The 57,671-nt window shown below is 58.5% G+C and carries 45 protein-coding genes and 1 riboswitch (2 of these 46 only partly in view); of the genes, 24 read left to right on the top strand and 21 right to left on the bottom strand.

Features of this window, described 5'->3' with window-relative positions:
• Nucleotides 1-771: the 3' portion of an alpha/beta hydrolase gene (locus QM609_RS16795; RefSeq protein ID WP_031333643.1), read on the top strand. 357 nt of this gene lie to the left of the window's left edge; the window shows 771 of its 1,128 coding nt (coding positions 358-1,128); its start codon lies off the left edge, out of view; its stop codon occupies nucleotides 769-771.
• 52 nt (nucleotides 772-823) lie between these two features.
• Here the strand turns inward: QM609_RS16795 and QM609_RS16790 are convergent, their stop codons facing one another.
• Entirely contained in the window at nucleotides 824-1,183 is a 360-nt protein-coding gene (locus QM609_RS16790) for an excalibur calcium-binding domain-containing protein (RefSeq protein ID WP_050655384.1), read from the bottom strand.
• Between the two features lie 172 nt (nucleotides 1,184-1,355).
• Nucleotides 1,356-2,729 carry a dicarboxylate/amino acid:cation symporter gene (locus QM609_RS16785; RefSeq protein ID WP_003940669.1) on the bottom strand — a complete coding sequence of 458 codons (1,374 nt, stop codon included), beginning with the start codon at nucleotides 2,727-2,729 and terminating at the stop codon, nucleotides 1,356-1,358.
• 339 nt (nucleotides 2,730-3,068) lie between these two features.
• Between QM609_RS16785 and QM609_RS16780 the strand changes: the two genes are divergently transcribed.
• From QM609_RS16780 to QM609_RS16770, 3 genes are all read left to right on the top strand, one after another.
• A complete protein-coding gene (locus tag QM609_RS16780; protein WP_050655383.1) occupies nucleotides 3,069-3,974 on the top strand; it encodes a phosphodiesterase in 906 nt (301 codons plus the stop codon).
• 78 nt (nucleotides 3,975-4,052) lie between these two features.
• Nucleotides 4,053-4,166: riboswitch (SAM riboswitch) on the top strand.
• A gap of 87 nt (nucleotides 4,167-4,253) precedes the next feature.
• Nucleotides 4,254-5,495: an LLM class flavin-dependent oxidoreductase gene (locus QM609_RS16775; RefSeq protein WP_076949073.1), complete on the top strand. Its 1,242-nt coding sequence runs from the start codon at nucleotides 4,254-4,256 to the stop codon at nucleotides 5,493-5,495.
• Between the two features lie 20 nt (nucleotides 5,496-5,515).
• Nucleotides 5,516-6,883, top strand: coding sequence for an NtaA/DmoA family FMN-dependent monooxygenase (locus QM609_RS16770; RefSeq protein ID WP_283337315.1), 1,368 nt, complete (start codon nucleotides 5,516-5,518; stop codon nucleotides 6,881-6,883).
• Between the two features lie 51 nt (nucleotides 6,884-6,934).
• On the opposite strand, the gene QM609_RS16765 is transcribed toward QM609_RS16770, so the two are convergent.
• Both QM609_RS16765 and QM609_RS16760 read right to left on the bottom strand, forming a co-directional pair.
• Nucleotides 6,935-8,428 (bottom strand): stealth family protein, encoded by a 1,494-nt coding sequence (locus QM609_RS16765; protein ID WP_020970156.1) that lies wholly within the window; start codon nucleotides 8,426-8,428, stop codon nucleotides 6,935-6,937.
• A gap of 518 nt (nucleotides 8,429-8,946) precedes the next feature.
• Complete coding sequence (locus QM609_RS16760) at nucleotides 8,947-9,495, bottom strand: nuclear transport factor 2 family protein (RefSeq protein WP_228232744.1); 549 nt, start codon at nucleotides 9,493-9,495, stop codon at nucleotides 8,947-8,949.
• A 111-nt stretch (nucleotides 9,496-9,606) separates the two neighbouring features.
• Here QM609_RS16760 and QM609_RS16755 point away from each other — a divergent pair, with 111 nt between their 5' ends.
• Nucleotides 9,607-10,581, top strand: coding sequence for a TauD/TfdA dioxygenase family protein (locus QM609_RS16755; RefSeq protein WP_050655389.1), 975 nt, complete (start codon nucleotides 9,607-9,609; stop codon nucleotides 10,579-10,581).
• Here the strand turns inward: QM609_RS16755 and QM609_RS16750 are convergent, their stop codons facing one another.
• Nucleotides 10,582-11,424: a hypothetical protein gene (locus tag QM609_RS16750; RefSeq protein WP_050655380.1), complete on the bottom strand. Its 843-nt coding sequence runs from the start codon at nucleotides 11,422-11,424 to the stop codon at nucleotides 10,582-10,584.
• A 31-nt stretch (nucleotides 11,425-11,455) separates the two neighbouring features.
• The gene (locus QM609_RS16745; RefSeq protein ID WP_050655379.1) at nucleotides 11,456-13,249 is read right to left on the bottom strand and encodes an alanine racemase; all 1,794 of its coding nucleotides are present in this window, start codon (nucleotides 13,247-13,249) and stop codon (nucleotides 11,456-11,458) included.
• 160 nt (nucleotides 13,250-13,409) lie between these two features.
• Here QM609_RS16745 and QM609_RS16740 point away from each other — a divergent pair, with 160 nt between their 5' ends.
• A complete protein-coding gene (locus QM609_RS16740; RefSeq protein WP_047889245.1) occupies nucleotides 13,410-14,855 on the top strand; it encodes an amino acid permease in 1,446 nt (481 codons plus the stop codon).
• Nucleotides 14,852-15,772, top strand: a complete 921-nt coding sequence (locus QM609_RS16735; protein ID WP_003940649.1) for a universal stress protein — start codon at nucleotides 14,852-14,854, stop codon at nucleotides 15,770-15,772. The genes QM609_RS16740 and QM609_RS16735 overlap by 4 nt, the downstream gene beginning before the upstream one ends.
• 42 nt (nucleotides 15,773-15,814) lie before the next feature.
• Here QM609_RS16735 and QM609_RS16730 read toward each other — a convergent pair whose 3' ends face one another.
• Nucleotides 15,815-16,816 (bottom strand): MBL fold metallo-hydrolase, encoded by a 1,002-nt coding sequence (locus QM609_RS16730; protein ID WP_050655378.1) that lies wholly within the window; start codon nucleotides 16,814-16,816, stop codon nucleotides 15,815-15,817.
• Between the two features lie 297 nt (nucleotides 16,817-17,113).
• On the opposite strand from QM609_RS16730, the gene QM609_RS16725 reads away from it, so the two are divergent.
• Nucleotides 17,114-18,214: an LLM class flavin-dependent oxidoreductase gene (locus QM609_RS16725; protein WP_050655377.1), complete on the top strand. Its 1,101-nt coding sequence runs from the start codon at nucleotides 17,114-17,116 to the stop codon at nucleotides 18,212-18,214.
• Nucleotides 18,215-19,692: 1,478 nt separating this feature from the next.
• Here QM609_RS16725 and QM609_RS16720 read toward each other — a convergent pair.
• On the bottom strand, nucleotides 19,693-20,064 hold the full coding sequence (locus QM609_RS16720; protein ID WP_050655375.1) for a hypothetical protein: 372 nt from the start codon (nucleotides 20,062-20,064) through the stop codon (nucleotides 19,693-19,695).
• A gap of 120 nt (nucleotides 20,065-20,184) precedes the next feature.
• Here QM609_RS16720 and QM609_RS16715 point away from each other — a divergent pair, with 120 nt between their 5' ends.
• On the top strand, nucleotides 20,185-25,752 hold the full coding sequence (locus QM609_RS16715; RefSeq protein ID WP_283337314.1) for a PDDEXK-like endonuclease domain-containing protein: 5,568 nt from the start codon (nucleotides 20,185-20,187) through the stop codon (nucleotides 25,750-25,752).
• Between the two features lie 43 nt (nucleotides 25,753-25,795).
• On the opposite strand, the gene dndA is transcribed toward QM609_RS16715, so the two are convergent.
• Nucleotides 25,796-26,989: a cysteine desulfurase DndA gene (gene dndA / locus QM609_RS16710; RefSeq protein ID WP_149357650.1), complete on the bottom strand. Its 1,194-nt coding sequence runs from the start codon at nucleotides 26,987-26,989 to the stop codon at nucleotides 25,796-25,798.
• Between the two features lie 51 nt (nucleotides 26,990-27,040).
• On the opposite strand from dndA, the gene dndB reads away from it, so the two are divergent.
• The 5 genes from dndB to QM609_RS16685 are packed head-to-tail and all read left to right on the top strand — an operon-like array spanning nucleotide 27,041 to nucleotide 33,566.
• Nucleotides 27,041-28,222, top strand: a complete 1,182-nt coding sequence (dndB, locus tag QM609_RS16705) for a DNA sulfur modification protein DndB (RefSeq protein ID WP_149357651.1) — start codon at nucleotides 27,041-27,043, stop codon at nucleotides 28,220-28,222.
• On the top strand, nucleotides 28,219-29,757 hold the full coding sequence (gene dndC / locus QM609_RS16700; protein WP_149357652.1) for a DNA phosphorothioation system sulfurtransferase DndC: 1,539 nt from the start codon (nucleotides 28,219-28,221) through the stop codon (nucleotides 29,755-29,757). Before dndB ends, dndC begins: the two co-directional genes overlap by 4 nt.
• The gene (dndD, locus tag QM609_RS16695) at nucleotides 29,754-31,727 is read left to right on the top strand and encodes a DNA sulfur modification protein DndD (protein ID WP_149357653.1); all 1,974 of its coding nucleotides are present in this window, start codon (nucleotides 29,754-29,756) and stop codon (nucleotides 31,725-31,727) included. Before dndC ends, dndD begins: the two co-directional genes overlap by 4 nt.
• The gene (dndE, locus tag QM609_RS16690; RefSeq protein WP_166502466.1) at nucleotides 31,727-32,113 is read left to right on the top strand and encodes a DNA sulfur modification protein DndE; all 387 of its coding nucleotides are present in this window, start codon (nucleotides 31,727-31,729) and stop codon (nucleotides 32,111-32,113) included. The genes dndD and dndE overlap by 1 nt, the downstream gene beginning before the upstream one ends.
• Before the next feature lie 10 nt (nucleotides 32,114-32,123).
• Nucleotides 32,124-33,566: a DNA phosphorothioation-associated putative methyltransferase gene (locus QM609_RS16685; RefSeq protein WP_234552429.1), complete on the top strand. Its 1,443-nt coding sequence runs from the start codon at nucleotides 32,124-32,126 to the stop codon at nucleotides 33,564-33,566.
• Between the two features lie 76 nt (nucleotides 33,567-33,642).
• On the opposite strand, the gene QM609_RS29285 is transcribed toward QM609_RS16685, so the two are convergent.
• From QM609_RS29285 to QM609_RS16650, 7 genes are all read right to left on the bottom strand, one after another.
• Nucleotides 33,643-34,044, bottom strand: a complete 402-nt coding sequence (locus QM609_RS29285) for a DNA phosphorothioation-associated 4-like protein (protein ID WP_372482303.1) — start codon at nucleotides 34,042-34,044, stop codon at nucleotides 33,643-33,645.
• A 62-nt stretch (nucleotides 34,045-34,106) separates the two neighbouring features.
• Nucleotides 34,107-36,170, bottom strand: coding sequence for an AAA family ATPase (locus QM609_RS16675; protein ID WP_149357656.1), 2,064 nt, complete (start codon nucleotides 36,168-36,170; stop codon nucleotides 34,107-34,109).
• A complete protein-coding gene (locus QM609_RS16670; protein ID WP_166502463.1) occupies nucleotides 36,167-36,331 on the bottom strand; it encodes a hypothetical protein in 165 nt (54 codons plus the stop codon). Before QM609_RS16670 ends, QM609_RS16675 begins: the two co-directional genes overlap by 4 nt.
• 51 nt (nucleotides 36,332-36,382) lie before the next feature.
• Nucleotides 36,383-38,524 carry a DEAD/DEAH box helicase family protein gene (locus tag QM609_RS16665; RefSeq protein ID WP_149357657.1) on the bottom strand — a complete coding sequence of 714 codons (2,142 nt, stop codon included), beginning with the start codon at nucleotides 38,522-38,524 and terminating at the stop codon, nucleotides 36,383-36,385.
• A gap of 142 nt (nucleotides 38,525-38,666) precedes the next feature.
• Nucleotides 38,667-40,760 (bottom strand): ParB N-terminal domain-containing protein, encoded by a 2,094-nt coding sequence (locus QM609_RS16660; protein ID WP_214646752.1) that lies wholly within the window; start codon nucleotides 40,758-40,760, stop codon nucleotides 38,667-38,669.
• Between the two features lie 176 nt (nucleotides 40,761-40,936).
• Nucleotides 40,937-41,629 (bottom strand): GIY-YIG nuclease family protein, encoded by a 693-nt coding sequence (locus QM609_RS16655; RefSeq protein ID WP_149357658.1) that lies wholly within the window; start codon nucleotides 41,627-41,629, stop codon nucleotides 40,937-40,939.
• Nucleotides 41,630-42,578: 949 nt separating this feature from the next.
• Complete coding sequence (locus tag QM609_RS16650; protein WP_050655372.1) at nucleotides 42,579-43,178, bottom strand: T3SS (YopN, CesT) and YbjN peptide-binding chaperone 1; 600 nt, start codon at nucleotides 43,176-43,178, stop codon at nucleotides 42,579-42,581.
• Between the two features lie 339 nt (nucleotides 43,179-43,517).
• On the opposite strand from QM609_RS16650, the gene QM609_RS16645 reads away from it, so the two are divergent.
• The 5 genes from QM609_RS16645 to QM609_RS16625 all read left to right on the top strand — a co-directional run bounded on the left by QM609_RS16645 (nucleotide 43,518) and on the right by QM609_RS16625 (nucleotide 49,353).
• Complete coding sequence (locus QM609_RS16645) at nucleotides 43,518-44,816, top strand: plasmid pRiA4b ORF-3 family protein (RefSeq protein WP_317419362.1); 1,299 nt, start codon at nucleotides 43,518-43,520, stop codon at nucleotides 44,814-44,816.
• A gap of 388 nt (nucleotides 44,817-45,204) precedes the next feature.
• Entirely contained in the window at nucleotides 45,205-46,857 is a 1,653-nt protein-coding gene (locus QM609_RS16640) for a sodium:solute symporter family protein (RefSeq protein WP_187781789.1), read from the top strand.
• 27 nt (nucleotides 46,858-46,884) lie between these two features.
• Nucleotides 46,885-47,016 (top strand): putative transporter small subunit, encoded by a 132-nt coding sequence (locus QM609_RS16635; RefSeq protein WP_003941363.1) that lies wholly within the window; start codon nucleotides 46,885-46,887, stop codon nucleotides 47,014-47,016.
• An 85-nt stretch (nucleotides 47,017-47,101) separates the two neighbouring features.
• Nucleotides 47,102-47,563, top strand: coding sequence for a MarR family winged helix-turn-helix transcriptional regulator (locus QM609_RS16630; protein WP_080726576.1), 462 nt, complete (start codon nucleotides 47,102-47,104; stop codon nucleotides 47,561-47,563).
• Complete coding sequence (locus QM609_RS16625; RefSeq protein WP_050655369.1) at nucleotides 47,560-49,353, top strand: AMP-dependent synthetase/ligase; 1,794 nt, start codon at nucleotides 47,560-47,562, stop codon at nucleotides 49,351-49,353. The genes QM609_RS16630 and QM609_RS16625 overlap by 4 nt, the downstream gene beginning before the upstream one ends.
• Here the strand turns inward: QM609_RS16625 and QM609_RS16620 are convergent.
• Nucleotides 49,350-49,730 carry a helix-turn-helix domain-containing protein gene (locus QM609_RS16620; RefSeq protein ID WP_050655368.1) on the bottom strand — a complete coding sequence of 127 codons (381 nt, stop codon included), beginning with the start codon at nucleotides 49,728-49,730 and terminating at the stop codon, nucleotides 49,350-49,352. The genes QM609_RS16625 and QM609_RS16620 overlap by 4 nt on opposite strands.
• A 223-nt stretch (nucleotides 49,731-49,953) precedes the next feature.
• Between QM609_RS16620 and QM609_RS16615 the strand changes: the two genes are divergently transcribed.
• From QM609_RS16615 to QM609_RS16605, 3 genes are all read left to right on the top strand, one after another.
• Nucleotides 49,954-50,199 carry a hypothetical protein gene (locus tag QM609_RS16615; protein WP_223257939.1) on the top strand — a complete coding sequence of 82 codons (246 nt, stop codon included), beginning with the start codon at nucleotides 49,954-49,956 and terminating at the stop codon, nucleotides 50,197-50,199.
• A 124-nt stretch (nucleotides 50,200-50,323) separates the two neighbouring features.
• On the top strand, nucleotides 50,324-51,913 hold the full coding sequence (locus QM609_RS16610) for an FAD-dependent oxidoreductase (protein ID WP_003941355.1): 1,590 nt from the start codon (nucleotides 50,324-50,326) through the stop codon (nucleotides 51,911-51,913).
• Nucleotides 51,910-52,233, top strand: coding sequence for a 4Fe-4S dicluster domain-containing protein (locus tag QM609_RS16605; RefSeq protein ID WP_007726052.1), 324 nt, complete (start codon nucleotides 51,910-51,912; stop codon nucleotides 52,231-52,233). Before QM609_RS16610 ends, QM609_RS16605 begins: the two co-directional genes overlap by 4 nt.
• On the opposite strand, the gene QM609_RS16600 is transcribed toward QM609_RS16605, so the two are convergent.
• Entirely contained in the window at nucleotides 52,223-53,278 is a 1,056-nt protein-coding gene (locus QM609_RS16600; protein ID WP_003941279.1) for a 2,3-butanediol dehydrogenase, read from the bottom strand. The two genes, QM609_RS16605 and QM609_RS16600, sit on opposite strands and share 11 nt — an antisense overlap.
• 128 nt (nucleotides 53,279-53,406) lie before the next feature.
• Between QM609_RS16600 and QM609_RS29280 the strand changes: the two genes are divergently transcribed.
• Complete coding sequence (locus tag QM609_RS29280) at nucleotides 53,407-53,952, top strand: DUF3558 domain-containing protein (RefSeq protein WP_082239004.1); 546 nt, start codon at nucleotides 53,407-53,409, stop codon at nucleotides 53,950-53,952.
• A gap of 33 nt (nucleotides 53,953-53,985) precedes the next feature.
• A complete protein-coding gene (locus QM609_RS16595) occupies nucleotides 53,986-54,324 on the top strand; it encodes a hypothetical protein (protein WP_050655366.1) in 339 nt (112 codons plus the stop codon).
• 1 nt (nucleotide 54,325) lies between these two features.
• Here the strand turns inward: QM609_RS16595 and QM609_RS16590 are convergent, their stop codons facing one another.
• The 3 genes from QM609_RS16590 to QM609_RS16580 form a co-directional block, all read right to left on the bottom strand.
• Nucleotides 54,326-54,679, bottom strand: coding sequence for a UBP-type zinc finger domain-containing protein (locus QM609_RS16590; RefSeq protein WP_003941317.1), 354 nt, complete (start codon nucleotides 54,677-54,679; stop codon nucleotides 54,326-54,328).
• Between the two features lie 69 nt (nucleotides 54,680-54,748).
• Complete coding sequence (locus QM609_RS16585) at nucleotides 54,749-56,185, bottom strand: ATP-binding protein (protein ID WP_003941311.1); 1,437 nt, start codon at nucleotides 56,183-56,185, stop codon at nucleotides 54,749-54,751.
• Nucleotides 56,186-56,194: 9 nt separating this feature from the next.
• Nucleotides 56,195-57,671, bottom strand: partial view of an NAD(P)/FAD-dependent oxidoreductase gene (locus QM609_RS16580; RefSeq protein WP_019749255.1) — the 3' portion only. It continues 200 nt past the right edge of the window; the window shows 1,477 of its 1,677 coding nt (coding positions 201-1,677); its start codon lies beyond the right edge, outside the window — the gene reads right to left on this strand; it ends in the stop codon at nucleotides 56,195-56,197.

Below are 57,671 nucleotides of genomic sequence, written 5' to 3'. Positions count from 1 at the left end.
AATTCGGTTCCGCGCCCGGCGCTGTACATGCTCGAGGGCGTCGACGCCGGAGAGAAGAGCAGCGGATGGATGACGATCGGCGGCGCCCCGGCGTTCTTCGCCGACAAGAACGTCAACGTCGTGATGCTTAATGGCGGAATCGCGAGCCTGTACTCGGACTGGGAGAATCCGGATCCGCGGCTGGGACTGCACAAGTGGGAAACCTTCATCACCGAGGAGTTGCCACCGCTGATCGACGCGCGACTCGAGACCAACGGAATCAACGCGATTGCCGGCAATTCCATGGGCGCGATGGGTGCAATGATGCTCGCCCAACGCTTTCCGGACATGTATCGCGGCGTTGCCGTGTTCAGCGGCTGTTATTCCACGATGGATCCGCTCGGCCGAACTGCCGTCCAGGCCACGATTTCTTCTCGAAGCGGAGATCCGGCCAACATCTGGGGTGTGCCAGGGGGCCCGGAGTGGGAGGCACACGATTCGTTGATCAACGCAGAGAAGTTGCGTGGCAAGGAAATCTACGTGTCGACGGCCAATGGTCGTCCCGGGTCCGACGAGACTCTGCAGACTCCTGAACTGCTCGAGCGTCTGGTGATCGGCGGCGGCATCGAGGTTGCCGCCCACGCCTGCACCAAGATGTTCGACGCTCGGTTGCAGGAGCTGAAGATTCCGGCGCAGGTGGATTACGAGCCGAACGGCACGCACGCGTGGGCGTATTGGCGTGAACGACTGCCGAAGGCGTGGCCGACTCTGTCCCGGGCATTGGGCGTCTGACGGTTCGACAACAGTGCTCGGGTTGTGGATGCACCACAACCCGAGCGTTGGATCACTCGCAGGCGATGCCGTCGTTGTCGCGGTCGAGATGCGGGGCGTATCCGTTCTGGCCCCGGTACAACGGAGCTGCGCCGGCATTACGAACGGCTGTGCAGTTCTGGTAGTACCGCGCTGGTGCGGGAGTGTTCTGCGGCGCCGGCTGGTTCTGGGGCGCTTGCGGAGCGGGCGGCGCCGGCGGTGCGAAGACCGGGGGAAGGAACGGCTGGACTGCGTCGGCAGAGCCAGTCGGAATCATGCGTGCGATCTCGATCGGTAGGAAATCGAAAATCGTGGATGCCTGAGCGGCGGGCGCGGCAACCAGAGTGATTGCGGCGCAACCTGCGACGCTGAATGCCAGACGGCGGAGCTTCATGTGACCTCGTGTTCAACTGGGCAGCCCTTCCACTTCGGAGGGCTGTGCCGGCTGAGCATACTGGTCATAACGACCAAATGGTTTATTTCGGTAAGGGTGAAATCTGGGGTGAAAAGCAGCGTCCCCGCACCGTATTGCTCAGGTGCGGGGAAGCTGCTGTTGTCATCGAGGATTACGCGTCGACAAGTTCCTCGGCGAAGGGATCACCGTTGCGGGGAGCGTCGAAGCGCTCCTTGTCGAGGATTCCCTCACGCTTTGCGACGATGACCGGGACCAGTGCCTGGCCAGTGACGTTGACTGCGGTGCGGCCCATGTCGACGATCGGTTCGACTGCGAGGAGCAGTCCGACGCCGGCCAAGGGAAGACCCAGGGTGGAGAGTGTGAGTGTGAGCATGACTGTCGCACCCGTAGTTCCGGCCGTTGCTGCCGAGCCGATGACCGAAACGACGACGATCAGCAGGTAATCGGTGAAGGTCAGCGGAACGTCGTAGAAGCCGGCGACGAAGATTGCCGCGATCGCGGGATAGATTGCGGCGCAACCGTCCATCTTCGTGGTGGCACCGAGCGGAACGGCGAACGAGGCGTACTCACGCGGAACACCGAGGTTGCGTTCGGTGACGCGTTCGGTCAGCGGCAGGGTGCCGATCGACGAGCGCGAGACGAACCCGAGCTGAGTTGCGGGCCAGACACCGGAGAAGAAGCTTCGAACCGAGAGACCGTGTGCGGCAATCAGGATGGGGTAGACCACGAAGAAGACAATGGCCAGACCGATGTAGATGGCGGCGGTGAAGACGCCCAGCGAGCCGATTGCATCCCAGCCGTAGGTGGCGACAGCGTTGGCGATCAGCGCAGCGGTGCCGATCGGGGCGAGTCGGATGATCCACCACAGGACCTTCTGAACGATCGCGAGAAGCGATGCGTTGAACTCGAGGAACGGAGCAGCCTTGGGACCGATCTTGAGTGCAGCAATGCCGATTGCGCCGGCGATGACGAGCAGTTGCAGGACGTTGAAGCTCAGCGATGTAGTCGCCACGCCTTCGGCGACGGAAGTCTTTGCACCCAACCCCAGGAAGTTGTTCGGAACCAGTCCGGTGATGAACGCCCACCACGAGCCGGAGCTCTTGGGTTCCTTCGCGGCTTCGGCGGCGACGTCGGTCCGTGAACCGGGATCGGTGATCAGGCCGACGATGATGCCGATGATCACAGCGATGAAAGCGGTGATCGCGAACCAGAGCAAGGTCTGCACGGCCAGACGAGCGGCGTTGGCGACCTGGCGCAGGTTGGCGATGGAGCTGACAATGGCGGTGAACACCAGCGGGATCACCGCAACGGTGAGCAGCTTGACGTAACTCGAACCGATGGTCTGCACGGTGCCGACCAACCAGTTGACATTGCCGTCGGCTGCATCAGGCATTGCCCGGGCGACGAGACCGATGATGACGCCGAGTACGAGACCGGCGACGATCTGCGGTCCGAATGCCGTCGCCCAGGACGGAAAACGGGACGTGGACTTTTCCGGCACGCCGGTGGAGGTGGAGCTGGGCATGACTATGCCTTTCGAAAATCAAGGGAGCGAAACGCAGCGCGGCGCCAGAGGCCGGGCAGATTCGAAGAAATGTTTCCTGGTACGCGTCAGGTCAGAGCGAGCGCGTACACATTGCGCTCGCCTGCAGGCGAAGGTCGACGTAACGCCGACTGGTCAGGAACAACACTGTCCACACACTACTCGCAGCTTCAACTACTCGATCCCGAGGGTCGCCGCGGGAGTTCGCTTCGTGTTCGTCGGGCGTGCCCCGATCAGTCACTGTTGGTCGGTTGACTAGTCTCGACGATCAGTAGGTGCCGCACCGGCGCCTACGCGTCGGCAAGCGGAAGCGAGAGACCGATGAGCGTTCGGAATGCCGAGTACCCGCGTCCGAAGCATTTCCTGGTGCACCTCAGTGACACGCATCTGGTGGCTCAGGGGGAGTTGTACGACGCCGTGGATGCGTCGACGAGATTGCGGGAAGTTCTCAGCGGGATCGTGGCCTCGGGCGCACGCCCGGATGCACTGATATTCACCGGCGACCTGACCGACCAGGGACACCCCGACGCATACGCGGAACTGAAAGCCATCGTGGAACCCGTGGCGGCCGAGATCGATGCGCAGGTCGTCTGGGCGATGGGCAACCACGACGACCGCCCTACGTTCAGATCTCTGCTGTTGGGCGAGGACGCCACCGATCATCCCGTCGACAACGTCTACGACCTTGACGGACTGCGGGTGATCACCCTGGATTCGTCGGTTCCCGGTCATCACTACGGTGAGATCACGGATGGCCAATTGGATTGGCTACGCGCAGAATTGGCGGTACCGGCGCCCGACGGAACAATTCTGGCGCTGCATCATCCGCCGGTTCCGTGCATTCAGGATCTCGCGGTTCTGGTGGAGTTGCGCGATCAGTCCCGGTTGGCAGACGTCTTGCGTGGCAGCGACGTCCGGGCGATTCTTGCCGGGCACCTGCACTATTCGACGACGGCGACGTTCGCCGGCATTCCGGTTTCCGTGGCGTCGTCGACGTGTTACACCCAGGACTTGAACGTGGAGGTCGGTGGGCAGCGGGGTCGCGACGGGGCTCAGGGGTGCAACCTGGTGCACGTGTACGACGAGACAATTGTTCATTCGGTCGTTCCACTCGGCGCGCACGTGACGGTCGGTGAGCCCGTCGACTCGGCCGAGGGCGCCCGGAGGCTCAGCGCTGCCGGTATTCGAATCCTCGAGAGCGAAAAGGCGGGACGCTCGATCGTCTGAGGTGACAGGCGGTTTCCGGCACCTCCGCGCAGTTCTGGGCGATTGCCGGGCGGTCGCGTACTCACTACCGTCGAGGTAGGTGCAGAGCTCCAGCAACAAGGACCGGCTAGCTGGACGGCAACCCTTCATGCCGATGGGGTGCCCCGGAATCACACCTGGCGATACGCGCGGTGCGTATCGCAAGCGGCAGTCGCCACGAGAACCGTCAGTCGGGTGCTGACGGTTTCTGCGGTCGGCACTGTGCGCTCCCGAGTAGTTCTCGAACAGGAGTATGCGCCGATGACCTCGACCCCTTCTTCTCATCTTGCTCCGCTGCATCTCGCCGTAGCGCTGGACGGTGCCGGTTGGCACCCTGCAGCCTGGCGAGAGCCGCACTCGCGCCCGAGTGAGCTGTTCAGCGCGTCGTATTGGACTGACGTGGTGACGACCGCCGAGCGTGGTCTGCTCGATTTCGTCACCATCGAGGACAGTCTCTCGGTGCCGGCCAACCCACTCGAGCCTGTCGACGACGCGGTTGACCGGGTGCGCGCTCGGCTCGACGCACATCTCGTGGCCGCCCGACTGGCACCGATCACGAGCAACATCGGGTTGATCCCGACCATCACCACCATTCACACCGAACCGTTCCACGTGTCCAAAGCCGTTGCCACGCTGGACTACACCTCGCGCGGTCGCGCCGGGTGGCAGGTGAAGGTGTCGGCGTCGGAATCCGAGGCAGCACAGTTCGGGCGCCGCGACATCCCAGCGCTCTCCGATGCCGACCGTCAGTCGATCGTTTCAGGCGTCCTCCCGGACTTCGTGCACGCGCTGTTCGACGAAGCTGCGGAGGCAGCCGACGTCGTCCGGAGACTCTGGGACAGTTGGGAGGACGACGCCGAGATCCGTGATGTGGAGCAGCGCCGATTCATCGACCGGGACAAGCTGCACTACATCGACTTCGAGGGAAAGTACCTCTCGGTCCGTGGACCGTCGGTGACTCCGCGCCCGCCGCAGGGGCATCCCGTCGTCACCGCATTGGCTCATCAGCGGGTCGCGTACGAGCTGGCGGCGCGGACGGCCGATCTGGTGTTCGTGACGCCGTTCGACGACGAGCAGGTCACGGCAATCCTGGGTGAAGTGCGAGTAGCCGAAGAACACGTGCAGCGCACCGGCGAACCGCTTCGGGTCTTCACCGACATCGTCGTATTCTTCGATGCTCCGGAAGAAACCGGAAAGGAACGGCTCGCTCGCCTCGACGCGCAGGCCGGCGCCGAATACCGTTCGGACGCGCTGACCTTCACCGGCACCGCGGCTGAGTTGGCAGATCTTCTGCTCCGGTGGCAGCAGTTGGGAATCGACGGCTTCCGGTTGCGGCCGGGCGTCGTCGTGGACGACCTCGACGCGATCGCAGGTGAGCTGGTACCTGAATTGCAGCGACGCAGCGTATTCCGCACCGAGTATCCGCAGACGAATCTTCGCGGACTGCTTGGCCTACCCATCGACGTTCCCAACCGCTACGCCGCCGGTACTCCGGCCGCCTGACAGACGAGGAATACATTTTCATGAGTTCTCAGAAGCGTAAGCAGGTCATCCTGGGTGCCTACCTCGGCGGCGTCAACCATCACACTGCATGGTGGGATCCGCAGGCGGGCAGCCAGATCGAGTTCGATTCCTTCGAACACACCGCTCGAACCGCCGAGCGTGGGAAGTTCGACTTCTTCTTCCTCGCCGAAGGCCTCGCCCTTCGTGAGCGTGCGGGACAGATTTTCGATCAGGACATCATCGGTAGGCCGGACACCTTCACCGTGCTCGCATCGTTGGCAGCAGTGACCGAACACCTCGGTTTGGCAGGCACCATCAACGCCACGTTTAACGAGCCTTACGAGCTGGCAAGACAATTTGCGACGCTCGATCAGTTGTCCGGAGGACGTGCCGCCTGGAACGTCGTCACCTCGTTCGACGCATTCACCGGCCAGAACTTTCGTCGCGGCGGATACCTGGATCGTGCGCAACGATACGAGCGTGCGGAGGAGACCGTAGCGCTGGTGCGTCAACTCTGGGATTCGTGGCGCAATGACGACATCGTGGCCGACAAGGCATCAGGGCGCTTTCTCGCGCGACCGGATGCCGGTGAATTTGCTTTCCATGGATCACATTTCGACGTGAACGGCCGATTCACGGTGCCGCGCAGTCCGCAAGGGCGCCCGGTTATTCTGCAGGCCGGGGTGTCGCCGCAGGGGCGCGATTTTGCTGCTGGCAATTCCGACGCGATCTTCTCACCGTACGGTCAGTTGCCCGAGGCGGCCGATTTCTATCGCGATATCAAAGCACGTGCCGTCGCGGCCGGACGTGACCCGGGTGACATCAAGATCCTGCCGTCGGCGAGTTTTGTTCTCGGCACCTCGGAGGCAGATGCGATCGAGAAATACCGAGAGATTCGCGACCAGCAGGTCACCGGCCAGACCGCTTTGGTTCTGCTCGAACAGATCTGGAATCTCGATCTGTCGAAGTACGACCCCGAAGGACCACTACCCGACATCGCTCCGGACCCCGAAGCTCCGCCGATCATCCAGGGGCGCGCCTTCATTCACCAGGATCGTTTCGCGACCGTGGCAAAACTGCGCACGGTCGCCGAGAGCAAGAAGTTGAATCTGCGCGAAGTGGTGATCGATCAGTTCGAGCGTGGACCGATCGTGGGTACACCGCAGCAGGTTGCCGAGAAAATAGATTCGTTTGTCAGCAACGACGGTTCGGACGGATTCATCCTCGGGTCGCACCTCGTGCCGACCGGCCTCGACGAGTTCGTCGACGACGTGGTGCCGCTGTTGCAGGATCGAGGTGTCCTCCGCAGTGACTACGAAGGAACGACGTTGCGTGACAATCTCGGACTGCCCATTCCGGTGCAGCGGGAGCACGTGACAGCACGCTGATCGACCGAAGTGGCGAGGGCCCAGCCGAAATCGGCTGGGCCCTCGTTTCGTCTAGGCTTCCCAGGGAGCAGGGATGGGGTAGTAGCTCTCCAGAAACTCCGTGATCTTGCGTGTGCGAAGTTCCAGATCTATCTCCGGAGCGCTGCCGTCGTTGAGGCAGAAGAAGTCCATGGAGCGCTTGGCGAGCAGTGAGTCCATGTCGCGCAAACCGGCCTTGACCGTCGTGTCGACGTATTTGACGGCTGCCGACTTCTGCACCACCGACCGTCCACTCATGAGCGTGTAGTAGTGGTACAGCGAATTGGTCACCGAGATATTGGAACTCGCGCGAAAGGTGCTTGCTGCAGTGGCCGCGAAGTCTTCGGCGAACTCGCGTTCCATCTCGGCCATCACGCTCTTGCGTAGTGGCGTCGCTGCGTGCTCCAGATGTCTGGTGGTCATCAGACCGAAGCGGTCCTGTAGCAGACGGCGGTTGACGCGGGCCGCATTCTCGAACCCGCTGCGGTCGTTGTCGTTGTGTCCCAATCCGATTCTGGTGTCGGCCTCGATGAACATGCTGATCCCGCCGGGGGAGAAGAACATGTCAGGGCCGACGGGGCGACCGAAGAACATGTCGTCGTTGGAGTAGAGGAAATGTTCCGCCAGACCCGGAATATGGTGCAGCTGGCACTCGACAGCTTGAGAATTATGGGTGGGCAACACACTTGGATCGGCGAAGAACTTTTCGCTGGGCATGAACGTGACTCGCGGATCGTCCGCAAGCCAGTCCGGACGATCGGAATCGGTTGCGACGAAGATCCGTCGGATCCACGGCGCGTACATGTGGATGGACCGTAGCGCGTACTTGAGCTCGTCGATCTGACGGAAACGCGCCTCTGATTCGTCCCCCTCGCCGACGATGTAGTTCTGCATCCGCTTGGCGCGCTGAGCCTGAAACTCTTTGGAAGAGCCGTCGACCCAGGAAAAGACAAGATCGATATCGAAGCTGATATCGGAGGCATGATCGGCGAACATGTTCTCGATGGTCGGCCAGATCCGGCCGAATCGCTCGACGGTTCCTCGGACCGCTTCTTCGGGGAGGACGGTTCGTCGTGTCAGTGAGTTCTCGACGGGTAGGACGATTTCTTCGTCGGAAATCGACCACAATTCGATTTGAACGCCGATGTTCGCGCCGTAGTTCATACCGCTTGCGACGTGAACCCTCGGACGGAACAAGCGGAAGATCCGTGACTTGTTGGTTTTCGACAGGGCACCGTCCGCGACAAGGAGCGCTGGGCTCTTCTTCGCGTCGACGGTTTTGGAATAGAAGGGTGCGTTTGCGCATCCCTCGACAAGTGCCTGCCGCAGGTTTTTGCGCTCGGTCCAGCTCACCGCGATCACGGGGCGCTCGTCGTTTCCGCGGACGAGTAGATACTCGATTCCTGCGGCGTCGAGGATGTCGCGGATGAAGAGGAGATCTTCGACCATCGCCTCGAGCGGCGTGGTGGTCGTGATCGCGAGGGCAAAACGATTCTTGAATCGGACGGTCTCGGGTAGCTCGCCCATCCGTGCGCGTGACGCGGCCGACGCCGGCTCCACAGGATTGGGGCTGTCCTGCTCCGGGGGTACGAAGTAGATGTCGTGCGGAGCGGGAGATTCTGTAATGGGATGCCTTCCGATTCTGATCCAGCTGTGTATCTGTCGCCCCCGACGCTGCGAGAGCGTGGTGGCGACGAGCTCAGTCTATGCCGTCGGCGCCGAAAGTCGGACATGAGTGACGGGGATGGGTAGCGCGGGGCGAGTCGGGTACCCCGAGGACCGAAGCGAGAGTGAAGGAGGAGAACCGATGCGTGTGAAAGCGATGGTCGGAACAGGCGCGGTGGCGGTTGCGCTGGCCGCCGGCCCAGTTGCGACAGCGTCTGCGGAGCCGAACCGAGGCAGCGGGGTCGGAGGGTTCACCAGAGATGCTGACCTGCGAGGTGGTCTTCGATGCACTCGAAGACATGAGCCCGGAATGGACGGAAGAGGGGATCGATCAGGTCGAAGACTGGTGTGAGGCGATCACCGGCGAAGAAGACTGACCGTCAGCCGCGCGAGATCACTCGTCGCGACAGTCGCCACCGCCCGTCTTCGAGTTCGAACTCGTCCGCGTAGCTCCCGACGCCGCTGAGTTCGGGCGACGTGGCTGTGTCGACGTAGAACGTCCACACCGCATCCGCGCGGGCTGTCGTTTCCGAGGTCACGTCCACGGCGATCGCCGTGGTGACGTGGCGTGTGAATGTGCCCGGGCCTTGTATGCCGGCGGCTCGACGCTCGACTACTCCAGCAGCAATTTCTTCGCGGCCACGTCGTACCTGTGCGGGGATACCGCGATCGGGGTTGGCCGGCATGTTCCATTCGGCCTCGCGGGTGAACTGCTCCACGTAATCCTCGACCGAGCCGGTATCGGCAAGATGCGCGATGCGAGCGAGCGTTGAACGAATCTGTTCGGCAGGGCCCTCGGGTTGCATGCTGTCCTCCGTAGACGTGGGTGCGGCAGATCGCACGCTACAGCTCATGACGACAACGACGACGGCCTCGTCCCAGTGAGCGGCAATATTCTCCGGCGAGGGAGCGGTGAACTTTGAGATCACCTCGAGTTCAACCGTATTCGAGCCCGCAGCGTAAATGATTGAGTGTTCACAGTAGGCAGCGCCATGACGACTGCCGCGCCCGTAGGCTTGACCGACTCACAGGAGATCGCCATGTCCGTCACCGAACTCGAACGTGTCACCCAGACCCCGGAGCAGATCTACGCTGCCGGCGGAATCACCGTCCACAAAGTAGGCGAGCTGATCGGCGCCCGCATCGACGGCGTCCATCTCTCCGGCGACTTGTCCGAAGAGACCGCCTACGCGATCAACTATGCGCTGGCAGCGCACAAGGTTGTGTTCTTCCGTGGGCAGCGGCATCTCGACGACACGTCGCAGTACGAATTCGCCGGAACCCTCGGCACCCAGACCACCCCGCATCCGACGGTGAAGTCCAGGGGCGACAAGCTGTTGGTGCTCGACCGTGCCGCCAACAGCTGGCACACGGACGTGACGTTTGTCGACCGCATTCCGAAAGCCTCGATTCTGCGAGCGACGACCATTCCCGAGTACGGCGGAGCGACCACGTGGGCGTCGACCACCGCTGCGTACGACCAACTGCCGCCTTCGCTCAAAGTCTTGGTCGAGAATTTGCGGGCCGTTCACACCAATGCCTACGACTATGCCGAGGTTGTCGATCAGGCGAATCCGGTGGACGCGCAGCGCCAGGCCTACTACGCCGAATTCACCCGTGAGATCTACGAGACCGAACACCCGGTGGTGCGTATCCATCCGGCGACGGGGGAGAAGACCCTCCTGCTCGGTCACTTCTTCAAGGAGTTCGTCGGGCTCAAGCCGTCAGAGTCGGTCGCTCTTTACCAGATCCTGCAGGCACGAATCATCAAGTTGGAAAACACTGTTCGATGGAACTGGTCGGCCGGCGACCTGGCGATCTGGGACAACCAGGCGACTCAGCATTACGGTATCGCCGACTACGGGACTCAGGCCCGCAGTGTGCACCGTGTGACATTGGCCGGCGACGTCCCCGTCGACGTCCACGGCGAGCAGAGTCGAATCCTCCAGGGTGACGCCGCGGAGTATTCGATCATCGCGGACATCGATCGGCTTCCCGGCTTTGTCGCGAACTGATCAGTCGTGCTGCGGGTGATCCGGCGGGAACATCTGTCCCCATGAGTGATTGCATGCTCGGCACGTCCATTCCGGGGTGTCCGGTCCCACGACGCAGCCTGTTCCGGCGAGCCACGGTAGGTGATCGAATGGATGGACCGGCATCCCCGGGGAACACTGAGCGGTTCTGTGTGCACCGCAGAGTGGGCACGACGGATTCTTCGACAGCATGTAGTCGATGAAGTTGGTGTGCCCGGACGTGGCCATCCTTCCGGTGCACTTGCGGCACAGGACGGCTGGGTAGTCGTCACCAGGTTCAGCCTGCCTGAAGATCCGTGATGCGGAATGAAAGTGAAGGCGATCGCCGCTGTTGAACATTCGCAACGGCAGCGGTGAGCGGCAACCTGTGCAGTTTCCCCGCTCGTTCATCAACATTCGGGCGTGGGCAGCTGTGGACGTCGGATCCAGCGTGTCGATGTCGCCGAAGTAGTGCGCATAGTGTGACTGGCCGGCCGTGAGAATCCGGTCGGCCAGTGCGTCGTCGACCGGCCCCGGGTCCGTGGGAAACGTGATGGACCATCGTTGTTCGAGTTCGGGAACGGTGGGCAAACCGTGGAGTTCGTACGGGCGTTCATCGACTTCAATCGGCGACGTGCCGTCGAACGGCGCAGCCACGGTCTCGATGCAGAGCAGCGTGCGAGGAGTGGTGTCGAGAACAGTGATCAACAGGTCGCCGATGGCCATCTTTCCGCGCATGATCCAGGGATCGACACGGGCACGGGGTTCGAGAAACGCGACCACGGCATCGAGCCACGGCGTGCCGAGTGCGATGAATACGTGCTGACCGGAGCTCCGCGTGATCATCGAACGATTCTCGCAAGGGCTGCCGACAACGTCAGGCTTTGACCACCTTGCGCCCGAGCAGCGATGCAACCAGTCCGTCGACGAAGGTCGCCTGACGGCCGAGAGGATCGGAATCCGCTCCCGCAACGCTGCCGATCGAAATCGATCTCGTCAGGCCGGTCTCGCTGATGAATTCGGCGGCGAGGTGCGCTTCTCGGAATGTGAGGCCGCCCAGATGTGTCGTGTCGTCGACGCCGAGAACACGCCCGTCGATGATGTCCAGGTCGAAGTGGACGTGGACGCCGTTCACACCCTGTCCCGCCGCAGCGAGAACGCGAGGCATCAAGGCCGCCATGCCATGGCGATCGATCTCGTCGATCGTCACCAGCAATACCCCGTACTCGTCGAGTGCGCGCTTGTGATCGACCGTGGCGTTCTTGACGCCCACCAAGACGGTGTTCTCCAAACTGGGGCCGTGCAGATCCGCCGCCGACGACAGCAGTTGTTCGATATCGCCGTGGGAGGCGAAAATGATTGCACCCAAATCGGTTCCGGGTTCGGTGGCAATCGGAATTCTGGTGTTCTGCCAGGCCTCGGTAGTGAGCCACAGCGGCAGCGTTGTGAGATCCGCGGCGGCGTTCTCGGCTTGAATGCAGTTGAAACCGATTCCGGACATGTCCTCGCGTAGACCGTGATCGAGGAGATGGCTTGCCAGGCCGGTAGTTTCGAGGTCGATCAATTCGACGGTCGCATTGGCATCGATCGGTTCGGTGCCCAGAACGTAGCGCTTTTCGACGTAGGGCGATGTCATTGCCATCAAGAGCGCGCCGTAGTCGATCGTGAAGTCGACCGTGCCACCCAGTCGGTATTCGTCACCTGTTTCTCCGGCGTCGACGAGGAGGTGATCGCTGCTGGCGCTGATCACTTTCAGGCGCGGATCGATCGGGGTCAAGCCTTCCGGCGAGATGTCTTCGCGGCCGATGGACAAGATCAGGCGTCGGCTCGGCTTGTCCTCGTTGTCGAAGACGGGGCGTCGGCCGAATGCGTCTTCCCCTGAGACTCCATACGGCCGCGACGGCTTGATCTTGGCCTCGATGATGTCCGCGGTGAGAGTGAAGGCGTCGTTGTTCAGCAGTTCGTACAGTCCTGGGGGAGTCGGTGATTCGGCCAGAACGATGCTGGCACCCAAACGCAGATGGTTGATCCCCTCGGGCATCGTTCCGGTCTCGAGGAGTGGCAGAGAGAACGTATTGCCGCCGGAAACGATCGGCAGTTCGATCGAGAACCGCTTCGTGAATTCGTCGGCTAGGTAGACCAGATTCGACAGGTTGTCGACGGTTGGCTGGATGCCGCCGACGCACGCGAGATTCGCGCCGATTCCGATCAGTCTGATGCCCTCGATGGGAAGGATTTCGGCGACTACATCCAACGCCTCCGCCGGCAGGATCCCTTCGCGGAGGTCTCCGAGGTCGATCATCAGCACGATGTCGTGGATTACTCCTCGCGCCCGTGCTGCTCTGCCCAGAGCAACAATCGTCGTCAACTCCGAGTTGAGGCTGATGTCCGCGTAGCGGATCGTGTCGTCGATCTCGTTCAACGACGGTGCGCGGATCAGCATCAGGGGAACGGTGATGCCGTCGCGGCGGATGCGGGCCAGGTTGTCCAGGCGGGAGTCGGCGATCTGTGCGACGCCGCCGCGGACCATTGCTCGCGCCACCTTGGGGGAGCCACATGTAGATTTGCTGACGCCCGCCACCGCAATACCCTTGGCATTGGACGCTTCGACGAGGACGCGCGCATTCTGTTCGATACGACGCAGGTCGACGGTGATGGTCGGTCCGGTCATGATCTCCCCGTTTTCTCCGAAGGCGGTTCACGATCCGGGCATTTCAGACCGGACGGTTGGCGTGAGCTGGGCAACTTTGCTCCAACTGTTGTGTCGCAGGACACTTACGTGCAGTATGAGGATACAACAGTTTCCTACCAGGCACTCTAGAGGAGCGTCGATGGCTACTCTCGTCAAACACGTACTTCGGCGCAAGCCGGCTTTGCAGATAGACCAGGAGACCGGCGCAGATACCAACGGCGGTGAGCTGACCCGCAGTATCGGTTTGGCGCAGTTGTCCATGTTCGGCATCGGCGCCACGATCGGCACCGGTATTTTCTTCGTCCTCTCGCAGGCGGTCCCGGTTGCCGGTCCGGCAGTGATCATCTCCTTCGTTGTTGCCGGTATCGTTGCGGGACTCACGGCGATCTGTTACGCGGAGTTGGCCGGAGCTGTCCCAGCGTCGGGCTCGTCGTATTCCTACGCTTACGCGACGCTCGGAGAGCTTCCGGCCATGGCCGTCGGCGCGTGTCTGCTTCTCGAGTACGGAGTCTCGGCCGCGGCGGTGTCCGTCGGATGGTCGCAATATTTGAACCAGCTACTGGGCAACCTCTTCGGGTTCCAGATTCCCGACGCGTTGTCACAAGCGCCGGAGCAGGGCGGCATCATCAATCTGCCCGCAGTGATCCTGGTGTGCCTGTGCGGTGTTCTGCTCATCCGCGGCGCCAGTGAATCGGCCAAGGCCAACGCCATCATGGTCTCGATCAAACTCGCAATTCTGCTGCTCTTCATCGTGGTCGGCATCGCCGGATGGAACAGCAATCACTTCGCCGACTTCGCACCGTTCGGATTCAGCGGCGTCATGTCCGCCGCCGGAATCATCTTCTTCTCGTACATCGGCCTCGACGCTGTGTCCACCGCCGGCGAAGAAGTGAAGAACCCTCGTCGCAATCTCCCTCTCGCGATCCTCATTGCGCTCGTGTCTGTCACTGCGATCTACATCGCCGTTGTCGCCGTGGCGATCGGTGCACAGGATTCCGCATCGTTCGAAGGTCAGGAAGCCGGGCTGTCCGCCATCCTCGAACAGGTGACCGGATCTACCTGGCCGGGAACACTTCTGGCCGCCGGTGCGGTGATCTCGATCTGCAGCGTCACGCTCGTGGTCATATACGGTCAGACCCGCATTCTGTTCGCGATGTCACGCGACGGCATGATTCCGTCGATCTTCCACAAGGTGAACCCGCGGACTCTGACGCCGGTGCCCAACACCATTATCGTCTGCGTCGTCATCAGCATTCTGGCCGGTTTCATTCCCATCAACTTCCTCGCCGAAATGACCAGTATCGGAACCCTGGTGGCCTTCCTTGTGGTCTCGATCGGGGTCATCATCCTGCGGCGCAGTGACCCGGACCTGCCGCGCAGCTTCAAAGTTCCCGGCTATCCGGTGACGCCGATCCTCTCGATCCTGGGTTGCCTGTGGATCATCAAGGACCTCCGAACCGTCACGATCTACGTGTTCCTCGTCTGGGTGACCGTCGCGATCATCTGGTACTTCGCCTACGGTATGAAGCACTCGCGGCTCGGTGCGAAGAACCGCGCCGAATTGGGATCGGAGTCCGACTCATGACGCTGCTCGCGGGATACGCACCCGACGGTGACAGTTCCGGAACCGTCCATCTGGCAACGCTGTTGGCGCGCTCGTCCGGTGAACCGTTGGTGATCTGCGCGGTGATTCCCTCGCCGCCACCGCCCGGAATGGCGCGGGTCGACGCCGAATACCACCAGCAGTTGCGAGCCGAAGCCGAAGCGGCACTGGCGAAAGCGCGGGCAGACATGCCCTCCGACGTCGACGTGACCTATGTCGTGCATGAGGCTCAGTCGACGTCGAGTGGCCTGCTCGATCTCGTTCACGAGCACGAAGCCAAGATGATCGTCCTGGATTCGTCTACGGCCGGGGTGTTCGGTCACGTGGCTCTCGGCAGTGTCACCTCACGCTTGCTGCACAGCTCCGACGTTCCGGTCGCCCTGGCGCCGAGGGGATTTCGAACCAAGCCCGGTGAGGTGGTTCGCCGCGTCACCGCCGCATACTCGGGCACACCCGATCAAGACGATCTGGTGCTCGCCGCCGCGACCGTGGCTGCGCGTGTCGATGCCGGACTCAGACTGGCGGCGTTTGCAGTTCGTGCGAACGCGCAGTACACGACCACGCTCGGGACCGAGGGGGATTCACCGATCATCTCTGAGTGGGCCGAGGTGGTCGAGCGCGAGACCAACGCTGCCTTCGAGCGCGTGCGTGCACTGCCCGAAATACCCGACGTCATGGAATCGGTTATCAGCCATGGTCGTAACTGGGCCGAGGCGCTCGAGGGCGTCGAGTGGGACCGAGGTGACGTTCTGACTGTCGGCTCGAGCAAGGCAGGTCCACTGGCGCGGGTGTTCCTCGGCAGTCGGGCAGCGAAGATCGTGCGGTACTCACCGGTTCCGGTGGTGGTGGTCCCGCGATCGGCGTCGACCCGAATAGTCGATCAGGCCGAAGCGGAATAGAGATCAGGGCCGACGAGCGGAGTGCTTGTCGGCCCTGATCTTTCAGACGGAGCGAGCGAAGAGCGCGGGCTCGGAGCCGGGAACCTGAGAGACCTGCTCTCGGGCAACCAGATGGCGAAGGTGAGCTGCACCTTCGGACAACGCCATCGTCTTTCCCATCGGGGAGATCTCGGCCCACGGCTTGTACCACTTCATCTTTGCCGCGACGTCCCACACGGTGAGCTTGTCGTCGGCGAACTCCTGGAGCAGGTGATCGAGTCGCTCCTGGTGATGCTCGATCAGCTCACCGGCGCGACCTCCGACGTCGTCGATCGGAATGCCGTGAGCGCCGAGACCGCGGGTGATGTTCATGTTCTGCACCCGTGCGAGCGAGTCGAGGAAATCGGCGAGGGCGTCACGCTCGTCGAGTGGGTACACGAAGTTGCCGACGTGTGGTGTCGTCTTCTGCAGGACGTGGTCGCCAGTGAACATGACGTCGGCGTCGTCGAGGTAGAAGCAGACGTGACCAGGCGTGTGGCCGGGGGTGTAGACAACGCGGAGGCCGCGGCCGGTGAGCGCGATGATCTCGTCGTCCGCGAGAAGGCGGTCGGGAGCCGACTCGGGGCCCACCGGAGACTCACCCGCGGCAGCCAGTCGGAAGGCATCACGGTCAGCTGCGGGCGCTCCGGCACGTTCCATGTTGTCGAGCTGGTACGCCATCCACTCCTCGTTACGCGCAGTGGCCATCTGATCGAACAGGTAGTGGTCGTCCTCGTGCATGGCGATCCAGGCGCCGGACGCCTCGCGGACCCGTCCGCACAGTCCGGTGTGGTCCGGATGGAAGTGCGTGACCACGACGCCCTCGATGTCGGTCACTGAATGCCCGATCTCGGCGAGCCCCGCGTTGAGGCCCTGCCAGCCGTTCTCGTCACCCCAACCAGCGTCGACCAAGATCAGTCCGCCGGGGGATTCCATGGCGTAGACGAGCGTGTGCCCGAGCGGATTGTCCGTGATCGGGACAGGAATCTGGAATATGCCATCACCGATGGCTGCCGCACCATTCATAACAAGTACCTCTTAACGAGTAAGGGAACGCACTCTTAGTACTTCATGTTTACCGTGCGCTCGTTTGGTTGGTGACACAGGTCCTGCCTGGCGGGAGTTCGGCATGTTTTCGGGCGACTTCGGATCGGGGAGAGTTTTATCGACCGAATAGTGCCATTGATTCGAAAGTAGTTGTTGAATAGGGTTTTTCGTGATCTCGTCGTGTCAGGGGCGTCCTCGGATGGCGGATCCGTCGACGAGTCGCGCACTAGCCTCCGAGGGACAGGCGCGCTGTGCGGTTATCGAGAAAGACGGGTCATGCGTTTTCAGGTTCTGGACATCATTTTCAACCCACCCCATCCAGTGACCGGCGAGGAAGTTGCCCCGTCCGATCGGCTCAACCGCGTCGTCGAACTGGCGGTTCTCGCCGAAGAACTAGGTATCGATTCGTTCTCGGTGGGTGAGCGCCACGCCGGGCCGGTTCTTTCGTCGGCGCCAACCGTCGTTTTGGGGGCAATTGCGCAGGCCACAGACAGAATCCTGCTCTCGACGGGTGTCACCGTTCTGTCGCTACTCGACCCGATTCGAGTCGCCGAAGATTTCGGAACCATCGATCAGCTGAGCCGGGGACGCCTCGAGATCGTGATCGGCAAGGGCAACGAGGTCCTTCAGTACCCGCTCCTCGGGTTGGATATCGCCAAGCAGTACGAGTACCTCACCGAGAACTACGAACTCCTCAAACTGCTGATCAGCGAGGAAAACGTCAAGTGGGTGGGAACGCACCGGCCTTCGCTCGAGGACGCGACGACGTTACCGCGTCCCTACGACGGACCGTTCCGTATCTGGCATGGATCGGCTACCTCGTTCGAGGCCGTCGAACTGGCGGCGAAGTGGGGCGACCCCATCGTCACCGCCAACGCCTTCCAGCCTCGTGAGAACTACAAAGTGCTGATCGACCACTACCGCGAGCAGTACCTGGCGTACGGGCACGACCCGTCCAAGGCGTACGTCGGCTCGGGTTCGGGTGGATTGTTCCTCGCCGATACCACCGAGCAGGCCATCGAAGAGTTCCGTCCGATCTACGAGGGCGCCGTTGCGCAAGCTGACAAACGCAAGCACGACCCCAAAGCGGTCGGAAAGTCGACGAGCTTCCGGACGATCGAGGAAGCCGTCGACCGTGGGCCGGCATTGGTCGGGTCTTCGGAGCGAGTCGCCGAGAAGATCCTCGATTATCACGAGAGCTACGGCCACGATTTCCAATCGGTGTCGGTCAATCACGTGCTCGACTTCGAGCAGCAGAAGGACACCCTGCGCCGCTTTGCCGAAGAAGTGATTCCCCTCGTGAAGGCGGAAGTGTCGACCAACCTGTGGAGCGTCGGCGACGAGGATCGGGCGAAGGGTTTCACCGCCGTCGACTGAAGACCTCGTTGAGTTGAGTACTTGGGTTGGATGTGGACGCACCCGCACAATTAACGACACAGAGAGGCGTTGGTTGCGTAGTTCGTAGCCCGAGCCTGTCGTGGTGTCGTGCTAATGATTATCTGGACAGGTGCACTGCATGCCTCGAAGTGTGCACATTCATCAGTGAGTTGGCGAATTTGTTAGCGGAGGAATAAGTGCGGCGGTACGACGGGCTCAACGGGCAGATCGTTATCGATGGTCCGTACTTGTGGCTCACGCGGGAACATGTGCCGGCACCGTTGGATGTCAGACTACCGTTGGAGCCCAGACGGGTACTCCTGGAGAAGGTCGTGGGGTGCCTATTCGAGGCTGGAGAGCCGGCTGGAGTCGGCTCGGTCTGTGTGTTGGTCGAAGATGCAGCGACCATCGACGCGTACAGCGCCGACGAACATCCGGACGCTATTGTCTTTGCTCCGGATTCGCGCGAGGAATTCAGAAAGCTGGCGGCCCTGCTATCGGGCGCAAGTAATGAATCGACCAGTGACGAATCACGAGAAATCACATCTGCCAAGAAGTTCCTTGCAGCACTCGATTCGCTTGACGGACTGGCTGCTGCGGAAGAAATTGTGTCTGTTGTTGCAGGCGTGGACGAGGACGAAGGCGACTACGACGTTTACAACCAACTGGCGGACGAACTCGATATTCTCGACAACGATCCGAGGGTGACGTGGGCTTGGATCGGGGAGTGCTGGTTTGCGGTCGGGGGATTGGCTCCTGGCTCCGAGGACGATCGCACGAAGACGCTTCGAGCGTTTGCATCACTAGCGCAATCTCTCCCCGCCCATGCGGGAACCAAACAGCTTTCGAATGCCGTGAAGGGAACACCTCTCTCTCATTTGTCAACAATGAGGCTGGCACAGCTGTGGGAGTTGGTAGCTCACCTGGTCGACGACTCAGACGACTCACAAGTACCTGGCGATGTCTGCCCTGCCGACGCTTCGACTCTGCCGGTGAGCGTGCGGCCTGTCGCGGCTCCCTCTTATGTGCGGCCGGTTGCGAGAACAGTGCTGACTCGTCCTGCAGTGATGGTTCCTACTGAAAAGTCGAATGAACAAGTTCCTCGACCTAGTCCGCCATCGACACGGTTGCCGACAGGTTCTGCCGCAGTCGGCCGAAAGTGGCGAGTGTGGCTTGACTGCGAAGGGTTTCGCACATTGGCAGTCTGCGATCCGGTTTCTGGTGAAACCCACATCACCAAGGGCGATCTGGAAGGCCGACGATTCACGGACCCCTCCGCTGCTGCCAGCGCAGTGATCGACCGATATGACCCGGGTAGTTCACAGGGCGTCGACGGATGGACACTGTGGACATTGCATGACGGGTCAGGGCGATCGATTGGTTCCATGAGAGGTGCATCATCGGCCGGCAGAGTTGGGGCGGTCTCGACGCCGAAACCCGGTACCCGGACCGTTTCATCGGCCGAACAACTGAGTACGTCAGATCGTGGGGTCCTGTGGTTCCTGCAGATGGTGCGTACCCGCGGTGCAGAGTGTGGGCGCCTGGATTCTTCGCGACGAACAGCTGTGTGGATATCCACGAAAAGCGGACGACGGTTCATCGTTCGGGTCAAGACGCGCACAGCCGGCACGTGGCAAGCCCAGAAGAGCGATGAGGATCTGACGCTGGACGACACCGGATCGAGGTTTTGGGCCTTCGTCGATCTCGCCGGCGCGGAACCTGCCGTCTTCATTCTGCATTCCACCGAAGTAGCAGCCGGCATCCGAAAGGTGACCGACGATTGGGTTGCGCATGACCGGCGACGTGACCGAACGGGGCATCACGCGATCGAGCTGAGTCGGGTTGCTCATGGACAAAGCAGATGGGATCTGCTCGGCCTTCGGAAATAGGCACGCCGGAATTGCGGGGTCGCGAGAATTTGTCCGACTCCTTCTTTACTCTTGTGTGTGATGTGGCGCTGCAGTGCCCTTGTGAACAATGAGAGGGGCGAGCAGTTGCCGAATCCGGAGGACGATCCGCAGCTCAAAGACCGCGTTCAACGATTGATGAAGTTCCTACGTGAACTGGTCAAGGCTCGAACCAAGCCTGTGCGCAATCTTCGCCAGCATGACAACATCATCTGGCTCAGTGGCAATTTGCTATCGATGTCCATCGAGCACAGTGCATCGGGTGGGGAAGTTCTGCTCCGCGCGCGCCGGATCTCGCTGGACGACGCACCTGCAGTGCCCGTTGGCCTGCGCGGCTGGGTGCTAGGAAATATTGCGGATTCGGCATCGACGCCGACACTTTCGGAAGAGCCGTCAGGTGTCGACGCGACATTTGAGCGATGGCTTGCAGAGTGGCGGATGTGGGCGAAACTAGATCAGGAGCGTCGACCATTCTGGCTCTTGTATCAGGATCTGCAAAAGGTTCTTCAAGAACTCACTTCTCGGCCGGAGTCTGTCGAGCTGGTACTTGCATCAGGTCTGCTCGAGCTGTCGGCTAATGCGGCGGGCGAAGATATCAGGACACACATCATCAGTCAGTCGGCCACCGTCGAACGAGATGAATCGTCGGGTGACCTGTTGGTGCGGCTTTCGCCAGATAGTGCACCGAGGCTCGAGGACACGCAGCTACTGACCGGGCTCCATATTTTCGACGGAACCGGGTCGCGGTCTCTCCAGGAGAGTTTGATCGACTACACGTCGCCAGTAGCCGACAATATCGTTGTCTTCTTGAAAGAATGGGCTGCGCGAGCGCTGACAACAACTGTTGAAGTCGGCGATACGGCATCGGCGTCCCGAACCGGCCGAGCGCTAACTCCCGCACCAGCGCTCGTCCTTCGCAAGCGCGGCGCCTTCGCTCTGGTCGAGTACTACGAGGCGATGATTGCCGAAGCCGAACATGATGGAACTGCAATACCGTTGGGTCTCGCGCAACTAGTCACGCCGATCGAGCCGGAAGATCGTATCGCATGGCTGGAACGGACGGGTTCGGCCGCCACCGTTGCCTACGCGGAAGATCCGCTGTTCCCATTGCCGGCCAATCGGGAACAGGGCGACATCATCGAGAGACTCATCGGTGACAGCGGAGTGGTGGTCGAAGGTCCACCAGGCACTGGCAAGACACATACCATCGCAAACTTGGTGTCGGCACTGTTGGCCAAGGGGCAACGCGTGCTGGTTACCAGTGAAAAGTCGCAGGCACTGCGAGTATTGAGGGATAAGCTTCCCGACGAAATGAAGGAGCTGTGCGTTTCCATCACGGACATCGGACGTGGCGGATCGACCGAACTGAACAAAAGCGTCGCTGAAATTGCAACGCGCAAAGCATCATTCAATCACAGGGCGTCGGCAGAGGTCGTCGACGGTCTGAACGACAAGAGGAATCAGGCGCTTAGCCGTAAGGCGGCAATTACGGAAGAGATCAGAGCCCTACGCGAGCGGGAGACTTTCAAGCATCCCTTTGTTGCTCAGGGATATTCGGGGACCGCAGCCGAGATAGTGCGTGATGTCGTCGCTTGCGGCCAGCGGTATGAATGGCTTCCGGCGCCATTGCAGTCGGCTGCGCCAAGCTTGGATCTTCCTCAGTTTCGACAACTCCTGGCGTTGGCGTCGCAATCGAACCCAGTTCGCGCACAGCGGGCACATCAAACGTTTCCAGTGATCGAGGGCAGGCTTCCACAGTGGCCTGACCTGCAGCGTGCCTGTGAGGCGGCCGCGACCATTCCAGCTCCTCTGAATCCCGCTGCGGCGGAGCTTTTGCAAGTCCTCGACGGTGCTAGTCCGGCGACGTTGGCGGAGATCGGTGATAGATGCAAACGGCTTCAGTTCGCAGTAGCCGCAGTACGCGAGTTGGATCCGGCCTACCAGGGTGTTGCAGACGGAATACTGTCCGGAAGCGCGGCCCACTTGTGGTCGAAGACTGCCAAAATCCCAGAACTCCTCCACGTCGCGGCGCAGGCTGACCAGCATGTCGGCGTACGTGTGGTGGAAACCGAGGTCGATGGACGGCGCGCTGCGGTCGTATTCCACGAACTTGCTGTTGCGATGGAAAACGGCCAGGAATGGCGTGGACGATTCCGCAAGAGTGACCAACAAAAGGCCGTCGAAGAGCTGGGCCCTGTCCCCACCGTGGACGGCCAACCTGCAACGTCAACCGAGAATGTCCGATACGTTGCGGAACACCTGCGGGCCTTGGATTGTGTGCGGTCAGCGGCAGCGATCCTTGCCGATCTCGGAGTTAGTTTAACTACCAAGGGTTCTCGCGCCTTGCAAGTGAACAACTTGCATCGCACTGTGAGTGAAGTGCAAACCGTCAATGCCTGCGTGGCCGAAGTGCGGGCGCTCGTAGAGAGGCTTGTTGCCGTAGGCCAAGGCGCGCCGCCAATCCGAGGGCTTGCGCAGGCGCAGGCAGTAGCAGCTGCGGCCGATGCGGTCGCTGACACTGACCGAGCTGAGCAAGCTCAGACTTACATGCGGCAGCTCAGCGTGGAAATTGCCGGAGCATTTGCAGGCGCGGTTTCACCTGAAAGTCAGGCATTGATCGAAGCGATCGACGCGGCCGACGTCGACGGTATCTCGCATGCGTTGACCGGGTTGGAGATCGCTCGTCGAGAGCGCGACGAAGAGATTCAGCTCAACACGCTGAGTGCGCAATTGGAATCAGAAGCACCGAATCTGGCCCAGTTGATTCGGGGAACGTCCGACGACTCGAGTTGGAACGTCAGACTCGATGAACTCGACGATGCATGGGCGTGGAGGCGTGCCCAAGCCTGGGTGCAGAAACAGCATGAGCCTGGGCGTGACAAAGAACTCGAGCATGTACTCGCCGTCACGGAGGCAGATATTTCCCAGCTGACGGCTAAACTCGCGGCAGAGCGAGCGTGGATCGGTTGCCTCGAACGGATGACCGCGGAACAAGTCGGAGCCCTGCAGTCGTACCGCGATCACGTTGCCAATACCGGCAAGGGCACCGGAAAGTACGCCGAGACCTTCCGTGTCGCAGCGCGCGATGCGATGCAGAAGGCACAGGGCGCGGTACCTGCCTGGGTTATGCCACTTCAACAGGTACTTGCATCGATTCCGCCAGAGCCCAATAGCTTCGACGTCGTTGTCGTCGACGAAGCCAGCCAGGCAGATCTCAGTAGCCTCTTCCTCCTGTGGCTGGCACCCCGGGTCATTGTGGTCGGAGACGACAAACAATGCGCGCCAAGTGAAGTAGCGTCCGGCGCGCTCGACGACGTTTTCGGTCGGTTGGAAACGTATCTACCGGACATGCCCGTATATCTGCGGAGCAGCCTCACCCCACGATCGAGTATGTTCTCGATGCTTCGGACCAGATTCGGCCAGGTGGTTCGTCTGCGCGAACACTTCCGGTGCATGCCCGAGATCATCAACTGGTCGAGCAATCAATTCTACCGCGACGCGCCGTTGATCCCGGTTCGACAGTACGGCGCTGACCGCCTTCCGCCGCTTCGTACCACTTACGTTCCCGGCGGGGCTGTCACCGGCAAGAACGCAGCGTTGGTCAACCGAACAGAGGCCCTCGCCATCGCCGACGCCATCGAGGCGTGCCTGTCCGATACGGCGTACGCGGGTAAGACCTTCGGCGTCGTCGTACTGCAAGGGCAGCGTCAGGTCGACCTCATTCAAAACGAATTGCTCAAACGGCTCGATGTCGACCAGTGGGAGGACCGCAGACTTCGGATCGGAACACCCCCGGATTTCCAGGGCGACGAGCGACACGTAATCCTTCTGTCTATGGTGATCGGGCCTGAACAACGCGTGATGGCCATGACAAAGAACGAGTACCAGCGTCGGTACAACGTCGCGGCATCACGAGCCCAAGATCAGCTCTGGCTGTTCCATTCCGTGACGTCGGACAATCTGCAATCCACCGACCTTCGTCACTCCTTGATGACGTACATGCAGAGCACGTCGTCGGCGCCGGCCGATCCTATGCCCGAGCACGTCACTCGAGACAGTAAGCACAGCGAATTCGACAGTCTTTTCGAGCAACGAATCTTCCTCGACATCGTTGCGCGCGGGTACCACGTCAACTGCCAAGTAGAAGTAAACGGCAGACGAATCGATCTGGTAGTCACCGGTTCTGCCGGTCGGCTCGCCGTCGAATGTGATGGCGACCATTGGCATTCGACACCTGACCAAGTTCGCTCGGACATGGAACGCGAGCGTGAACTCAAGCGGTGCGGCTGGGAGTTCTGGCGCATTCGAGAATCCGAGTACTACATGGACCCCGTTGCCTCACTGTCCGGCCTGTGGGCCGAGCTTGATCGCCGCGGAATTTCTCCGGGATCAGTGGCATCCTCGCCGCTGGCGAAAGACACTACAGCCGTGTGGGTTCCGCCTGTGATGCCTAATGACGAATCACTGGCCGAGGACGTTGCGGAGGCCGAGCTGGCCAATGTGATTCCTGCTGATGTGCCGGTGCCTGTTGTGACAGTGCCTGTTGTGATTGTCGGTATTCCAGGAGAGTCGCTTGAGGTTATAGAGGGTGGCCAAGGGATGTCGTCTGAGGCCGAGATCAAGATTGTGGATCCCGTGGTCGAGACCGACTCCGAGACAACGATGCCGGTGTTCAAGGTGTCGTCGGTGTGGGAGGTAATGCCGGATAGCGCTATCCCGCGGCCGGAGGACTATCTATTTGATCGGTGGTTGACGGAAGTTGAGTCTGGACCGCAATCAGCCGGGGGGGTGGCTGATTTGTGGCAGCTTGACCGTGTGCAAGTGTGGGCAGCGGCAAGAAAGTTAGTGCACGAGAACAAGTTATGCAGGGTGGGTGTCCGCCCGGATATTCGTTATCAGTTGGTGCCGTCGGCAGACAGCGTGCTTGATGGCCAAGGAATCGTGAATCCGCACGCTGATACTAGTTCGGATGGGGTTACTTCTGAACGACAGCGTCATCCCAGCGATTTATCAGCGGGTGTTCTCCCACGGTTGGATAAGGGTCGGGCCGAACAAGTTGTCCTGGCGTACGCGGAATCTGTGCCGGTCAATGTGGATCAAGTAATGCGGCTCACCCGGTTTGATGAAGGCTCCGCGATCCAATTGCTGGACGGGTTGAAGAAGCGGGGAGTACTTCGGAGTGCCGACCAAGATGGAATAACAGTATGGATGAGAAACATTGACGGCGTCCAAGAGGAAGCGCTGGCAGATGTAGCGGCATCGCAACCGGTGGTGCAGGTTGAGGCTTTTGCTGAAACTAGCGAAACTACAGATATTGCGGAGATTTTGGCGCTAATCGACGCGCCGATGGGACATCCTTCTCACGAGATTGCAAGTCCGCATCGAGGTACCAGATCTCGGATTTTCGCGGTGTACAAGGGGGTTCGCACAGAGGCAGTCTTTGTGCACGGAACTAACGAAGTGACCTTGACAAGTGGGCCGCTGAGCGGCCAAGGCTATCAGACACCTAGTGGTGCGGCTAGGGCAGTAGTGGCTTATCAAAGCCCGACGATCAACCCGCTGCGCAACGGCTGGGAATTTTGGAACCTGGACGATGGATCTGGGCGCCAACTCAGAGCATACAAAGGTTGATTGAGTGTGCGTCTCGACGTCTGAGTGAGTTGGCGTCTGATCGTCACGGAGTTCGGATGTGATGGAGCCGTTCGGCAATTGCGGACCAGTTCGGAAGTTCAGTTAGGTGGCTCCATGAGAAGCGAAGTGCGCCCTGGATCCGTTTCTGGGAAAGGCCCATGGCGACGAGAACATGACTCGGGTCGTAGCTTTGAGAAGTGCAGGCAGACCCGTTTGAAATGGCGGCGATATCTTTGAGCGCGACGATAGCGGCTTCTGAATCCACGCCGGGAATCGAGAAGTTGAGCGTGTGTGGCATCGTGAATTCTGGATCGCCATTCAGATCCGCGTTGAGAGGCTTGAGGGCGTCCAGTAAGCCCCTGCGCAATTCGAGGCAGTGATCACGCCATACCGTGTGATTTGTCATTGCGGCTATTGAAGCTGTTCCCAACCCTGCGATGAGCGCTACTGGGAGTGTCCCTGAACGTAGCCCCCGTTCTTGGCCGCCTCCGATAGTCAAGGGTGTGAGGGGAACTCGATTATAGCCGCGACGTCGAACTACTAACGCACCAATTCCCTTGGGCGCGTACAGCTTATGTCCGGAAATGCTGATCATATCGATGCGTGGTGAGACTATATGATTCGTAATTTTCCCGAACGCCTGTGCCGCATCGACGTGGAAGTAGGCGTCGTGTGTGTCTAGCACTTTTGCGACGTCGGGGATTGGCTGGATGACACCGGTTTCGTTGTTCGCAGCCATGATCGAGACGATGAGGGTGTCTGGGCGTAGAGCCTCGGCAACGTCGTCGGGATTTATTCGCCCGTCAGCGGAGGAAGGAAGCAATGTCACCTCGAACCCTCGTTGTCGTAGGCGCTCGACGGGTTCCAGCACAGCCTTGTGTTCGATTTGCGTTGCAATAATGTGGCGTCGTGCGGTTCGCGTGCCAGCTTCCTCAAGCCCGAGGATTGCAATGTTGTTGCTTTCAGTTGCCCCGCTTGTGAAGACGACTTCGTCTGGTTTGGCGGAAACAACCGCTGCAACTTCCTCGCGCGCGCGATTGACTCGCTGTTTCGCTCGTTGCCCATAGGAGTGAGTTCTGCTGCCTGCGTTGCCATATTCGTCTTGGAGGAACAAGAGCACCTCGGCAAGCACCGCTGGATCCACGGGAGTCGTCGCGTTGCAGTCGAGGTACGTCGGATGGTTTGAATCACCCGAATTGCCTCGACTGTTGGTGTCGGTGCCCGGCGCTATCGTCATGTACGTAACTTTACGTGACGGATGCAGGAGTAGTTCGTTTCGGTTTGGGAAATGTTCGGATGTATAGTTCCGAACAGGCGTAGTTGCAAACAGTCGGGGGTACAGGTGGACAACGGTCCAAAAAATGACAAGCTGCGAAGCACCGGTTTCGAGTACGTGTTCCCGGCAATCCGCGGGATCCAAGCTGGGCGAGAGTACTTCGTGACGATGTGTCCGTTGCGCTTGATCCCCAGATTGTTCCTGTTCGGCGACGAGGAGCTTGTCCCAGAACTGCGAGCTCAGCGGACGTTGAACAGGGCAAGGGTCCCGGAGATCGCGCGATATATGGTGGACAACCCTCGCAGTTACGTTTTTTCCGCGCTTACAGCATCGGTTGACGCGAACGTGACGTTCGACGCTTTCGGTGGAGGCGGCGCGAACGATCGTGTGGGTACTTTGACAATTCCGATGTCGGCACGATTCGTTATCAACGACGGACAGCACAGGCGCGCTGCGATTCAGGAAGCTCTTAGCGAGATTCCCGAATTCGGGGACGAGACGATTCCGATCGTGATGTTCCTTGATGTCGGGCTGAAGCGTTCCCAGCAAATGTTCGCTGACTTGAATCGATATGCGATTCGCCCCGCAAAATCGATCGGTGTTCTCTACGACCACCGAGATGACATGTCCTCGATCACACGGTCAGTGGTCTTCGAGTCGGACCTGTTCTCCGATCTCACCGAGACTGAGTCCAGCAATCTTGCCGCTCGATCTCGAAGGTTGTTCACTCTGTCTGCGCTCTACAGTGCCAACCGTGCTTTGCTCGGCGGTCTCGAGGGCGAGCCGGTCGACGTGCGCGTCGACCTTGCCAAGTCGTACTGGGAGACAGTCGCACGCTATATGCCGGAATGGTCTCAGGTTCGCCAGCGTGAGGTAAGTGCAGGCGAGATCAGGCGAGACTTCATACATAGTCACGGCATAGTTCTGCACTCGCTCGGCAAAGTGGGTAACAGCCTGATTACCGGTCGTCGCGACAAGCGTTCCTGGGCAAAGACTTTGAAAAACTTGTCTGACATCGATTGGCGTCGCTCAAATTCTGCGACGTGGGAAGGACGAGCTCTTTCCGGAGGGCGGGTCTCGAAGAGTGCTGGAAACGTTCTGTTGACGACATCTCTAATACGCCAGAAGCTCGGGCTGCCGCTCCCTGTTGAGGAGCAACGCGCTGAGGACGCCTTCAATCTAGGAGAATCATGATGCGCAATATTCCGATTACGCCCGCCCGCCCTCGCTCTGCTTTTTCTGAACTCGGGTTGTCCGACACTATCGACGCGCTGATAGAGCAAACACAAGCGCTGTACCTTTCTGATGGTATTCCGTGGGTAGTCGGATACTCCGGGGGTAAAGACTCAACTGCCGTGCTTCAGTTGGTCTGGCAAGCGTTGGCCAAGCTTGAGCCTGAACAGCGGACCAAGAAGGTTCATGTCATCAGCACTGATACGTTGGTAGAAAACCCAGTTGTGTCGGCTTGGGTAACGCATTCGCTAGATACGATGCGAGCAGCGGCGATCGAGCAGGGTCTTCCGATTGAGCCGCATAAGTTGACACCCGCTGTCGCGGATACCTTTTGGGTCAATCTGGCCGGACGTGGTTACCCTGCGCCGCGGCCTAAGTTTCGTTGGTGCACCGAGCGGCTCAAGATCAAACCGTCAAATAGCTTCATAACCAACATGGTGAAGTCACACGGTGAAGCAATTCTTGTACTGGGTACGCGTAAGGCTGAAAGCTCAGGCAGGTCACATCGGATGACCGAATTGGAATCGCGTCGAGTTCGGGACATGCTGAGTCCGAACGAGTCGTTGCCGAACTGTCTCGTCTATTCCCCTGTCGAAAACTGGTCTAACGACGATGTGTGGACCTATCTGATGCAGAGCCAGAATCCTTGGGGTTATTCGAACAAGGAACTACTCACGATGTACCAAGGCGCTTCTGCTGACGGTGAGTGCCCCCTCGTCGTCGACTCGACCACGCCCAGCTGCGGGAGCAGTCGATTCGGCTGCTGGACATGCACGTTGGTGGAAAAGGACAAATCGATGTCCGCGATGATTCAGAATGATGAGGAGAAGGAGTGGATGCTTCCGCTGCTCGCGCTCCGGGATGAGCTCGACGTGGCGGACGACCGCCACTTGCGCGACTTCCGCAGGATGAACGGATCGGTTCAGCTCTTCCATGGCCGTCCTATTCCTGGTCCGTATACCCAGAATTCACGCGAGTCCTGGGTACGCAAGCTGCTTGAAGCACAAAGATGGATCCGAGATAACGGACCCGAGTACGTAAGCAGTCTTGAGTTGGTGACCTTAGCTGAGCTTGAAGAGATTCGCCGTATTTGGGTGGTCGACAAGCATGAGTTCGAAGATAATTTGCCGGCGATCTATGCGGAAGCCATGCAAGAGGAGTACCCCGGACGAACGCTCGACGAGCACCTTCCGCTCGGTCCCGAGACGGTTGCGCTGTTGCAGGAAGTAGTGGGTGACGATCGCTTGCACTTCGAACTGGTTCGCGAGCTCTTAGACATAGAGCAACGACACCAACTGCAAGCGCGACGGGCAGGAGTGTTTGATTCGTTGAGCCAGGCGCTGCGTCGCGGGTTTTACGAGAACGAAGACGATGCCTTGGATCGTGCACACACGCGAAAGAACGCATTGGACAGGACTTCTGACAGTGAAGACTTCAATGAGTTCGACATCTCTGATGGCTATATTCGTCCAATCGAGACTGAGGTAGACCGGTGATTCTCGACAAACTGGTACTCCAGAACATTGGTACCTTCGCAGGCCGACACTCGATCGACCTTGCGCCCCGATCTTCGAACAAGCCGATAATTCTGGTCGGGGGATTGAATGGGGCAGGCAAGACCACTTTCTTGGAGTCCATACACCTTGCTTTGTATGGCACTCTCGCGCAGCTGAACGGGCGCCGAACCGGCAGCTACGAGAACTACCTCGGAGGTTTGATTCATCGCGGAACCCCCGCAAGTAGCTCGTCCTCGGTGGAGTTGACATTTCGTGCACATCAACAGGGCAACGAGCACACTTATCGAATTGCCAGGAGCTGGGGGGGAACCTCAGGGGCCATTCGCGAACGGTTGGAGGTCGAAGTTGATGGTCGAGCTGATAAAGCGCTCACGTCGACGTGGGCTGAGCATGTCGAGACGTTCTTACCTCGTGGGATAGCCGGGTTATTCTTCTTTGACGGCGAGCAGATCGAAGCGTTGGCGGACATTCAAAAATCGAGGGAGGTGCTGGGTTCGGCGCTTTCAGCGCTGCTCGGTTTGGATCTGGTCGATCGGTTGACCACTGATCTCGCGGTGTTGCGCAGGCGGCACCGCGTCAATCAGATACCGGAAAGTCTGAAATCCACGGTTGACGATAAGCAGCGACTTTCCGTCGCGGCGCGTCAAGAGGAGAGCCAGGCTTTCGACGCAGTGGCAACTGCGCGAGTAGAACTGGAGCGCGCCGAGAAGCTTCACTTCGAACTGTCGGAACTATATCGATCATCTGGTGGGGAGCTTCTGGACAAGCGAGCGTCAACCGAGAGCGCACTGGAATCTCAGCGCGAGAGCCTGAAAGGTATCGAGAATGAGTTGCGTGAGGAAGCCGCTGATGTAGCACCTCTGTTGCAGGTGCAGGGACTGCTGGCTGATCTCGAGCAGCAAATACGTGCTGAATCCGGTGCGTCGCAGCATAGAGTCGTATCCGAAGTCCTTGGTTCACGCGATAATTCGGTGTTGATGCTGCTTCAGGGTGCGGAAGTCGCAAGCGATGTATTTAATGCAGTTGCGGAATTCATGAGGGTTGATCGCGAGCAACGCGAAGTGGGCAGTGCTCTCGACGTAGTAACCGGCGTCGCAGACCCAAGTCCCATTGTATTTCTGCGCTCATCCGCTTTACCCGCGGCCCAACGTAGGTTAACCAGTCTCCTTGAGCGTCGGGTGGGGGTGCGCGCGGAACTCGAACAACTCGAGCGTGTTTTGGTGGCGATGCCCGATCCGGAGTCGTTGTCGGAACTGCGAGGGAAGCTGGATCGCGCGAATGCAGAGCTGGCACGCAACCAAGCGGTGTACACGATGGTAGACGAAGCTCTTGCTGCGCGGAGGGTCGAGACCTCGAAAAGCGAGGTCGCGTATGAGAACGAACTTGATCGACTTGCGCAGGCTAACTTGTCGATTGACGATGATCTTCGTGTGGTGACGCATGTGGACAAGGTGCGAGCAACCCTCGAGGCGCTCCGTGCGGCGGCGACACGTCGGTACCTCGGTCGGATAGGAGATTTGGTTCTTGAAGCGTTGCAGCGGTTGCTTCGGAAGGAGTCACTTGTCAATTCCGTTGTGATTGACCCTGACACGTACACCGTCGAATTGGCAGGGCGCGACGGAAGCCGATTGCTGGCGAATCAGCTATCAGCAGGTGAGCGACAGTTGCTCGCGGTGTCGTTACTGTGGGGGCTCGCGCGCGCATCAGGACAACCTCTGCCGGTTGTGGTCGACACTCCGCTGGGCAGGCTTGATGGTTCGCATCGTGAGCATCTGGTCGACCGGTATTTTCCTTACGCGAGTCACCAGGTCATTCTGTTATCAACGGATACTGAAATCGACGAAGCGACGTATGCACGAATGAAAAAATTTGTCGGACGGTCCTACCGGCTGTCGTTCGATCAAGAGACCAACTCGACATCAGTTCTACCCGGCTATTTTTGGGAGTAATGCATATGCCTGTTGAACATGTTCGTCTGTCACAGTCTGCCCGCGATCAGCTCATTACACTGAAGCGCCGCACTGGTATCGCGCATTGGAATGTCCTCTGCCGCTGGGCATTATGCAGATCCCTTGCCGAGCCTAACGTTCCACCCGCGGTGAAGTTGGTTACCGATAGTAGCGTCGAAATGACGTGGCGTGTCTTTGCTGGTAACCACGGAGAGGTCCTCTGGGCGCTGGTACGTTTTCGATCTTACCGAGATGGACTGCCGCTAGACGACGAGTCGATCGCTAGCCAATTTCGCCTCCACCTACACCGTGGGATCGGCTATTTGATAGGTGACACCCGGTCCTCGGATATCGGTGGATTGGTAAAGCTCGCGCTGACAGAGTGATTTGAATATCATGAATTCCATCGCACGGCACAAGACAGCAATGGCGCGGACGGCATTGTCTCGGCCGATGAGCTTCGCGCTGGGGGACCAGATCCTGGTTCCAGGGCGGAGTATCTTTGACTATGGATGTGGTCGCGGTGGTGATCTCCGAAGCCTAATCTCGATGGGATATACCGCCAGTGGGTGGGATCCCGGACACCGCCCTGACACAGTCAAGACCTCTGCTGACGTGGTGAATTTGGGCTACGTCATAAACGTCATCGAGGATCGAGTCGAACGAGCTGAGACACTTCGCGCGGCATGGCAACTGGCTGAACGCGTACTGGTGGTCTCGGGACGGCTGGTCTGGGAGTCGCGGAATCTGATCGGTCGCCGTGTATACGACGGTATAATTACACAGTCCGGAACATTTCAAAAATTCTATGAGCAGTCGGAACTCTCCGCTTGGATCGAACAGGTGCTAGGCGTCAAACCAGCCGCGGCCGCTCCTGGAATATTCTACGTATTTCGTGACGAAAGTGCGCAACAGGAATTTTTGGCCAACCGTGTGTATGTCTACCGTCCTCAGGTGCGGATTGATCCGCACGCGCAGTACGAGGCGAATCGAGATCGTTTGGCGCCGCTAATCGATTTTATGACCGCTCATGCGCGACCCCCAAAGAAAGGTGAGTTGAATACAACGAATCAAGATGAAATTAAGGAGGAATTCGGAAGCATCGGTCGAGCATTGAATCTTATTCACCGAGTGACCGACGACGAATATTGGCAACAGATCACAGCCCAGCGGCGCTCGGAACTGCTCGTCTACGCTGCGTTGGCGCGTTTTGGTGGTCGCCCGAAGCTGTCACAATTGAATATGACGCTGAGGAACGATATTAAGACAAGCTTTGGTTCATACCGTGACTTTACGGTTCAAGGCGATCGGCTGCTAGTTGCTGTGGGTAATCCGACAATGGTGATCATTTCAGCGCGCAGTTCGAAAGTCGGAAAACAAACCCCCACAGCACTGTATGTACACCGCAATGCCCTTGCCGAGCTTCCACCACTTTTGCAGGTGTACGAAGGCTGTGCCCGAACACTGACAGGCACGATCGAAAATGCAAACTTAGTCAAGCTATCAGTAGTGAAACCACAAGTATCGTTCTTGAGCTATCCGGCGTTCGAACGGGAAGCGCACCCAACGCTCAGATCGGCTGTGACTGTAAACTTACGCGAATTAACCGTAAATTGGCGCGACTATTCGAAATCCCCAAACCCTCCTTTGCTGCATCGGAAAGAAGAATTTGTTAGTCGAGATGACCCTCGCCGAGATTTATACGCCAAATTGACGAAGGCAGAGATGCGTGCTGGGTTGTACGAGTGTCCCGAGCAGATTGGCACTGAACAGGGATGGCAGCGGGCGCTTTTTTCCAGAGGTAAACTTGTGCGAGGACATCGATTGCACAACCGTTAAAGTTGATCGCGATTTTGAGTGCCGACTTTAAATACTGCCGGTATCCTGCAGGGGTGAGGATACCGGCGGCATCTAGCTAAGTCCAGTTTCTCCCACCCAACAGATCTTCGATAGAGGCAGGTGCTACATGACTGCCTTCGGAAAGCGCATCTGTCACAAGATCGGCGAGAATGAGTTCGACGGGCTGACCTCTGGTATTGATGAGCTCCTGAATGTACTCAAGGCCGCCATTCGCGAACCGTTCAAATATCTTAATGCGCTCATCGGTGCGTTGAGTGTCCAAAATTTCAGGGTCTTCGATTTCGTTGGCGGCGATCATCGAAACGAATGCGTCTGCATAGGTGGGGGCGGTAAGGGTGTCGTATTTGATCGGTTCACCGGAGTTAAGGAAAGCGGCACTCCGGCCAAACCGAACGCCAATAGCTGCGGCGAAGAGTAGGACATCGCGGTTCGTTGGAAATGATGCATCGCTACGCATGTCATGGATGAGCTGTTCGTGAGCCTGTGGACGTCTTACTCGAACGTCAGTGTAAGGGGCTGTCATTGTCCGATGACCTCCAGTTGGGTGTGATTTGATTCGGCACCGGCTCGAATATATGGATAGTTGGAGCCATCGATCTCAATAAATTCGGATACGTCCCGCAACGACGTAGTATTTGTCACAAGTACTCCCATGTTACTAACATGCGGGCGCAATTCATTTATGACTTCGCCCATTCCTTGACTTTTGCTGACGAGAACGATCAGCTGTGGTGCCAGCCTTGCCAGTGCCCGCGATACTTCTTTCTGATAGTTCTTGTCCAGGGAACCGAACGCGGCGTCCATCACGATCGGATATGTACCGCTGTCGGCGGCTCCGTCACCCTCGGCTCGGTGCTCGGTACGGATCTCTCTTGCCAGCTTCGACACAGCGGCGACGAATGACACGCTCAAGATTTGATTTTCGCCGGTCGATTTAGGAACTTGAAGTTCGACACCATCGACATCTTGATGAAGCGTCAGCTCGAAGTTTGCGTTGAGTCGTGGCGTGTATTTTTTGATGGTGATGCTGCCGAATATGGCCTGAAGTTCAGCTTCAAGTCGCCGCCGCATTTCGTCCGAACGGATCGCTAGAATCTCGTTTAGAGCCCGTTGCACTCCGCGAACAAGTTCCGACCGATCCCGGGCTTTACTCGCGAGTCCATCTTTCACTTCAGCTTGATTAAGCTGTGTCTGCTTCTGTGCACGCATTTTACCGGAATCCTCTAGACGAATTCTCGCGGATTCGATCTTGCGTGCAGTGTCGATGATCCGTTTGTCGAAATCGATGCGCTTGTCTTCGAGCCGTTGAACATCTTCAAGATTCGTGTTCTTCAGCTGACCAGACAGTTCGGAAACTTCGGCCTCTAGGGCTGACGCTCGCTGGCTGGCGTCTGCAAGCCTGACGGCAGACTCTTGAAGTGCTTCTCTCAGGTCGGCGCGGGCCGACTTCATCGGGATGATCTGACCATTGAGTTGCTGCCAGGCCGTCTCGACTGCCTGCAGGCCGGCCTTTTGCCGCCATTCTTGGACGTGTGTGCGAGCATCACTACCGGTGGCAAGCGGCGCGTGACAAATGCACTTATTGGAGTCGAGTAGGCGGTCAACAAATTCGCGTTTCAGTGGAGCTGGCAGCGCTCCTTTTTCATAAAGGGTGGATGCCGTTCTGGATGTTTTCGCGACGAGATCGTCAGTAAAGGCTAGGAATCCGCGTGTTGCAATGATGTTAGCTTGTTCTGCTCGCGACATGTCGACGGAGCTACGCGCGTTTGTCAGCTCGATGACTGCTTGGTCTCGGCGTTTCTGGATAGGTGCGACTTCCGCGTGCTTTCTTAAGAGATCGAGTACTCCGTCTCGCTCTGCCCTGAATGTCGACAGTTCGCCGTCTAGCGTCTGGAGATCGGTGTCAAGCTGTGTTTGGCGATCCTCGATCTCATCAATCTCGCGTTGTAGTTCACTGGCTTGCTCCCCACCGCGGTCCTTCAGGGTGGCAGTGATCTTACGGTCAACTTTGGGAAGGTGGGCGATTGCGCGTTCGACATGTTCGATGTTAAGCAGCGCTTTAATGTCCTGTTTGACCTCGCTATATGCACCTTTTTGTACGAGCTTTTCTATGCGTTCACCGTTGAAGAAGAAGAAACGACTCACGCTCTGGGGTAGAATAGATGAAATTTTCTGCTGGGGTGCGTCGACCTTGACCGACTGTCCGTCCCCGTTGTTTGCCCACAGCGCAATGTCAGGGTACGGCGTGGGCTGTTTATCGTCTTCCTTCAAAAGGCTAGCGCTTCGCAGCAGCTTGTAGTTCTGGCCCTCATGCTGGAAGACCAATTCGACAGCAATCTTCGCCGAAGAGCCCGAGGGCAGCTGTCGCCACACGATGTCCGTGACCATCTGGTCTTGCACTTCGACATCGTCGGATAACGATCCGTAAAGGGCCCAGGTGAATGCGTTGAGAAGTGTTGTCTTTCCAGCGCCGTTGGCGCCGAAGAGCAGACTCACTGGCTTTTTATCGGAGGATTCGAGGTTGAATCGCTGCGTGCCTTGGAATTGGCGGAAGTTTGTCAACTCGATGTAGTGGAGTTTCACGGGATGATTTCCTTCACTGCAGCGAGAATTTCGTCTGTCGGAAGTGCCGCGCTGAGATGCATCTTCGAATACTCGATCTCGAGGACACGCCTGAGGAGCCTGCGCTCTTCTTGGCTAAGTTCTTGTAGCACTTGCTTTTCGGTGCGCTGCGGGGAAGTCACATCGCTCTCCTGATTCTCTTGGTGCGTGCTGTGGGAGGTCTGAGGTGTTGGTTAGTAGTCCATGAGCTCATAGCGTTCTTTGAGTGGCCGGAGCACCTCTAGCGACTCACTGTAGTTCTCGGCAATCTTTGCGAATTCGTTAACCCGCACCAGCTCGCGGATCATCAGGTTGCGCTCGGTATCGAAGTTGATCGGCTCGCTGCTAGGTGGCACTGCGATGTAATCGATGACTATCGCGGTATCCTTGCCGGGGGCTCGGCGTAGGATACGCCCACGCCGTTGGATGAACTGACGGGGGTTGCTGCTACTAGCCAACAAGTAGCCGATCCGAGCGTCAGGGATGTCAACACCCTCGTCGAGACAGCGCATTGCAATCAGTACTTGTAGGTCGTCGCCGGATGCGAAGCGACTAAGCAGCTCCTTGCGAAGCGGACGCCTGGTTTCGGAGGTAAACGCGTGAGCTTGCATCCGCATGCTATTGCCGATCAGTTCTGCGACCTCGGAGAGCTGATTCGGGCCTGGGGGGTCGCCCGCGTCTGCAGGAGCATTTCCTTCAGCGCAGTAGACAAGCTGGAACCACTGATCGGTTCTTTTCTCAAGGTCTCTTCGAAGCGCGTCAATCTTTGCCTGTGCGTGTCCCAGCACTGCTGCTCGTTTGCGCAACAGGGCGCCAAGTGGTGAATCTGAATCTGGATCGCCGACGGCTTCACCTGCAGCGTAGGCCTTCCCGATCTTGCTTGTCAGATCTGCATAGCGTTGATTCTCATCGGTGGTCAGCTCTACGATGCGAGGATAGTAGTAGTAGCGGCAGAGCGCGCCGAGGTCTTCAATTGCTTCTTTGAGCCCGAGTTCGAACGCAATTGGGCCGAAATAGTCGACCAAGGCGTCAGTGCCAGTATCGTCGAGCCACCTTTCAGGTGTAGCCGAAAGGCCTAGGCGGTATGTGGCCATTGCCGGAAGCAGGTCTCGATATGCCGGCGATCCGAGGTTATGAGCTTCGTCGGCGATGAGCATCATTGGTTGATTTATACGGCCCAGTATTGACTGAAATCGGCTGCCAGAGAACGACCTATTTGTTGCAACCATAATCACTACTGGGCGCAACCCAAGTTTGGCGACGCGGAGCTCCCCTTCAACTTGGGGTATCCACTTTTTGCTGTCCTCGTAGACCGCAATGGGTTGAACTCCGAACTCGCGGATATCAGCAGTCCATTGGTCGACGAGCGACAGCAGAGGAACAACGATGAGAAGGATCAGAGGCCGTTCATTACGATTTTCTACCTCAGCGATTCGAGTGGCAGCAAACAATGCTGTCTTGGTCTTTCCTGTGCCCGTAGCCATCTTAAGGATCCCGCGTCCGCGTTGGCCAAGCCATCTATTGACAGCATCACGCTGGTAGTCGCGAGGTTCGAGGGACTCAGGTATACGCAGCTGTCGTGCTTCGCTGAAGTGATCGGACTCTCCAGCACGGGGATCATCTTGAGGCGATATTGAGGTGACTTGACGTTCCGATGCGATTTGTATAAGTCGGTCGCGAGCCACGTCTGGGAACTCTTCGACGTCGAGGTTCTCAGTGACATTCGCCCAAAGTTCTTCGAAATCCGACTCGAGTCGCAACGCTCGCGGTCCGTCGCCAGAAATCCATCCCCGGTAGACTTCTATCGATTCAAAATTGTTTACCAGTCCGCCCAATGTCTCATTTGAGCTACCTGTGAAAGCGACGAGGTCTCCGTATTCGTCGCGGACAATACCCATTTTCTCGTGATAGATCCCGATGGTTCTGGGGCCTTTAACGAATGCAAGCTTAATGTCGAGTTTGCCAGCGGCGATCAATGACCCTACTACGCTGAGACCATCCAGTATCGTTGGGTCGAGATCTGCTGACAATTCTCTACATGCCGCACGTTCGACGATCCGCCGGCGATCGTAGCCGCGGTCGATCTCTTCGATGTCGGACACAGTCAAATGGGGCGATGCGATGATCCGAATCGTGCCTCCGCGTTGTGCGATTCGATCAATTCCTCGGGCGAGCATCTTCATACTGGTGCCGGTAAAATAGCCGACAGCCCGGCTGTATGTTACAGATTGTTCCAGTATTGGAACGTAAAAATCGGACACAACAGAATGGCTGTCACTTCGGTATCGGGACTCAATGTCGAGGTGACGTAGCCCACCAGTTGTGCCGCTTTCCATGAACCTTCTCTTCTGTGTCTATGTCCGAACGAGAAAATCTCGCCCATGTCCTGCGCTTTGGTAGTCAAATATGATGTTGCCTTTTGCGCTACTGGTGTTTGCCATAAAACGCAGTTGGCGCCTGCACAATTATATTTGATTGCTATTCATGCTCTGAGGCTAGAAGTTCCTCCAAGCTTGTCGGTTTTCCGTCGGACACTGCTTGATCTGGATCTGCGATCTCGTCCTCCGATGAGATCGAGGCTTCTGAATCAATTTCGCTATTATTCTGCTCAACTCGTGGCTTATTAAGCCAGCTGTCAAAATCTTGGCTGGTCACATCAAACCACCTTGCCAATGCCTGCCGTAAGCTTTTTTCGGTTTCTTTCTCGGCTCTTAGCTTCCGTTGTCTGTCATTCAAACCGGGATTGCTTGCGCGAAGCGACTTTTGTCGCTCCGATACGCAATATTCGAAGTAGGTTGTTCGAGAAATATCTAACGCATCTTGGAAATTTGAACGGTTTGGGAACCAGTCACTGATTTTATCCCAGGATGAAGATGTATCCAGTATCTGAAGCCAAAAATAGCGGAAATAAATTGCACGTGGAGTATCCATGCTTGATATTTGATTGATTGGGTGCGTTACGGATCTGCTGAAAGCGACCCGCCGATCTCGGCTGGTTCCTCGGTGCTCCTCTGTGTTGAAGTATGCATTCAGAGCTTCAACGACGCAATCTGCAAACTGAGGAATTTCCAACGTGTCGATGCGACTGTGGTTTTTCTTTCGGATTTCCCATAAAGTTCCGAAAGTAATTATCAATCCTAGTTGACACGCGTGAGTGTTGAATACATCGAACGTCTGTTTACTAATCTCTTTTTTGTCATTCTTGGATGATCCTAAATATTCTACCGCTCGAAGTACCTCGAAATCGGATTTCTTACTTTCAATGAGTTCCCATGCTTTAATTACATCATCGGTGGCATTGCGTGTCGTTTTGAATTTGTTCGTTCGTATTTCGTCTTTGTGATGCTCATAGCTATCCTTGAGCGTCCAGTAGACGCCGACTCCTCCGAACAGTGCATCTCGGGCAAGTGCAGCCGATGGTTCTATTGCAGAACTCCAGTCGTTCTCCATGCGAATCAAGGCTTTGGTGTGGGCGTAATACGGATGTACATGCGATAAAAGGGAAATTATTGCTGAGCCCCATGTTTTAGAGAATTGGTTGCTAATTATTTCGACCTGTCCGAGAGGGAAGTTTGTATCCCCGATCGAGTCTCTGCGGTAAGAAAAGTTCCCGTCTTGAATTTCGGATGGAAATATGTTGTGTATACCTAGCTGTTCGCGCATAAAAGTATCACGCTCGGTTTTACTTTCACGTCCGCCAAACTTCTGCTCAACGTTAGTTAAGTATTTCGAAGGGCCGAATACGCATCTAGTTACAGCCATTTTGAGTAGATTTATGTTAGTAAGTACTGACCAGCGAGCAGGACGGTTACTATTGACGTCTGGATTATCATATTCTACCGCACACAAGGGTAGGACATTTTTTCCTTGGCTGCGCAACTCGCTGAGAAGGCTTCGAGTTAGAACATTGGTTAGTTCTGCATCTGAAAGGAGGATTATTCGCGATTCGCTTGGGGGCCTCGCTTCCTTGTTGACGTCGACGAACAATTGACGTGCGGCCCGGTGTGGATGGGCGTCGTCTCCCGTTAGTTCGGGGAACCAGCAAACAGTTACGGGAACCTCGATCTTGCTGAGATCAAGTTTTTTCGATGGATCAAACTCCTTGAGATATTGTTCAACCTGTTGTTCGTAGAAGGAGCGATACTTCGCTCCTTCATTGTCTTGCCAGGTTCGTGAAAGGGTTCGATCGACTGCGAGCAATGCCATCGCGCGATGTTGGCCGTCGAGTACGACTATCTGTGCCGTCGTACTATTCCATCTCAATTGAGCAAGATTGATGCTGTGAATTGAATTAGTTTCTTCGTCAAACAATCGCCGGACTTGAAATGACTCCCCGGCTTGCTCTTGGCGCCACGTCATTCCACTGTCCGAAACCTTGGAGACGTCTCCATATTCAGGGAAAGTTGATGGGACTTTATTTCGGAAGGGCAGCAATACTGCGACGATTGGAGGAAAAAATGTTGGTCCAGTTGTGCGATTTTTTAGAAGATACCGAATTAGGTTTGTAGCAACTCGGTGATCATCGAGGTCGCGTTGTAGGAGTTGATTGAAGTCGAGGTCGTCCGCAGACATGACTTCGCGTACTGGCCGCAAACTCTTGGTTAGTAGACGTTCCGGATCGAGAGACTCCTCGCCTAATCGAGCCTTCGTCATGATATATTCAACTCGTCCTGCGGGCGTGTTGAAGGTTCCCCAGGTTCCCTGGATTAGGTCTCGAAACGAATTGGTAGGGGTTGATTTAAGCATAATTATTGCCTTCCCAGTACTGGTGAGAATAGTCGATGCAGAAGCCATTCCGCCGATCGTGCTGTTTCTTTAAGTTCCTTGTCAGTTGTTTCTCTATTTTCATCGTTGTTCAGATCGATCACCCAAACTTCTAAGTTCTCCATGGCGATGCCGCGGGCAGCGGCGCGAAGTCCGAATCCGTTGGCCTTTGCCTGCAGTTCCTTTTCTTCGCCAGGATGTTCGCTGAGGTACTCCATTCCGTGAGTATAATCTTTTCGGTGTTTTTCCAGTCGTTGTCGTAAGTTCTCTGTTATCCCTATATACAGTGGACTAGAAAAGACGGGAGTTGCTTGACCGAGTACGGATGCGAGTATTCGTCGACCCTCGGGTGAATTGACAGTATCGGCCAACGCGTCGCGGTCCTTTTCTGTTCTAACTTCCATCGGCGCGTCACCATTATTGCGGATCATGGTTTGTATGCCGTGGTCAAGCTCCAGCTCACCTGACCACGCTCCACCGTAAGTTGCCGAGCCTTTTAGAGTGATCGGAAGCGGTTCATGGTAGCCGGCGTACTCGCGGAGTAATTGAAAGAAGCCGTCGGTTGCTGCGTCCTGGCCATCGTGCGGGCGTGTGAGCCAGTCCTGCGGGCTTGCGCGAAATGACGCGTACCAGGCGTAGATTCCGGGTGCGGCAGGTGCGCTTCCTACGTCGAGCATGCTGAACCGGCGCGTACTTGGGTTGTGGCTTGATCCATCCACTTCAAATACCGCACTGACCCGGAGTGCGCCGTTTGATGCTTGGGAGGGGTAATGACCGCGGCATTGCATATGACCTAACTAGGACGGGTACGGGTGCTTCCTGCTGTCATTGTATATGGGACCCCTGTATTGTGGTGGAAGGATTCGAGATCGTCGGAGTTTAAATTCTGACGGATGGACAGGGCACAGCCCGTGTACGAATAGCATTTTACGTTTTGCGTGGTGCAGGCTCTGGTTGGGTGCCTGATCGGGTCTTGCCGTACCAGTTGTCATCCGCTCGTCGGCCGTGTGTAACTTGCTGTGTGCTTCATTCGCGTGGAATTCTCGCCGTTGTATTGTTGAGAATGGCGTTGAGAGATTGGCCGTGGAGTATGAGAAAATAACGACCGGAGATTTCGGATCTTCGCCGCTGTAAATCGACTAAGTCTCGGAGTGTGGTGCAGCATCCTGGATGCAGAAGCAGTTTCATCGGAGACTTCACGATGGTTCTCTTCGAGTGTAGACGGTGTGACTCACTGCGTTGCGGGGGTGCTCGACGCTTCGGCGGTCGAATGTGTTTGGGAAGAGTAGGGCCAGGTGGATCCTGAAGGAAGTCAGGACTGGTGGTGCTGCGTTGAATTCGTCCAGCTGCGGACACTGGTAGTTCGAATTGGGTAAAGCGATTCGAAGCGGACGTTGGGGGAGCGTTCGGGGCGGTGGGTTGAGTGTCGTCAGGAAGAAGACGTAATGTGCTCGACATTGACTATGTGCAGGTTAGCTTGGGTCTGGGTTGGTCAACTGCGCCAACTGACAGCTCGTGGCACTCGACGGCGTTCGCACCTAGAAGGTGTGGGTTGCATTGCTGGCTTCGAGGGTGCACGCTCACCGCACAATTTGCGTGTGCACCCTCGAAGAGAAGTTCGGTGGGCTACTTGCCTGACGTAGACACGGCTGTTTTGATATCGATCTCGCTCTTGGCTATGTCATTGCCGCAATCACAGTCACAATCGTCGCCGCAGCCACCGGTGTTGCATTCGCCGGCGTAGCTGTCGTCATCCGCGTCGCAGTCGAGGGCTCCGCCGAAGGATTCAGCGAAATCGTCGTCGAGTTCGTGAGTGAAGTCGTGAACCTCGTCGATCAAGTTCAGCAGATGCTGCGGGGCGAAGGGGTCCGCGTCGAGCATCGTGGAGACCAGCAGGTGGTCGCCGCTGAAAGCGAAGCGCAGGCGCGGCCATTCCTGCGCGAGTTCGATCAACCGGGTTGCAGCGTGCGAGGGATTGCCGAGGCCGGTCAGAACCGAAGACCAGACGTTGATCTGAGGGCCGTCATCCGCAACTGTCACGTAGACGACAAACCCGTGAACCGGCACGACAATGTCGCCGTCGTCATCGGTGGCAGGCTCACTGCCCAGTAGTTCGGCGAGGGTCTGGACGCACAGGCGAACCAACTCGTCGCGCTCGTCCGTCACCAAGGCAATTGCGCCGTTGATGTGGAGGGGCTGGTCGGCGGTCGTGTCTTGGTCGCTCATGGATCCTCATGTTCTGTGCCAGTCCGAGCAGGCGCTGGGCACTGTTTTCGTACGGTAGCTGTCAGGTCTACGGTAATCGGCGCACACTATTGTCCGCGCAGTGGATGATCAATAATGCCTGCGCAGGTCCGCGCTGATCAGGACTTGACAGCCGACCAACGACGTCGTGCGAGCCCCGACAAATCGGGCAACCTTGTGGCAGTGAGTATCTCGGCTGTCGGTAGGTAGATCTAGCCTCCATGCATGACGGGTCAGAGAGTTCGGCGAGCTTCACATCTGCGTTTGGTAGCTGCATCTCAAGCGGCGCAAAGCCAGATGAAGGTCCTTCCGCCGAGGCAGATGCGGAATCAGCGTCGACGGCCGGAGGTGGCGAACTTTGTCATGCGGATCGAACTCGATTGCATCACGCCGCCTATTTGGAGACGGTTTTCGGTTCCGTCGAATACCGAACTGGACCAACTTCATTCGATTGTGCAGGCGGTGATGGGATGGGGAGATCAACACGCTCATCAGTGGGTGAGTGTCCATCATTCAACGGACAATGGCCCAGATCGGTATATCGCGCCAGAGGTGATCGAGCGCGACGGATACCAGGAAGACGAGTTCGGTGAGGACGAAGTCCGGATCGACGAGGCAGTTACCGCGGTAGGGGAGTACGTCCGTTATGAGTACGACGCCCGCGCAAGGTGGAGTCACACGTTGGTTCTCGAGCAGATTGTCGAAGACCAGCCGATTTCTGAGCCATCCTGTCTCGACGGCGAGAGAGCGTGCCCGCCGGAGGATTCTGGCGGTCCGATCAGGTATCGCGAGTTCCTGAACGTGCAGGCGAGTGCCGGACTGTTCGATCCCGAACGTTTTGTTCCCGCAGAGTCCAATGCAGCAGTCACCATTGCAGTGGCACTGCATAAGTCACCACCTGTGGGAAGCTCGGTGTTCGAGAAGTTCTTGCGCCGCCTGTCGGTTCATTCCGCGCCGAAACTGTTTGCCGCAGTTGCCAAATCGGAGCTTCGTGGCGGATATGACAACTATTTCGAGGTGATGCGTGAAGGAGCAACCCGCCAACTGCTGTGGCTGCTGAACTCCGCGCGAGGTGGTGGGATTGTTTTGACGGCGTCCGGGGCACTTCCTTCGGACCATGTTGCGGCCGCCCGAGACGAACTCGATTGGGGCAGCGACTGGATCGGTGTCACGGCAGGGAGTGACTCGCAATTAGCAGTACTCGTTGAAGTCGCAAAGACACTGAGATTTGTCCGGAAACTCCGAGGCACATTGCTTCTGACTCGACTCGGCGCGTCAGTGCTTGCATATGAAGGCGAGCTGTGGCGTCACATCGTGTCGGCCATGCCGTTGGGAAAGGGTGAGTTGGCGCAGGAAGCCGGCCGAATTCTGTTCCTTACGTTGGCTGCCGGCTTGTCGGAGTCCGAACGTAGTGAAGTGATGATCGAAGGCCTCACGGCATTGGGTTGGTCGACAACAGACGGAACACGACTCGGGGACGACGATTGGACGTGGATGGTGCGAGACACTCTCGTGTACTTGCGAATGATCGGGGCGATTGTCTCCAATCCGCTTGACCAGCATGTTTCCGCCGATCCCGAGTGGGGCCGACGGTTTGCCAGGATGGTCCTGTCGATGTAGGTATGCGATCGAATCGAGCATCGATTTTAATCGATGCGGAGTTGTTATATGCGCTGGAAGCGCACGATTTTACTGCGGCGGAAACATGAATATTTTCGGGTGGGAAAATATCGGAGTTTTTGTTCGAAATTGCCATCATGCTATGGTCGATTCTCAGTTGTTGAATTGCGTGGTCGAGCCAAAAGCTTGCGCAGAAGATTTATTTTGTGGAGGTTGGGTTTCCGAAAAGACGAAGTGCGTGTTGCTAGTCAATTGAATATGTGACCGGTGTTGGTATGGCGGTCGCTCCTAGGGCGTGCAGAAACGAAGCGCAAAGATCCTGAACAGGGGTTTTGTGCTTTGCTCTGCCGATTATGTGCGAAGGATGTGGCATGTGACGGGGTCCGACATGGTCCAGTTCAGTACCTTGGTAATTGTTTCACTGCTTGTTGCTTTTTATGGTGGAACATTTCTGATTTCTCTTCGTATTGGTAAGAAACAGGAAAATGCCGACGGTTTTATGACCGCCGGAAACAAATTAGGATTTGGTGTTTCGGCCGCGAGCATGACGGCCACCTGGATTTGGGCGTCGTCGATGTACGCATCTGCCACTTCTGGCTACACCTACGGAATCTCCGGCCCCATTCACTACGGTTTGTGGGGCGCGTTGATGATTCTCTTCATTTATCCGTTCGGCCAGCGAATTCGCAAAGTAGCGCCGAAAGCCCACACCCTGGCTGAGGTCATGTACGCGCGGCACGGACGCTCGAGTCAGCTGATGCTCGCGGGCTCCAATATCGTCGGCAGTCTCATCAGTTTGATGTCGAACTTCCTCGCTGGTGGTCTGCTGATCACGTTGCTTTCGCCGTTCAACTTCATCCAGGGTGTGTTCATCGTTGCGCTGGGCGTTTTGCTGTACACGTTGTGGTCGGGCTTCCGCGCTTCGGTGTTGACCGACTTCGTTCAGCTGATCGGAATGCTCGGTGCGGTAGCGGTTTTGGTGCCGTTCATCTTCTTTGCGGCAGGGTTCCCGGCAGCCTTCGAATCCGGGGCAGGCAACCTTACTGCTGAGCAGGGCAACTTCTTCTCGAGCGTTGCCTTCTTCGAGCAGGGCGCGCCGTACATCGCGGCAGTTCTTGCCTACGCAATCGGCAACCAGACCATTGCCCAACGTCTGTTCGCGGTCCGCGAAGACCTGATCAAGCCCACCTTCATCACCGCAACCGTCGGATACGGCGCAACGGTCATTGGTGTCGGAATGCTGGGTGTTCTCGCTCTATACCTCGGAATCGAGCCGATGGATGGTGACGTCAACAATCTGATTCCGCAGATGGCCGCGTCGTACCTGCCCGGAATTTTGCTGGCTGTCTTCTTTGTCATGATCATCGGCGCGCTGTCATCGACGGCAGACTCGGACCTTGCGGCGCTCTCGTCCATCGTGATGACCGACGTTTACGGCCAAGCCGTCGCAGGCAAGGCCAATGCGAACCCTCGACGGATGCTGCTCATCGGCCGAGTAACGATGATAGTTGCCACGGCGGCGGCTATCTCCTTGGCAAGTCTGCAACTGAGCATTCTTGATCTGTTGGTGTTCGTCGGCGCGCTGTGGGGCGCGCTGGTGTTCCCGGTTATTGCGAGCTTCTATTGGGGAAAGGTCACCAACAAGGCCTTCACTGTGTCGGTTCTGGTGGCGCTTGCCGCCTTCTTGCCCGTCCGATTCAGTTGGGTGCCGATGGATGGGATGTTCGGGCTCTTCTCCGACATCGTTGCCGTTATCGGTATCGGAGTGGTGCTGGGACTCATGGTATTTGGATTCTTCGGTCTGAAGGTTGCGCAGATCGTCGGTGGCCTGGCGATCGTGCTGTCCGCGCCGTTCGCGATCGGCTTCCTGCACGATTACCCAACGCTCAGCGGATCTTTGGTGGCCTATGCCGTCAGTACCGTCGTGTGCTTTGCGATGTCCGTCAATCAGCGTGAGACGTTCGATTTCGAACTGATCAAGCAGCGGACGGGAGACTTCGACGATGACGAGCTTCCTGCCGTGGGAGCGTCCGGAAAGTAACCGTCGAGACAAGTGGAAGGAATACGAATGAGTACAGCTCTACTGACCATTTATGTTCTGATCTGGCCGGCGTTGGTCTTGGTCGTGCTGGGAGTCATCAGCAAGGGATTCTTCAAGGATTGGGCAACCGCTCGCCGCAACGGTGAGGATCTGGTCTAACTTTTCACGCCGCCACCGACGGACTTCTTGTCGGTGGCGGCGGTCATATTGCGTCGGACACTGGGGGCAGCGTTATAGTTGCCCAGTGCAACACGACGGAGCAATGGCGCTCACCGGTCCACCAGCCGTTCATGACGAGCTGGTGCACCTGACGCGGCAGTTGATGACGGGGGATCGGCATTCCGATGACCACCCGTCGATCGCCCAGCATTCGTTCCTCTCCTTCATCGGCCGCAATGACGGATGCAAGGCCACGGAGATCTCCGAAGTCTTCGGCGTCAACCGCTCGACCATCTCGCGCCAAGTGCGCGGGTGCATCGAGGCAGGCTGGGTATATGCCGATCCGGGATCCGTTCGTCAGGGCAATCCGCTGCACCTCACGGAGGCTGGCCGCAAATACCTCGACGCCGCCGACGCGCGTCGGCTCGACCAAGTCGCCGGCAGGCTGCACGATTGGACCGAGTCCGAGGTCGCAGACTTCGCCCGCGCACTCCACCGCTTCAGAACCAGCATCGAATCGCAGACCAACGGAGATGACACCCTGTGAGTGAGTACAGCGCCAAAGCCCAGTTCACCATCTCCGACAACGAGTCCGTGGTGCACACCGTCTTCACTCACGCCGAGCGCACGCCCGAACTGACGGTGTTCTCCCGCCCCAAGGGCGAGGTTTGGGTAGACGTCACAGCCAAAGAGTTCGCCGAGCAGGTCACCGGCGTCGCAAACGGTCTCATCGCCGCTGGCGTGCAGGCAGGCGACCGCGTCGCACTCCTCTCGGCGACCCGATACGAGTGGACGCTCTTCGACTTCGCCATCTGGGCGGCCGGCGCCGCTACCGTCCCGATCTACGACTCGTCGTCTCAGGGGCAGGTCAGCTGGATCCTCGGAGACTCCGAGGCCGTCATCGCAATCGTCGAAACCGGCGCGCACGAGCAGCTGTTCCAGGACGCGCCAAGCACTCTCAAAGCCGTCATGCAGATCGACGACGGAGCAGTCGAGAAGCTAACCGCACAGGGTGCCGACGTCGACGACACCGAGCTGAAGAAGCGACTCGCGGGCATCAAGGCCGACGATCTGGCGTCACTCGTCTACACCTCCGGCACGACAGGCCGTCCCAAGGGATGCATCCTCACGCACCGCAACTTCCTGTCCGAGGTGCGCGGGATTCTCACGGCATCGATCGGCAAGGTGGCGGTTCCGGGAAACCGAGTCCTGACCTTCCTGCCGCTCGCTCACGTACTGGCCCGCGCGGTGTCCCTCGCGACGTTCGAAGCTGGTGCGTCGCAGGCCCACTGGTCCGACTTTGCCACCATCACAACCCAATTCGAGCGATACAAGCCCAACACCATCCTCGGTGTTCCGCGGGTATTCGAAAAAGTCCGTGACGGCGCAGCACGCAAGGCGGAGTCCGGTGGAAAGATTCCGGGCGCGATCTTCGCTTTCGCAGAAACCACTGCAAAGGAATACAGCCAAGCTCTCGACAAAGGCGGTCCCTCGCTGATCTTGAAGGCGAAGCACGCAGTGGCAGACAAGCTCGTGTACTCGAAGCTTCGTGAAGCTCTCGGCGGCGAATGCTGGTTCGCGATCTCCGGCGGCGGCGCCCTGACTCCTGAGCTGGGGCACTTCTTCCGTGGGCTCGGAGTTCCGATCTACGAGGGTTACGGTCTCACTGAAACCACTGCGGCGCACTGCGTCAACGTCCCGGGTGCTCAGAAGATCGGAACCGTCGGACAGCCGATGGGCGGCAACGGGGTTCGCATCGCCGAGGACGGCGAGATCGAACTCAACGGCGGGGTTGTCTTCAAGGGCTACTGGAAGAACGACAAGGCCACCGAAGAGTCGTTTGTCAACGGCTGGATGCGCACCGGGGATCTCGGTGAACTCGACAGCGACGGTTACCTTTCCATCACGGGACGCAAGAAGGATCTACTGGTGACGGCGGGCGGCAAGAACGTCTCGCCCGGCCCGATGGAAGACCGTATCCGTTCACATTCCATCGTCTCGCAGGCAGTCGTCGTCGGTGACGGGAAGACCTACATCACGGCGCTGCTGACCGTCGACCCCGAGGTGTTCGAGAAGTGGAAGGCCGAGAACGGCAAGCCTTCTGGTGCCACCGTCGCCGAACTACGTGACGACAAGGACCTTCGAGCGGAGCTGCAGAAGGCCGTCGACGACGCCAATGCCGCTGTCTCACATGCGGAGTCGATCAAGAAGTTCGTCATTCTCGATCGCGATCTGACCGAGGAAGACGGTGAGATGACAGCGACGCTCAAGATCAAGCGCAATGTCGTCGTCGATCGGTTCTCGAAAGAGATCCAAGGAATGTACGCGAAGAGCTAGGCGCGTTTGGGGAACTGCTCGCGGTAGGCCATCACGTCATCGAGGCGGAACCTGCGGTGGGTGCCGCGTAGTTCGATCGGAAGTTTCCCGGCGTCGGCGAGTTTGCGTACATACGTGTCCGAAACGCCGAGGATCTCTGCTGCCTGCGAGGTGGTGAGGAGTTCTGCGACGGGCCCGAGGGCGACGCTGTCTCCGGCAGCGAGGTAGGTCAGGAGCTGCACGACGGCGTCGCCGACCGACGGCGGAATCTCGATGCTCACGCCGTCGAACGCCAGCGTGGTCGTGTCCGTCGAGGTTGCGGCTCTCTCGGCCAGGGCCGTTTTGATTCGCTCGGCAGCGTCGCCGTCGACTGCGGAAACGATGTGGTCGATGCTCACGCGGTATATCTCCGATCGAAGGCAGTGTTTCGCAAGCATAGACAGCGACAGTGTCCGTCGGCACGCTGGCTAGCGCCGTGTGCGTTGCATTACATGAGTGCCGTGAGTGGGAAACTATTTACCCACGTAGATCGGAATTCGAAGGTTTTGGCGCCCAAAGATATTCGACTCGACGCATATGTAACTCACCAAATTTGGTGTACCCGCAAGTAACATCCTGAGCGTGGCTAGACGATCGGTAACGGTGAGATTCGACGTAGAGGAACTGAGGGCCCTAGAGACCCTCCAAGAGCTCACGGGCGCGGACATTTCCAGCGTCATACGTGAAGCTGTGATCGAACATGCTCGTCGATGTGTTGTGCAGGGAAAGCCCCGCGACATCACCGAGCGACGTAAATCGCTGACCTTGCAGGAAGCCTTCGCCAAGTACTCCGCGTTGTGCACCGACGAGGAGCGGGAAGCGTCGTAGCGCTCTGTCGATGCGGCGGTGACTGGTTGAGTTCACAGTGATTCTGACTGTGGCGCTGGGTAGTTCGTTCGAGGAATATTGCGGCAACAGAAGTGTTGCGTAGACCTCTGACAGGAGCTGGCCAGTGACGGACGTCCTCGAACTCTCCACCGATGTATTGGTGATCGGTGGTGGCCCCGCCGGCGCATGGGCAGCGTTGCGCGCGGCCAAGGCCGGTGCAGACGTCGTCCTGGTCGACAAGGGCTACTGCGGAACGAGCGGCGCAACGGCCCCCTCCGGAACAGGTGTTTGGTACGTCGAACCGGATACGACTGCCCGTGAGCGGGCGAAGGCCGGTCGTGAGGCGCTCGGCGGATATCTTGCCGACCACCATTGGATGGACCGCGTCCTCGAGCAGACCTACTCCAACATGGATCTCCTCGCGGTGGAGGGCAGATATCCGTTCCCCGTCGACCCCAGCACGGGCAAGCAGATCCGTACCGGCTTGCAGGGACCTGAGTACATGCGACGGATGCGCACCTGGATTCGTCGAGCCGGGGTGCGGATCCTCGACCATTCGCCGGCACTGGAGTTGTTGGTGGACGGTGAGGGCCGAGTTCGCGGAGTCGCCGGATACCAGCGTCACGAACATCAGGACTACCGCGTCTCAGCAGGCGCGGTAGTGGTCGCCAGCGGAGGTTGTGCGTTTCTGTCCGGTGCGCTGGGTACCAACGTCGATACCGGTGACGGTGCATTGATGGCAGCGGAAGTCGGAGCGGAGTTCTCCGGAATGGAGTTCTCGAACGCGTACGGGATCGCGGCGGCCGGATCGACGATCACCAAGACGGCTTACTACGCGTACGCGACGTTCTTTCACGCAGACGGAAGCGTGCTCGAAGGTGCCGGTTCGGCGAAGGGGAGGTCCGTCATCGCCAGCACGTTGCGGAACGAGCCGGTCTTCGCGCAGATCGATCGGGCCGACGCCGAGGTGCAGCGTCGAATGAGGCTGGGGCAACCCAACTTCTTCCTGCAATTCGATCGCCGCGGAATCGATCCCTTCACCGACAAATTCGAGGTCGGCATGCTCGCTGAAGGCACGGTGCGCGGCACTGGGGGAATCAACGTCGTCGACGACGATTGCGCGTCATCCGTTCCAGGACTGTTTGCCGCCGGGGACGCTGCGACCCGAGAGCGAATCTGCGGAGGGTTTACCGGCGGGGGAAGTCACAACGCCGCGTGGGCGATGTCTTCTGGTTCGTGGGCGGGAACCGGTGCTGCGCGCTATGCGCTGTCGGTCGGACGCGGGGCTACCAGTGGTCTACGCGGAGCCGGAACCGTCGGATTGCGTAAGCCGGCACGAACCGGGTTTGCTGCCGACTATGTGGTGAAAGCTGCTCAGGCGCAGCTGATTCCCTTCGACAAGAACTACCTCCGCAGCGGTGATCGAGTATCCGCAGCGCTCGGTGAGCTCGAATCGCTGTGGGGTGCAGTGAGTGCGGATCTGGGCGCGGATTCTGCAGGGCGGATGGCAGCGCGGCAGGCTGCCGCGATCACGGCCGTCGGTCGCTGGATGTATCACTCGACGTTGGCGCGGACCGAGACTCGGGGAATGAGCAAGCGGGACGATTATCCTGAACTCGATGTGACGCAGCACCATCACGTTCTTACCGGCGGTTTGGATGCGGTGTGGACCCGAACTTCTGAATCCGCCGGGTCTGCACTGGTGGCGTCATGATCGAGCTGGTTTCTGCGCCTGACTGCATCGGCTGCGACAAGTGCGTAGACGTCTGTCCCACAGATGTTTTCGACCGGACGCCGTCGGGTGTCCCGGTGATTGCGCGCCAATCGGATTGCCAGACCTGCTTCATGTGCGAGGCATATTGCCCGACGGATGCGTTGTATGTGCATCCGCAATCCACACCATTGGAAACGGCCGATGTGATCGAGGACGATCACATCGGCCGCTACCGAGAGAAGATCGGATGGGGCAAGGGGCGGGCACCTGGGTCGCTGACCGCGGTGGGTCCCGAGGTGCCCCGTCCGGTCACGACCTGACGAGAATCTTGACCGCAGTGTCGTTGTGCTCGATCAGAGTGGTGAATCCTTCGGAGATCAACTCTTCGAGCTGAATACGACCGGTGATGAATGGCGCCAGATCGACGACACCGTCCTGGACCATCTTGATGACCGCTTCATGGTCACGGACGTACGCGATGGTTCCGCGTAGATCGATCTCCTTGAGGACCAGCTTCTGCATGTCGATGGTCGCGGGCTTGCCCCAAATCGACACGTTGACAACAACTCCAGCAGGCCTGACCGTGTCGAGCATGGTGTCGAGTACTGCGTTGACGCCTGCGCACTCGAAACCGATGTCTGCGCCGATGCCTCCGCTGAGTTCGAGGACGCGCGCTTTGACGTCTTCGGTGGTGGGATCGATGACGTAGTCGGCGACTCCACTGGAGAGGGCCTTGGCTTTGCGGGCTTCGCTGAGTTCGGTGACGATCGTCGTGACACCCAGACCCTTGAGGACTGCCGCAACGAGTAGTCCGATCGGTCCGGCTCCGCCTACGATGGCGACGTTGCCGCTTTCGGCACCACTGCGTACGACTGCGTGGTGGGCGACGCTCAACGGTTCGATGAGAGCTGCCTCGTCGAGCGGGATGTTGCCGATCTTGTGGATCCAGCGACGGTCGACGACGACCTTCTCGCTGAGTCCGCCACCACCGCCGGCCAAGCCGATGAACCCCATCTTCGTACACAGGTGGTAGTTGCCCGCCTTGCACGGGGCGCACTCGTTGCAGACGAAGTACGGCTCGACGACAACATTTTCGCCGACCTCGACGTCCGTGACACCTTCGCCGACCTCTTCGACGGTGCCGGAGAACTCGTGGCCCATCGTGACCGGCGCATTCTCGTGTGAGAGTGGATGCGGGTGTCCGGGTGCGGAGATGAAGATCGGTCCCTCGAGGTACTCGTGGAGATCGGTGCCGCAGATTCCGCACCATGCGACCTTCAGCTTGACTGTTCCTGGCCGCAATTCGGGCTCAGGGATCTCTTCGATCCGGATGTCTTTCTGCCCGTGGAACCGTGCTGCCTTCATTGATCCGCACCTCACTTCGTTGTGAATCCCCTGGTAGATCGACGTTAGGCCGATTGTTGGCGTGGGTGAAGGGTTGCAACGGAATGCAATGGGGTGGAACCGATCGGTGCTGGTGAGCGTCCAATACTGTGAGCGGGCCGCGAACGAGGGGGAGTGCTGTGGGAGTGAGGGGTGCAGTGGTCTTGGTCGCGGCCGCGCTGGTGGTTGGGGGTTGTTCCTCGACGGTCGAGGGGCATGCGGTTCGCCCAGATGGAGCTGATGGACTCTTCGACCCATGCTCGGCAATTCCGGACGAAGTGATCTCAGGTCTCGGCGCAGACGTCGCGAGTGAAGAGACCGGAATCCTCGGCGTCCGTCAGGGGGAATTTGAGATATGCACCTGGATGTCTGATTGGTATCAGCTCGGAGTGTGGTCGACATTCCACACGCTCGACGATGTTCGTCGAAATCCCAACGACACAGATATTCGGGATGCGCCAGCTGTCGGGGTGGGAGCAATAACATTTCGCGAGCGCAGAGATGTGGACGGGAATCTGTGCATGGTCGCGATCCCCGTTCAGCAGGGTGCGATATTCGTTCGGATTGATGCTCTCTTTGGTGAGACTCACAAGGAAGAACTATGCGAATTGGCGACTCGTCAAGCAGTTGTGCTTCGTCCGCACTTACCGAACTGAAACTGGCATTGAATCGACGACCGAGGAGGTTCGATGAGCGAAATTAGCGATGTGTTTTTCCTTGACGCTGGAATCGCTGCCCGTCTGCATGATGCGTGTGACGTGCTGCATGCGGAACTGCAAGCGATGATCGTCAAAGCGATCGAGTTGGGGACGATCGACGCCTTCGGCACGCTCGCGTCTGGACAAGCGCTCCAGACCAAATTCGAGCAGAAGGCTGTGGGTGGGCCGGACGCCCTACTCGACGTGCTTAAAAGCCACGTCGAAGCTGTCAAGTCGATGCAAGCTCAGTTTCAAGCCTGCATCGACAACGCATTGGATCAGGAGTCGTCGAACGCCTCGACTTTGAGGTCGATCGACCAACCGAACTGAGTCAGTGGATGTGTTGCTGCCAATCGGCTGGGACACGACCCTTAGGTCCCGGCGTCGGCTGATCTACGGGATGTGAAGTGGGCGCCGCCAATTCAGGTCCGTCGTACGCCTCGTTGGTTTCGAAGCTCCAGAACCAATCCTCACCGGGTTCGTAGCTTTGCATGAACGGATGCTTTGTCGAGGCCGCATGCTTGCTCGCGTGCTGTGACGGTGAGGAGTCGCAACACCCCACGTGACCGCATTGCGCGCATCGACGCAGGTGCACCCACCAACCGCCGCTCGCATCGCATTCGACGCATCCCGCGCCACTGGGCGGCACGCTCGGATCGATCCCCGCTGGAAGTCCGTCGGTCATGGTCCACCCTCTCGCTGACTGAAGTCGGTCTTTTCATCGTGCGCTTTGCCTACCGGCCGTGCAAGGTGGCTAGTCGTCGCGCGTATCCCGCGGTGGGCCCGCGATGGGCAGCAAAACTCTGAACCGGGTGTTACCGGGCTCCGACGTGACCCGTAGCTCACCACGATGCTTGCCGACCACAATTCGCCACGAAATATCAAGGCCGAGACCGGTTCCCTCACCGACAGGCTTAGTCGTGAAGAAGGGTTCGAAGATCCTGTCGATGACGTCATCGGGAATCCCGGCGCCGGTGTCGCAGATCTCGATGCACACGCGGTCGCCATCGCGGCTTGTCCGAACGGTGAGTGTTCCCGATCCGTCCATGGCAGACACCGCATTGTCGATGAGGTTGGTCCACACCTGATTGAGTTCGGCGGCGTAGGCGTCGATCGGTGGCAGCGCGAGGTCGTATTCCTTGACGACTTCGATTCCGCTTCCGATCTTTTGCCCCAACATGATCAACGTGCTGTCGAGCAATTCGTGGACATCGATGGTCTGGAAGGGAGCGCGGTCCATCTGAGAATACTGTTTCGCCGCACCGACGAGCGTCGAGATTCTCGTTGTGGAGTCGGCGATCTCGTTCATCAGTAGTTCGGATTCGATGGTGTAATTCAGCCAGCGAATTGCGCCTTCGAGTACGGACTCGTCAACGGCTGCAGCAACGTTCTCGAGCCAAGCGGTGTCGAGTCCAGCCTGCACGAAGGTCGGAGCCAGGTCCCAACCTTCTCGAATCGAATGATCCTCGAACCATTCACCCAACGAATCCTCCCGATCGGAGGCTTCGAGGGGAGTGAGCGTCGGCGCCTTGGCGACAACCTCTGCAACTTCCTCTTGAAGTCGCATGAGAGTGACGAGGGCATCGCGGTCGTAGGTGCCCGATGCAACCATCCCCAGTTTGTGACGCATGCCTGCAACACGCTCGCGCAAAGAGGCTGTCGCTCGAACCGCTGCGGCTGCAGGGTTATTGAGCTCGTGAGTCAACCCGGCCGACAGTGATCCGAGTGCAAGGAGTCGCTCTCGCTGATCGATGATCTGCTGAGTGTTCTTCTTGCCGAAGAAAACACCTTCGAGTAGATGAACCGCCATTGGAAACCACTCGCGCATCGCGTTGCCGAACTTGTCGGCGTCCAGGACAAAAAAGGTCGAAGGAGTCGTCACTCGCATCGACCCCGCGTAGACCTGCGGTACACGATCGCCGAGATACGCCGTCCAGCCTCCCGAGTAGACGCCGCGCTGGGTGGTCCTGTTGATCTCGATGTCTTCGCCGCCCGACAGCTTGGACAGCACCACCTCGCCCTCGATGAGGACGTAGAAGCAGGTGGCAGGCTCACCTTCGAGGTAGACCTGACCTCGATCGATCTCGGTGATATGGCCTGCCTGGCAGAGTGATTCGAGCTGATCGTCGGTGAGCTTCTCGAACAGGAACAGGGTGCGAAGCAAGTCTGGGCTGCATTCAGGAATGGACATCGAATCTCCCTATTGTTGAGCGAGATAGCGGTGGACGAACATCACGGCCATCGCGCCCTCTCCGACGGCCGACGCGACGCGCTTGGCCGATTCGGCGTGTACGTCCCCGGCGACAAACACTCCGGGGACACTGGTTTCGAGATGATGTGGTGCGCGGTCGAGCGGCCACCCGTCCGGGGTGACGCCTTCGGACGGAAGGTCCGGGCCGGCAAGAACGAAGCCATTCCCATCGCGGACCACCACGTCGCCGAGCCAGTCGGTGAGGGGAGCGGCTCCGATGAAGATGAACAACCACTGAGCATCGACGGTGTCTTCTTCTCCGGTGGCTCTGTTACGCAGTGTGATTCGTTCGAGGTGATCGTCACCCTCAGCGCCGACTACCTCCGTGCACGTGCGCACGGTGATCTTCGGATTCTTTTCGATCTGCTGAATCAGGTAGTAGGACATCGAGGCTTCGAGCGAGTTGCCGCGAATGAGAATGGTGACGGACCTAGCTCCGCGGGAGAGATAGACCGCAGCTTGGCCTGCCGAATTGGCGCCGCCGACTATGTACACATCTTGTTCGCTGCACCGAGCGGCTTCGGTGACAGCTGACCCGTAGTAGACCCCTCGGCCGGTGTATGTATCGAGCCCCGGCGCCGACAGTTGGCGATAGGAAACACCGGTCGCCAAGATGACCGAATGGGCGTCGACCGACGAACCGTCGTCGAAACGCACGGTGCGGGCCGAGCCGTTGATTTCCAAACCGGTGACGTCTCGCGCGGTGATGACCTCGGCGCCGAACTTGGTTGCCTGGCGCCGCGCCCGATCGGCCAACTGTGCGCCGGAAACTCCGTCGGGGAAGCCGAGGTAGTTCTCGATTCGTGAACTCTGGCCGGCCTGACCGCCGGTCGCTCGCCGTTCGATGAGAACCGTCCGAAGTCCCTCCGAAGCGCCGTACAGAGCAGCTCCCAGACCCGCAGGGCCGCCGCCGATGACAACGAGATCGTAAAAGTCTTCGGAGAGGGTGGTACTCAACCCGAGTTTGTCGGCGAGTTCGGCGTCAGTGGGCTCGACGAGGACATCCCCATTGGATGCGATGACGACGGGAAGCCGCAGTTCGTCGGTACCGGCAGCCGAGAGCAGTCGTTGGCCTTCCGGCTCGTCCGACATGTACCAGCGATAGGCAAGTTGGTTGCGTGCCAAGAATTCTCGGACGTCGGAGGATCGCTCGGACCAACGATGGCCGATCACCTTGGTTTCCTCGGCAGGGTGATGACTCGAGCTTGCCCAGGCATCGAGCAGCGCATCGATGACGGGGTACAACTTCTCCTCCGGCGGATCCCAAGGCTTGAGGAGGTAGTGGTCGAGGTCGACGACGTTGATGGCGTCGATCGCAGCATCAGTATCGGCGTAGGCGGTCAGTAGAACGCGCCGAGCTACGGGATACAGGTCCATTGCCTGTTCGAGGAACTCGATTCCACTCAAACCGGGCATGCGGTAATCG

Source organism: Rhodococcus sp. IEGM 1302 (genome assembly GCF_030056935.1).
GTDB lineage: Bacteria > Actinomycetota > Actinomycetes > Mycobacteriales > Mycobacteriaceae > Rhodococcus_F > Rhodococcus_F qingshengii.
Note: the sequence above shows the minus strand (reverse complement) of the source record. Positions and strands in the feature narration are given on the sequence as shown.

Coding starts and splice junctions, on each gene's coding strand:
- QM609_RS16725 (WP_050655377.1), top strand. CDS start 17,114: ATGCGTTTTCAGGTTCTGGACATCATTTTCAACCCACCCCATCCAGTG.
- QM609_RS16645 (WP_317419362.1), top strand. CDS start 43,518: ATGCGGAATCAGCGTCGACGGCCGGAGGTGGCGAACTTTGTCATGCGG.
- dndC (WP_149357652.1), top strand. CDS start 28,219: ATGATGCGCAATATTCCGATTACGCCCGCCCGCCCTCGCTCTGCTTTT.
- QM609_RS16750 (WP_050655380.1), bottom strand. CDS start 11,424: ATGATCACGCGGAGCTCCGGTCAGCACGTATTCATCGCACTCGGCACG.
- QM609_RS16600 (WP_003941279.1), bottom strand. CDS start 53,278: ATGAAGGCAGCACGGTTCCACGGGCAGAAAGACATCCGGATCGAAGAG.
- QM609_RS16595 (WP_050655366.1), top strand. CDS start 53,986: ATGAGCGAAATTAGCGATGTGTTTTTCCTTGACGCTGGAATCGCTGCC.
- QM609_RS16790 (WP_050655384.1), bottom strand. CDS start 1,183: ATGAAGCTCCGCCGTCTGGCATTCAGCGTCGCAGGTTGCGCCGCAATC.
- QM609_RS16685 (WP_234552429.1), top strand. CDS start 32,124: ATGAATTCCATCGCACGGCACAAGACAGCAATGGCGCGGACGGCATTG.
- QM609_RS16765 (WP_020970156.1), bottom strand. CDS start 8,428: ATGGGCGAGCTACCCGAGACCGTCCGATTCAAGAATCGTTTTGCCCTC.
- QM609_RS16735 (WP_003940649.1), top strand. CDS start 14,852: ATGACGCTGCTCGCGGGATACGCACCCGACGGTGACAGTTCCGGAACC.
- dndB (WP_149357651.1), top strand. CDS start 27,041: ATGTTCGGATGTATAGTTCCGAACAGGCGTAGTTGCAAACAGTCGGGG.
- QM609_RS16770 (WP_283337315.1), top strand. CDS start 5,516: ATGAGTTCTCAGAAGCGTAAGCAGGTCATCCTGGGTGCCTACCTCGGC.
- QM609_RS16650 (WP_050655372.1), bottom strand. CDS start 43,178: ATGAGCGACCAAGACACGACCGCCGACCAGCCCCTCCACATCAACGGC.
- QM609_RS16635 (WP_003941363.1), top strand. CDS start 46,885: ATGAGTACAGCTCTACTGACCATTTATGTTCTGATCTGGCCGGCGTTG.
- QM609_RS16775 (WP_076949073.1), top strand. CDS start 4,254: ATGACCTCGACCCCTTCTTCTCATCTTGCTCCGCTGCATCTCGCCGTA.
- QM609_RS16665 (WP_149357657.1), bottom strand. CDS start 38,524: ATGGAAAGCGGCACAACTGGTGGGCTACGTCACCTCGACATTGAGTCC.
- QM609_RS16730 (WP_050655378.1), bottom strand. CDS start 16,816: ATGAATGGTGCGGCAGCCATCGGTGATGGCATATTCCAGATTCCTGTC.
- QM609_RS16640 (WP_187781789.1), top strand. CDS start 45,205: ATGGTCCAGTTCAGTACCTTGGTAATTGTTTCACTGCTTGTTGCTTTT.
- QM609_RS16785 (WP_003940669.1), bottom strand. CDS start 2,729: ATGCCCAGCTCCACCTCCACCGGCGTGCCGGAAAAGTCCACGTCCCGT.
- QM609_RS16720 (WP_050655375.1), bottom strand. CDS start 20,064: ATGAGCAACCCGACTCAGCTCGATCGCGTGATGCCCCGTTCGGTCACG.
- QM609_RS16655 (WP_149357658.1), bottom strand. CDS start 41,629: ATGCTCGACGTAGGAAGCGCACCTGCCGCACCCGGAATCTACGCCTGG.
- QM609_RS16745 (WP_050655379.1), bottom strand. CDS start 13,249: ATGACCGGACCGACCATCACCGTCGACCTGCGTCGTATCGAACAGAAT.
- QM609_RS16585 (WP_003941311.1), bottom strand. CDS start 56,185: ATGTCCATTCCTGAATGCAGCCCAGACTTGCTTCGCACCCTGTTCCTG.
- QM609_RS16660 (WP_214646752.1), bottom strand. CDS start 40,760: ATGTCTGCGGACGACCTCGACTTCAATCAACTCCTACAACGCGACCTC.
- dndA (WP_149357650.1), bottom strand. CDS start 26,989: ATGACGATAGCGCCGGGCACCGACACCAACAGTCGAGGCAATTCGGGT.
- dndE (WP_166502466.1), top strand. CDS start 31,727: ATGCATATGCCTGTTGAACATGTTCGTCTGTCACAGTCTGCCCGCGAT.
- QM609_RS16755 (WP_050655389.1), top strand. CDS start 9,607: ATGTCCGTCACCGAACTCGAACGTGTCACCCAGACCCCGGAGCAGATC.
- QM609_RS16740 (WP_047889245.1), top strand. CDS start 13,410: ATGGCTACTCTCGTCAAACACGTACTTCGGCGCAAGCCGGCTTTGCAG.
- QM609_RS16780 (WP_050655383.1), top strand. CDS start 3,069: ATGAGCGTTCGGAATGCCGAGTACCCGCGTCCGAAGCATTTCCTGGTG.
- QM609_RS16605 (WP_007726052.1), top strand. CDS start 51,910: ATGATCGAGCTGGTTTCTGCGCCTGACTGCATCGGCTGCGACAAGTGC.
- QM609_RS16590 (WP_003941317.1), bottom strand. CDS start 54,679: ATGACCGACGGACTTCCAGCGGGGATCGATCCGAGCGTGCCGCCCAGT.
- QM609_RS29285 (WP_372482303.1), bottom strand. CDS start 34,044: ATGCGTAGCGATGCATCATTTCCAACGAACCGCGATGTCCTACTCTTC.